We start from the raw sequence: 56,897 nt of genomic DNA, 5'->3' as shown, positions 1-56,897 counted from the left end.
GTCAGCTGCACAACATCGCCGATCTCAGCGAGCATTTCCTGTACTCCAATGACGACATGTTCTTCGGCCGACCGCTCAAGGCCAGCATGTTCTTCTCTCCGGGAGGGGTCACCCGGTTCATCGAAGCCAAGACTCGGATCGGGCTGGGCGCAAACGATCCCACGCGCAGTGGCTTTGAGAACGCGGCCCGGGTGAACCGCGAGTTGCTATTCGAGCGGTTCGGGCAGGTCATTACCCGTCATCTCGAGCACACCGCGGTGCCGTTGCGCAAGAGCGTGCTGATCGAGATGGAGCGAGAATTCCCAGACGAATTCGCCCGCACTCAGGCCAGTGCGTTCCGGTCGGGCACCGACATCTCGGTGACCAACTCGTTCTACCACTACTACGCGCTAATGACCGGACGCGCAGTCCAACAGGAGAAGGCCAAAGTCCTATACGTAGACACCACCAGCTACGCGGGCTTGAATTTGCTTCCTGAGTTGCGGAAGCGACACGGTTACGACTTCTTCTGTCTCAACGACGGTAGTTTTCCCGAAGTCCCCGCCGCCGAGCGTGCCGAACGGGTTGTCAGCTTCTTGGAACGCTACTTCCCGATCCCCGCGCCTTGGGAGAAAGTCGCTGCTGACGTCAGCCGGCCGGACTTTGCGGTGCCGACCGTGTCAGCACCATCGGAGGGTGCTTGAACAGTGAATCGCGCCGCGACGGCTCGATGAATATGCCGCTTTCGGTGATGTTGCGCTTCGCTTGCGCGGGCGAAACAAAGGTGCCCACTGTTTGTCCGCCGCCAAGCGGAATCACCGAGTGCACCACGGTGTCTTGGTAGACGTGTACAAGGTTGCAGCCCTGAGCGCCGTCTCGGCCCCGGGTTCCCCCAGCGGCAACCGTTAAATCCTGCGTGTAGCACGTGGCCGACGCCACCGAAACCGGAATCCCGACGAAGGTCGCGTTCGTGGAGTAGTGCAGGTGCCCGGCCAAAATGGTGCGCACGTCGCTTCCCTTGAGTACCCGCCCCAGGGAGGCCTGGTCACGCAGCTCAACCGTGACGGCCATGTCCAACACACTCGGAATCGGCGGATGATGCAACGCCAAGATGGTGCCGTCCGGCGCCGAGGTTGCCAATTCTCGGGCGAGCCAATCCAATTGCGCCGCGCTGACTTCGCCATGATGATGTTCCGGCACCGAGGTGTCCAACGTGATGACGCGCAGGCCGTCGATCATTCGCACGCGGTCCAGCGGCGCCATCGACGGCGCCTCGTCCAGCAGGAACTTGCGCAATTCGGCACGGTTGTCGTGGTTGCCCATTACCCAGACGAGCTCGGCAGCCAGCTCGGCGGCGAATGGCTCGACTAGGTCGCGAAGCTTGCGATAGGCCTCCGGCTCGCCCTTGTCGGCCAGATCGCCGGTGAAGACGATCGCGTCGGGACGGAGCCCGGAGTGATTTAACTGTTGAAGCAGGTCGCCCAGCCGGTCGTCGGCATTTACCGCTCCGTAAAGCGGGCGATCCCCTGCGATGAGATGAGTGTCGCTGATGTGGAGAAGAACGTAATCCGGCCGCGGATGCTCCGCGGCCCTAAGTCTGTGCACCGGAGGTGCCACACCCTTCCATCAATTGTTGGTTTTGGTCGCGAGCCAACAATCATAGCGGCGCCGCCGACGACATCCGCGCAATTGTGAGCTGTGCCACCTATCCAAAAAACCGCGGCAGGACTGCCTCGGACGTCTCGCGCAGCTCGGCCAGGGAAACGGTGAACAGACCCTGAACCTCTATCTGATCCGAAGCCTGGTCGACGACGCCGATGCGGGCCGCGGGCAATGCCCGCGCCTCACACATCGCACGGAATCGGCTTTCTTCGGTGCGTGGCACGGCGACCAAAACCCGGCCCGCGGATTCGGAGAACAGCATGACAAATGGGTCTGTATTCTCGGGAAGCACTATGCGGCAACCAGTTTCACCCGCCAGCGCCGATTCCACAATGGCTTGGGCCAGGCCGCCTTCGGACAGGTCGTGCGCGGCAGATACCAGTCCATCTCGAGATGCCGAGCTCAACACGTCTGCCAATAACTTCTCGCGCGCCAGGTCGACAGTGGGTGGTAGCCCGCCCAGATGGTCGGCCGTTACCTGCGCCCAGATGGAGCCATCGAATTCGTCGCGAGTGTCGCCGAGCAATATCAGGGTTTCGCCGGGTTCGTTGCCCAGTCCGGTGGGGATGCGCCGGTTGACATCGTCTATGACCCCGAGTACTCCGACCACCGGCGTGGGCAGGATCGCCGCCGACCCGGTTTGGTTGTAGAAGCTGACGTTGCCGCCGGTCACCGGAATCCCAAGGGCCGCACAGCCATCAGCCAGCCCGCGCACCGCTTGCGAGAATTGCCACATCACCCCGGGATCTTCGGGCGATCCGAAATTGAGGCAGTTGGTCACCGCGACCGGGGTGGCGCCGGTGACGGCGACGTTGCGGTACGCCTCGGCCAGCGCGAGTTGAGCACCCGCGTAAGGATCCAACAGGGTGTAGCGGCCCGACGCATCGGTCGACACTGCGATGCCGCGGCCGGTGGACTCGTCGATGCGTAGCATGCCGCCATCGGCATGCTCGGCGAGCACGGTGTTGCCGCGCACATACCGGTCGTATTGCTCGGTAATGAACGCGCGGCTGCACAGGTGCGGACTGCCCAGCAGCGCAAGCAAAGTCGCGCGCAGTTCGTCGCCGGTAGCTGGGCGCGGCAGCCCGCTGGAGCGGTCTGCGTTCAATGCGTCCTGGGTCTCCGGACGGGCGACCGGGCGTTGGTACACCGGCCCTTCGTGGGCGACGGTCCGCGGCGGCACGTCGACGACCGTCTCGCCATGCCAGGTGATCCGCAACCGGTCACCGTCGGTGACCTCGCCGATCACGGTGGCCAGCACCTCCCACTTGCGGCACACCGCCAGGAAGGCGTCGACGTTTTCGGGAGCGACCACGGCGCACATCCGCTCCTGCGACTCGCTGCACAACACCTCGGCGGGCGACATCTCCTTGGCCCGCAGCGGCACGGTGTCGAGATCGACCGCCATGCCGCCGTCCCCGGCGGACGCCAACTCCGATGTGGCACAAGCCAATCCGGCGCCGCCGAGGTCTTGGATGCCGATCACCAAGCCGCCCGCATAAAGCTCCAGGCAGCATTCGATGAGCACCTTCTCCATGAAGGGGTCGCCGACCTGAACCGAAGGCAGCTTCTTGCGCGACCTTTCGGCGTCGAACGTGTCCGATGCCAACACCGACACCCCGCCAATGCCGTCCAGGCCGGTGCGGGCGCCGAACAGGATGATCTTGTTGCCGGTGCCTGAGGCGAACGCCAAATGCAGGTCCTCCTGGCGCAACACACCGACGCACATCGCGTTGACCAACGGGTTGCCGGCATAGCACGCGTCGAAGACGGTCTCGCCGCCGATGTTGGGCAGGCCCAGTGAGTTGCCGTAGCCGCTGATGCCGCGGACTACACCGTCGACCACCCGGCGGGTGTCCGGCGCGTCGGCGGCACCGAACCTAAGTTGGTCCATGACGGCCACCGGTCGGGCACCCATGGCCATGATGTCGCGGACGATGCCGCCGACGCCGGTGGCCGCGCCCTGGTAGGGCTCGACGTAGGAAGGGTGGTTGTGCGATTCCACCTTGAAGGTGACGGCCCAACCGTCGCCGATGTCGACGACGCCGGCGTTCTCGCCGATCCCGGCCAGCATGCCGGCGCGCATCTCATCGGTGGTGGTCTCACCGAAGTAGCGCAGATGGACCTTGGACGACTTGTACGAACAGTGCTCGCTCCACATCACCGAGTACATCGCCAACTCGGTATCGGTGGGCCGGCGGCCCAAAATGTCGCGAATCCGCTGGTACTCGTCGTCTTTGAGGCCCAACTCGTGAAACGGTTGCGGGTGGTCGGGGGTGTTCGCGGCGTGTTCGACGGTGTCGGTCACGTGGGTGCGCGCGCTCGTCACGGAGACAGTCTAGGTTCCCGCCGAAAGTCCTTCATAATGCTCCAATGTCTCGTCACTGGCCGCTGTTCGACCTGCGGATCTCCACGCCGCGCCTGCAGCTGCGGCTGCCCACCGAGGAACTGATCGACCAGCTGATCGACACCATTCTCGGTGGCGTGCACGACCCCGACCGGATGCCGTTTTCGGTCCCCTGGACACGCGCGCCGCGGGCCGACCTGCCCTTCAACACGCTGTCGTACGTGTGGCGGGAATTGGCTGGCTTCAAATGGTATGACTGGGCGCTGCCACTCGCCGTCGTCGTCGACGGGAGCGCCGTCGGCGTACAGGGGCTGAGGGCGAAAGACTTTCCCATCACCCGCCAGGTCCATTCCGGCTCGTGGCTCGGGCTGAAGTACCAGGGTCTCGGCTACGGCACCGAAATGCGGGCCGCTGCATTGTATTTCGCGTTTCACGAGCTGGGCGCTGAGGTTGCAACCTCGTCGTCGTTCGTTGACAACCCGGCTTCCATCGCCGTTTCCCGTCGCAACGGCTACCAGGACGCCGGCATAGACCGACTGGCGCGAGATGGCGTGATGGCCGAGCAGTTACGGTTCCGGCTCACCCGCGAGAGATGGCAGCGGCATCAAACCGTCGAGACGCGGGTCGACGGTTTCGATCGCTGCCGGCCGCTGTTTCGTCTTGACCACTAGCCCCCCACACAGAACAAGTTGCCCTCGGGGTCGGCCAACACCACCCAGTGGAAATTGTCGCCGAACCGGTGACGTCCTACCTCGGTAGCGCCAGCCGCAGTCAGCCGCGACACCTCGGCATCAACGTCCGTGGCAACGAAATCGAGGTGCACCCGGTTCTTTCCGGGCGTCACGTCGGGCACCTTCTGGAATCCCAGGCGGGGTCCTTCCGGCGGGGTCACCGCGATGAACTCGCCGGGCGCGAGCTCATGCGTGGTACCGCCGAACTGCTCGGCCCACCAGCCGGCCAACTTCGCCGGGTTGCTGCAGTCGAACGTGACCATCTCTACGGTGAGTGTCATAGCCGGATGGTAGGTCAGCCGGCCGACAGAAACGCTCGTAGTGCCGCCGAGTAGGCGGCGACATCGTGAGCGCCCATCAATTCACGCGCGGAATGCATCGCAAGCTGAGCGGCGCCAACGTCGACGGTGGGTATTCCGGTCCGCGCCGAGGCCAGTGGCCCGATCGTCGACCCGCATGGCAGGTCGGCGCGATGCTCGTAGCGCTGGAGTGGGACTCCGGCCTGCTCGCAGGCCAGCGCGAACGCCGCCGCGGTGCGTCCATCGGTGGCGTAGCGCAGGTTCGGGTGCACCTTGAGCACCGGGCCCGCGTTGACCTCGATTAGATGGCCGGGCTCGTGACGCTCGGGATAGTTGGGATGCGTGGCGTGTGCCATGTCCGCCGACGCCAGCAGCGAAACGGGCAGTCGCCGTAGATAGTCTTCCCGGCTACCGCCGGCGACGAGCACGATGCGTTCCAGGACTGTGCCCAGCAGGTTGGACTGGGCGCCGTGACCGGAGCTGGAGCCGACCTCCTCGTGGTCGAAGAGCACCAACACGGGTAGGTAGTCACGCGGCTGGGCGGCCAGCAGGGCTTCCAGACCCGCGTAGCAGCTCGCCTGATTGTCCAGCCGCGGCGCGCTGAGCAGGCTGGCGTCGGCACCGATCACGGCCGACGGGGTCAGGTCGTGCGTCATCAGGTCGGCGGCAAGCACATCGGATTCGGCCACCCCGGCCCGCTCGGCGACGTAGCCCACGAATGAACCCGTTTCCCGGCCGATCCCCCACACCGCGTTGATGTGCCGTTGCGGATCCAGCGTGACGGACTTGCGGTCCTCGGCCAGATGAATGGCCAGCTGCGGCACCCGCAGGATCGGATCGTCGATCCGAACCAGCCGGTGAGTGACCCGGGCGCCGTCTCGCACCGACAGTCGACCGCTGATGCCCAGATCACGGTCCAGCCAGGAGTTCAGCCATGCTCCCCCGTACGGCTCCAGCGCCACCACCTGCCAGCCGGCGACCAGCCGGTCCGGGTGTTGCTTGACCCGCAGATTGGGGCTGTCGGTGTGGGCGCCGACGATCCGGAACGCGCTCGCCGCCGCGTCGGAATTCCAGGCCACCAATGACCCGGCCCGGACGGTGAAGTAGCGGCCCGGTTGGTCCGGCCAGGAGTCGGCCTCGTTGAGTTCGGTGTACCCAGCGTCGTGCAGCCGTCGGGCCACCGTGGCGCAAACATGAAACGGTGACGGAGAAGCGTCGATGAATTCGCACAAGCCCGCTGCCGTGGCTGTCATGTAGGCATGTCTAGCATCAAGCCTGTGCCCGCTGTTCAGCCCCAGCCGGTTCTGGCACCGTTGACGCCTGCCGCAATCTTCCTGGTGGCCACGATCGACGACGGTGGCGAGGCGATCGTGCACGACGCGTTGCAAGACCTGTCCGGTCTGGTGCGCGCGATCGGCTTCCGTGACCCGACCAAACACCTGTCGGTGGTGGCCTCGATCGGGTCCGGCGCCTGGGACCGATTATTCAGCGGACCTCGGCCCGCCGAGCTGCATCCGTTCATCCCGCTGGCCGGGCCGCGGCACGTCGCCCCGGCCACTCCGGGCGACCTGTTGTTCCACATCCGCGCCGAGACGTTGGACGTCTGCTTCGAGCTGGCCGGCCGCATCGTCAAGTCGATGGCCGGCGCGGTGACCGTCGTGGACGAGGTGCATGGGTTCCGGTTCTTCGACAACCGTGATCTGCTGGGCTTTGTCGACGGCACCGAAAACCCCGACGGCCCAATCGCCGTCAGCGCCACCACAATTGGTGATGAAGATCCCGACTTTGCGGGCGCATGTTATGTACACGTGCAGAAGTACCTGCATGACATGGCCTCGTGGGAATCGCTATCGGCCACCGAGCAGGAACGCGTGATCGGCCGCACGAAGCTGGATGACATCGAACTCGGCGACGACGTCAAGCCGTCCAACTCACATGTAGCGCTCAACGTCATCACCGACGAGGACGGCGCCGAGCTGAAGATCGTGCGACACAATATGCCGTTCGGCGAAGTTGGCAAAGGTGAGTACGGCACCTACTTCATTGGCTATTCCCGCACCCCGGCGGTGACCGAACAGATGCTGCGCAACATGTTTCTCGGCGATCCACCGGGAAATACCGACCGCATCCTAGACTTCTCCACTGCGGCCACCGGCGGACTGTTCTTTTCCCCCACCATCGACTTCCTCGACGATCCACCGCCCCTGCCCTGCGCGCAGGTGAGAGCCCCCGCAGATACTCCTGCTTCTGACGACGGATCACTCGGGATCGGCAGCCTGAAAGGAACATCTCGATGAACAATTTGTACCGCGATCTCGCACCGGTCACCGAATCCGCTTGGGCAGACATCGAATTGGAGGCCGCCCGCACATTCAAACGCCACATCGCGGGTCGCCGGGTCGTCGACGTCAGCGAGCCCGGTGGACCGGTCACCGCGGCGGTCAGCACCGGGAGGCTGATCGACGTGCAGGCGCCCACCGACGGCGTGATCGCCCACTTGCGGGATAGCAAACCCCTGATCCGGCTGCGGGTTCCGTTTACCTTGTCGCGCAACGAGATCGACGACGTCGAGCGTGGTTCGAAGGACTCCGACTGGGAGCCGGTCAAGAAGGCAGCCAAGAAGTTGGCCTTCGTCGAGGACCGCAGCATCTTCGAGGGTTACGCTCCCGCGTCGATCGAGGGTATCCGGCACGCGAGCTCGAACCCGGCGCTGACCTTGCCCGACGACCCACGCGACATTCCTGACGTGATCAGCCAGGCGTTGTCGGAACTGCGGTTGGCCGGTGTGGACGGGCCGTATTCGGTGCTGTTGAGCGCCGACGTCTACACCAAGGTCAGTGAAACAACCGAACACGGCTATCCCATCCGCGAGCATCTGAACCGGCTCGTCGACGGGGAAATCATCTGGGCACCGGCCATCGACGGTGCTTTCGTATTGACCACCCGCGGCGGTGACTTCGACCTACAGTTGGGTACCGATGTGTCGATCGGTTACCTCAGCCATGACGCCGACACGGTGCAGTTGTATCTGCAAGAGACGTTGACGTTCCTGTGCTACACGTCTGAGGCGTCGGTCGCGCTCAGCCCGAAGCCGGACTAAGAGCCGGCGCGCCGGAAGCGTGCTGGTGCCCGACGGCGCCTGCGCATGTATTCAGCGATGCTGATTAACAACCACTGATCTCACCGGTGGAAGAAACCGGAATGCCCGTGAGAATCGCCTGGGTAGACACTCACGTTGCCGGCGCCCGAGTTACGGATGCCGGTGTTGAAGAAACCCGAGTTCTGGAAACCCACGCCATTGTTGACGCTGTTGAAGAAGCCGGAACCCCGATCGCTGGAATTCTGGAAACCCGAACCGCCGAAACCCGAGTTATTGAAGCCCGAACCATCGGGAGCTCCGTTACGCGCGCCCGAGGTGTCGTCTCCTGCATTGGTAAAGCCGGAGGCGTTGTTGCCCTGGTTAAAGAAGCCCGATGTGCCCGTCCCTGTGTTTGCGAAACCCGAGCTGAGCCCAGGGCCGTTACCCATATTTCCGAAGCCGGTATTTAGGTTGCCCGCGTTGAAGCCGCCGGTGTTGGTGTTGCCGGAGTTCCCGAACCCGGTGTTCACCGCACCAGCGTTGGCCCACCCGGTGTTGCCATGCCCCGAGTTGAAGAAGCCGGTCGAAGACTTGCCCGAGTTGAACATGCCCGTGACCTGATCGGCGGAGTTGAAGAGGCCCGTGGTGTAGCGGCCCGAGTTGAATGCCCCGGTGACTTCCCCCGCCGTGTTTCCGAAACCTGTGGTGTTCAGACCGGTATTCCAGGCGCCCGTGACAGTGCCGCCCGTGGTTTGGAAACCCGTATTGTTCGTTCCCGAAATCTCAAAGCCCGTGTTGGCAAAGCCCGAGTTGAAGAAGCCCACATTGTTGTTTCCGGAGTTGAAGAATCCGATATTGCCGCTGCCCGAGTTGCCGAAGCCGATGTTGCCGCTGCCGGTGTTCAGGCCACCGATGCCAATCTGATTGTTGCCGGTGAGCCCGATGCCGATGTTGCCGTTGCCGGTGTTGCCGAAGCCGATATTGCCGTTGCCGGTGTTGCCGAAGCCCCAGTTGCCATCGCCGGTGTTCCCGGAGCCCCTGTTGAAGCTGCCGGTATTTCCGCTACCGATGTTGGAGTGGGCCGCAGTGTCGGTAGGGCCGATGTTTCCGAAGCCGATGTTTCCGTCGCCCTTGTTGCCGCCGCCGATATTCCCTGTCCCCGCATTGCCGAAACCGACATTCTGTTTACCGCTGTTGCCGCCGCCCACGTTTCCGGTGCCGGAATTGCCACCGCCGATGTTCGTCTCGCCGTGATTGCCGCCACCAATGTTTGAATTGCCGGTGTTCCCGCCGCCCACGTTGGAACTACCGGTATTGCCACTACCGAGGTTGGAATTCCCGATGTTCCCGTTACCCGCATTCTGGTTACCGGTGTTGCCGTTGCCCAGGTTGTTGCTTCCGGTGTTGCCGACGCCCCAGTTCCCGGGGATCCCGAGCACGCTGTGCAGTGACCGCTGCCACGACGTCAACTGCGCAGCCGCCGCGGACGCTCCGGCGTGATACCCGACCATCGCGGCCACGTCCTGGGCCCACATCTCCTCGTAGATGCCCTCGACGGCCGCGATCGCGGGGGCGTTTTGCCCGAACAGGTTCGACAGCACTAGCGACACGATCTGAGAACGGTTGGCAGCCACCGCGATCGGCTGAACCATCGCCGTGCGTGCGGCCTCAAAGACGCCTGCCACCGCCCGGGCCTGCCCCGCGGCGCCGGCAGCCCGTGTCGCGGCAGCGTCCAGCCAACTTGCATAGGGTGCGGCCGCCGCTACCATCGCCGCCGCCGCCGGACCTTGCCATGCTTGAGTTGCCAAACCCGAAGTTATCGAGCCGAACGAGGACGCCGCCGAACCCAGCTCGAAAGACAACCCATCCCAGGCCACCGCGGCCTCCAGCAGCGGCCCCGGCCCCGCGCCGGTGAACATCAGCGCCGAATTGATTTCCGGTGGCAGCAATGCGAAATTCGCCATCACGACTCCTTGACTCTCCCCCACCACGACATTCACTCCCGCAGTGGCAGCCATTAACCTAGCTGCACCGGGCTCGGATCGTGAGAAAATTGGCAATCCCCCTGTACCAGAGGTGATTTAGCGGCAGAGTCACGGGGTAGCGTCATTTTGAGGACCAACCGAAAGGATGGCTGAGCATGGCAGCCGACCAGGAGCAACAGGACTACGACAGGGAATACGATGTTGTGGTACTAGGCGCGGGGCCGGTTGGACAGAATGCCGCAGATCGAGCCCGGGCTTCGGGTCTGAGCGTCGCGGTGGTTGAACGGGAACTCGTCGGAGGCGAATGCTCGTACTGGGCGTGTGTGCCCAGCAAAGCCTTGCTGCGTCCAGTCATCGCCATCTCCGAGGCCCGCCGAATCGACGGGGCGCGCGAAGCGGTGGCCGGTTCGATAGACCCGGCCGGTGTCTTCGGCCGCCGCGATCGCTACGTAAAAGACTGGGACGACACCGGCCAAAGCGACTGGGTGGATGGCATCGGCGCGACCCTGGTACGCGGGCATGGACGGTTGGACGGTCCGCGACGAGTCGTCGTCACTACACCGAGCGGCAAGGAGGTAGTGCTGGCAGTACGGCATGCAGTTGTCGTCTGCACCGGAAGCCGGCCCGCGCTGCCCGACTTGCCCGGCCTCTCCGAAGCCCGACCGTGGACCAACCGCGAAGCCACCGACAGCAGCGACGTCCCGAACCGGCTTGCCGTCGTCGGAGCCGGGGGCGTGGGCGTCGAAATGGCAACGGCCTGGCAAGGATTGGGCTCAAAGGTGACGTTACTGGCTAGAGGCTCTCACCTGCTGCCTCGGATGGAGCCTTTCGTGGGGGCGCTTGTCCGCCGCGGACTCGCCAACGCGGGCGTGGACGTGCGCGTGGGTGTGTCAGTCCGCGAACTCCGCCGGCCTTACCCCTATTGCCCCGTGGTCCTCACTTTGGACGACGATACCGAGCTTGAGGTCGACGAAATACTGTTTGCCACCGGCCGCAAGCCCCTGACCGACCATATCGGTTTGGAAACAGTGGGACTGACCCCGGGCAGTTGGCTCGAAGTCGATGACACCTGTTGCGTCCAGACAGTGGAAGGCGGTTGGCTCTATGCGGCCGGCGATGTCAATCATCGCGCGCTGCTGACCCATCAAGGCAAGTATCAGGCGCGCATTGCCGGTGCGGCCATCGGCGCCCGCGCCGCGGGTATGCCAGTGGACACCGCGCCCTGGGGGGTGCACGCGACCACCGCCGACCACCACGCGGTGCCGCAGGCCTTCTTCACCGACCCCGAAGTCGCCGCGGTGGGGCTGACGACGGAACGGGCGGTGCAGGCCGGGCACCGAGTCAAGACAATCGATGTCGAAATTGGCGACGTTGTAACGGGAGCCAAGCTCTACGCCGACGGATATGCGGGCAGGGCACGCATGGTGGTCGACGTCGATCGCGGCCACCTGCTCGGTGTGACGATGGTCGGCCCGGGCGTCACGGAAATGCTGCACGCGGCCACGGTCGCCGTCGCCGGCCAGGTGCCCATCGATCGGTTGTGGCACGCGGTTCCGTGCTTCCCAACCATCAGTGAACTATGGTTGAGACTTCTTGAAACCTACCGAGATTCATTTTTTGTGGTCGTTTAGCCAAAGGAGCATCCATGGCAACCTCGGACGGATTTCATCCCGATTTCCAACCCGAAGCGACGATGTCAGCCGCGACACGTCGTCGGGTGCATCATGTCAAGGCATCGGAAATCAGTTCCGACACCGCGCAATCGGAGGGACTGCGACGCTTCGCCGCGCTGACCGGGCGCTCGGTTGGTGCGGAGAAGTTGTGGATGGGCGAGACACATGTCTCGCCGGAAACCGTCTCGGCTAACCATCATCATGGCGAGTCCGAGACCGCAATCTATGTGCGAAGTGGCAACCCGGAGTTCGTCTTCCACGACGGTGTCCAGGAAGTGCGCATCTCAACCCAACCCGGCGACTACATCTTCGTGCCGCCATATCTGCCGCATCGGGAAGAAAATCCCGACCCGACCACACCCGCCGAGGTGGTCATCGCACGCAGCACCCAGGAGGCCATCGTGGTCAATCTGCCTGAGCTTTATCCCCTCTAGATTCCCTCTCAGGCAATTCTCAACTGATTCTTCGGCGCCACTTTGCCTCGCTCAAAGGATCTGCATAGGGGGCAGCCTCAGCATTGGTCTCATGACGACTGAGCCGCTTTCGGCAAACCTGGTCGAACGCTACCTGCGCACCCGCGGCCGGCGGTATTTCCGCGGCCAGCACGACGCCGAATTCTTCTTCGTCGTCAATACGCACCCCCGTCGACTGCACGTCCATCTGGAGGCCTCACCCGCACACCGCGAAGCGTTTGCCATCCGAGTCACTCCGGCGTGCTTCTTCCCCGCCACCGACTACGCGCGGCTGGCGCAGTTCGCTGATCGGTGGAACGCACGGAACCAGGCCGTCACCGCGATCGTGCACGGATCCTCTGATCCGCGACGCGTCGTCATTGAGGCCCATCGGTGCCAGTGGTTCTCCGAACCTGTCCGCTTCGAAGATTTCGCCGACGCCGCCGACCGCACCATCGCAGCCGCAATCGATCTCTTCGCCGCGTTGACTCGGGTCGTTCAATTATCGTCAGCCACACAACCATTGCTGCTAGACGCCGGTTAGCGAAAGTTTGACAGGGTTAGCCCTCAGACCGCCAAGACCGCGTCCAGCGCTGAATAGAACAGGCCGAGTCCGTCCTCGGACGGACCGGTTAGCGCTTCGATGGCGTGCTCGGGATGCGGCATCAGCCCGACGACACGGCCGTTGGCTGAGCTGATGCCGGCGACGTCGTGCAGTGAGCCGTTGACATTTTCGTGGTATCGGAAAACGATCCGGCCGTCGGCTTCCAGTTCGTCGAGCACGTGCCGTGGTGCCACATAGCGGCCCTCTCCTGACTTCAGCGGCACCAACAAGTCGGCGTCGGGTTCGAAACGTGATGTCCACGCGGTCGACGTCGACACCACGCGCAGCCACACGTCGCGGCAGACGAAGTGCAGCCCCACGTTGCGGGTCAGCGCGCCGGGCAGCAGCCCGGCCTCACAAAGCACTTGAAAACCGTTACAAATCCCCAATACCGGCATGCCGCGTCCGGCCGCGGCGACGACCTCGCCCATCACCGGGGCGAATCTGGCGATCGCACCTGCCCTGAGGTAATCACCGTAGGAAAAGCCGCCGGGCACAATCACGGCGTCGACAGCCTTGAGGTCGGCGTCGGCATGCCACAGGCTCACCGCGTCAGCGCCGACCTGACGCACCGCGCGCGCGGCGTCCACGTCGTCAAGCGTCCCGGGAAACGTGATGACGCCGATCCGCGCCGTCACTGGGGGGCCCTGCTGATGGTCCAGTCCTCGATCACCGTGTTGGCCAACAACGATTCGGCGATTTCGGCAAGCACCGAATCGTCGACGGTATCGTCGACCTCTAGCTCAAACCTCTTGCCCTGACGCACGTCTGAGATTCCGGGGTGTCCAAGGCGTCCCAGTGCTCCGACGATCGCCTGACCCTGCGGGTCGAGAATCTCCGCTTTAGGCATCACATGCACGACCACCCGGGCCACCGGCGCTCCTCCTCAGATAGGGTCCGCTCAGACTCTACCGGCGACGGGCCCGACCTCGCGCTACTCGCCCCTAATCGCCCGCGTAGGTGGCCTCCACCGTCTGTTCGCCAAGAACCTTCATCTCTTTGATCCGCAGCTGGTCGGCCAGCCCCTTTTCGTCGATGACAGCCTGGAGGCGATCGTAGAAGTGCCGCACCAACGCTTCAAAGGTGGGCGAAAAGTCCACCGTGCACAATTTGAGCCCACCTTTTCGCGTAATCGCGGCGATGTCCTCATATAGTGGATCATTCTTGTCAACGACAAATGCGTGGTCCACCTCGTCGAGAATCGGCCTAAATGCGTTCTCTAGCAGGTCGGTGTCCAAGAGGAAGTACTGCTCGTCAAGACTCTCCCCGGTAAGCGTAACGGAAACAAAGATCGTGTGCCCGTGCAGGTTGGCACATTTATTGGCAACCAATTCCGGGGTATAAAGTTCAGTTCCACCTCGGCTGGTCCGCATGTCGTGGGTCCACGTCCGATGCCCCATTTCAAGGCGGATAGTCTGCTTGATCGTGTAGGCCATACCTGCTCCCTGGGTCTATCGACGTGGACTGACTTGGCTTAGTTAGATTCCGTAGCTGGCATTGAGGGTCGACGCGCATCGGAGCTCTGCACGTTTCAAGATGCAGCCATTGAGATGCAACTTACCGCTTATCTGCTCGTATATATGCTGTACGAGCCCCTCGATTGTGGGGTTGAAATCGACGGGATAAACTTTATCCGCAACGTCCGCAAGCTCGCAGACTTTCAGGAAGTCGTCATATATCGGATCTTCGGTCCAGATGATGAAGGAGTGATCCAATTCGTCGATAACGGGCCGCACAACGAGAGCCAGTTCATTCGTGTCGAAGACCGTCTTCATGCCATCCAATTCCAGCTGAGACTCGAGAACGAGTTTGAGCTCCCAGGTGTGGCCGTGGATGGTTTCTTCTTTCTTATAGTCGAACCCCAGAGATCGATGGCCAGCGTCGAATCGAAACGTCTTCTCGATCGTACGGGCCATCGGGCTCCACCTCCGGGGCCAAGAGCGGAACCGCTCCCAATACGTTAAAAGCGCCGGCGTATCGACCGGCGCAAGGACCCGTTTCCGGACCTGTTACCGGCTTCGCTTAGTGAATGTTAGATCCACATTCATGCAGGGCCAAGTCCCTCGTGCTAAGCGACCAGGATCAGCCGGTGGCCGCCGAGGTCGGCAATTCGACGTTGCGCCTCCCCGTCGGGATCGAGGGAGGCTTGGCTGTGCTCAGTCCATGCGCTGAGCTCCAAGGGAGCGCTGGGGTTAGCGGACTGCGCGCGCGCATCTTGGGCGGCCTGGAAGAACTCAGCGATCCGAGGGTGGTCGAGACGGACGTTGAGTGCATCGCAACGGGCGCCGGCAATCCTGGCAAGGGCAACGCTATTGACCCCGAGTAGCACCGGCGGGCGGGGAGATGGCAGCGGAAAGCCGGTCCACTTGTCCGCTCGATGTGGGTCCCACAGGATGTCGCAAAGGTCGAGAATTGCGGCAAGATGGTCATGCCGAAGCCGCATCGAGTCATGCAACGGATTCCCAAGCACTTCATGTTCTTGCGCCCAGTGGGTCCCAGGGGCGGCGCCCGCTCCGACGCCGAATACGAAACGTCCCCCGCTGATCTCTTGCACCGAGGCGGCTGCGGCAGCCGTCACGCCCGCCGAACGGTTGGCCGCATTGACGACCAAGGTGCCAATGCCGATCGTGGAAGTGGCTGCGGCCAGCGCCCCGGCCAAGGTAAAGCATTCCAGCATCCGGTCGCTCGACAACACTGAACCTGACAGGTGGTCATACACCCACGCCGTCCCGAACCCTTGAGCTTCGGCCTGCGACACCTTGACCCGTAAGTCCGGCCAGGCGTACTTGGCTGCGCTATAGAGAATGTCGACTGTGACCATCTGCCGAACGTACAGCAAAATACCAGTGCCAGAATCGATTTCCGGCGCGACTTCAGCACGAACCGATGTAGGCCTCGCACAACGGGCGGGTCATGGCGTCCAGTACCGCGGTGTCGGAGCGCACCGACCACGGCACCCGCGGCGGCCCCGACGACCATAGCGTGAGTTCACTGAGCGTGCTGCTCGATACGTGCGCGACCAGATAGGTGTGCATGACAACCGGTCCACTGATTACCGCGGCCATCCGGGTCGGTTCGTCGTCGGTGATCGACGGCGATTGCGTTGGTGACCCTAGCTGACAGGCGCGTATGGCGGTGACGGCAGCACCGAACACCGCGGCCGCGATCGCGCCCCCGCGGGCTGTGTCACCACGCCAGTGCAATACCTGAGCCTGCAACTGCCACTGACCGTCAGGGTGAACCACGGTCACTCGACCCGCGACCGCTGAATTGCGGCTGTCCTGCGGGAACGCCGGCGTAGCGCACACTTGCTCGAACTGAAACCGGGGCGTCGTCCCGGTCACCGCGACTGCCGCACCGGCCGGCGCCGGCCAGCCATATACCGAGTCCAGCGGCACATCCCGTCGATGAATCCACGCAGTGGCGGGGATCTGATCGCATACCGGCGGGCAGGTTTCGGGCTCGGCCTGTGCGGATGTGACCACCAAGACAGCGGCCACCAGGCTACCGGCGACCAGCATCGCCGCCAGGATCACCCGCATCTGCACCGCCTCATCAGGGCACAATCGTAAACATGCAACTCACGCATTTCGGCCATTCCTGCCTCCTCGCCGAGTTTGGTCAAACGAGCGTGCTTTTTGATCCCGGCACCTTCGCGCACGGCTTCGAGGGGATCACGGGCCTGTCGGCAATCTTGATCACCCACCAGCACCCCGACCACGTCGACGTCAGGCGACTGCCGGCGCTGCTCGATGGCAACCCAAATGCCGCGCTGTATGCCGATTCGCAGACAACAGCGCAATTAGGTGCGCCGTGCCGCGAGGTACACGTCGGTGACGAACTGTCGGTCGGCGAGCTGACCATCCGGGCAGTCGGTGGCCGGCATGCGGTGATTCACCCGGAAATCCCTGTGATTGAGAACATTTCGTATCTGGTGGATGACGGCGAACACCGAGCCAGGTTGATGCATCCCGGTGACGCACTGTTTGCGCCTGGCGAGCCGGTGGACGTATTGGCCAGTCCGGCCGCGGCCCCGTGGATGCGGATCGCGGAAGCAGTCGACTACCTGCGCGCGGTGGCGCCGGCCCGCGCGGTACCGATCCACCAGGGGATCATCGCCCCGGATGCACGCGGCATCTATTACAGCCGCCTAACCGAGATGACCAACACCGACTTCCAAGTGCTACCCGAGGAAACCGCGGTCACCTTCTGAGCGCGAGCAGACGCAGAATCGCACGATTTGGGCTCAAATCGTGCGATTCTGCGTCTGCTCGGCGTACTAGGTGATGTCCTCCGCGGCGCCACGACCGGCCGCCCGGCCGGAGAAGATGCACCCGCCCAGGAAGGTGCCCTCCAAGGCCCGGTAGCCATGTACGCCGCCCCCGCCGAACCCGGCCACCTCACCGGCGGCATAAAGCCCGGTGAGTGGTGTGCCATCGGATTTGAGCACCCGCCCTTCTAGGTCAGTTTCTATTCCGCCCAAGGTCTTTCGGGTCAGGATGTGCAGCTTGACCGCGATCAGCGGCCCGGCTTTGGGATCGAGCAGTCGGTGCGGCGCGACGACACGACCGAACCGGTCGCCCAGGTAGGTGCGGGCGGCCCGGATCGCGGTGATCTGACCGTCTTTGCTGAACTTGTTGGCCACTTCGCGATCACGGGCGGTGACCGCGGCTTCGACCGTCTCGTAGTCCAACGCCAACACGTCGGGCAACTCGTTCATGCCGTCCACCAACTCGCGCAACGTGTTCGCGCTGACAAAGTCGACACCCTTGTCGATGAAGGCTTGCACCGGTGCCGGCGGACCGGACCGGGCCCTCGAGCGCACCAGTTCGCGGATGCTCTGCCCGGTCAAGTCAGGATTCTGTTCCTGGCCGGACAGCGCGAATTCCTTCTCAATGATCTTGGCGTTCAAGACAAACCAGGTGTAATCATACCCGGACTGGGTGATGTATTCGAGCGTACCGAGGGTGTCGAAACCGGGATACAGGGGAACCGGCAATCGATTGCCTGCCGCATCCAGCCACAGCGACGACGGGCCCGGAATGATCCGGATGCCGTGGCTGGGCCAGATCGGATCGTAGTTGGTGATGCCCTCGGTGTAATGCCACATCCGGTCGGGGTTTATCACCCGCGCGCCGGCTTTTTGGGAAATGCCGATCATCCTGCCGTCGACGTGGGCAGGCACGCCGCTAAGCAGTTGTTTGGGAACGCGCCCCATCCGCTTCGGCCAGTTCTTGCGCACCAGATCGTGGTTTGCGCCAATGCCGCCACTGGTGACGAGCACCGCCGAGGCGCGAAACTCGAACTTTCCCACAGCCTTTCGTGACGACGGCGCGCCACGCGGCACATCCGAAGGCTCCAGTAAGGTGCCCCGAACGCCCGTCACTGAGTCAGCCTCGACGATCAACCTGTCGACCTGATGACGGTGCGCAAAGCGCACATTCGGCCGGTTCCGCAACTGACGCGCGAAAATTTCAACCAAGGCCGGCCCGGTGCCCCACGTGATATGAAACCTCGGCACCGAGTTGCCATGGCCCTGTGCGTCGTAACCACCACGCTCGGCCCAGCCGACCAGCGGGAAAATCTTCAGCCCTCGGGCGCGTAGCCAACTCCGCTTCTCCCCCGCCGCGAAATCGACATAGGCATGGGCCCATTGCTCGGGCCAGTAGTCCTCTGGACGATCAAAGGCCGCCGTCCCCAGCCAATCCTGCAGGGCAAGTTCATGGCTGTCGCGGATGCCCATGCGGCGCTGCTCGGGACTATCGACGAAGAATAGTCCGCCAAACGACCAGTAAGCCTGCCCGCCCAGGTTGGCACTGTTCTCCTGGTCCAGGATCAGAACCCGCAAGCCGCGGTCGGCCAATTCGCACGCGGCCACCAGGCCAGAAAGACCGGCGCCGATGATAATCGCGTCGGCGGCGAAGCCGTCCGACCCAGCCTCTGAATCCGAAGATGCATCGCTCACGTCGGTACAGGGTAATGCCACCTATCACCGGGGCCGGGCGCAGCGGGTCGCCGCGATTCATCCGAGCCGGGCACAGCGGGTCGCCGCAATCCGATTACGCAGCGTCGAGAATTGCCTTGTCCGGCCGCCAGCGGTATACCGTCGGCGTGCATTCGTGCAGCAACGCAAGGTCGACGGCATCCAGCATGGCCTGCAGTGGGCCCGGCTTACGCAAATGATGGGCGGCTACCGCGACCCGCACGACGCCGCCGCGCCGAGCGATTCGCTGAGCCGACATCACGACCATCCGGCACCACCACGGCTCTGCCAGGAATCCTTCTCCGATGCCCAGCACGCGGGCGCGCACCGTGGTCTTGCGGACCAGGTCGGTAATTCCGTGAAAATCGGCGAGTAGTCGAAAGCCATTCCCGGGCAACGCTTTGACAACGCCGGGCGATACCAGCCAGCCCGGTGCCGCAAACAGCCGGGTACGCAGCCCGAGATGCTCGAGCACCCGGTCGGCGGCCATCAAACGCAGGTTGGCCTCATGCGCGTGCAGCGTCGCGAATTCGCCGCGCCGCCTCTTCGTGGCTGCTTCGTCGTAGCCGTGCAGCACCAGCGCATCGCCGCCGACGCGCCGCGCGGTCAGCCACTCAACGGTGCCCGGGTCGCGGTCGAGTCGGTACTCACCGCGCAGACGCGGAGCCACCAACAGCGATACCGGCACCGAGCGGGCATCCATCTGCCGGCAGAACGCGTCGACGTCGGCCAGGGTGTTTATCCCTATCCCCGAGACCGAGACGATCAGTTTTCCAGACACGCTTGTAGTTTGCCGATTCCAGGTTTCGAGACGGTGACGTACACGCAGACAGCAGACATATATCCGGACTGCCGCGCTCCCCGATATGCTCAAAAATCCATGGATGAAGCGCGTTCCGCACCGGCCGATGCCGCGTTACCCACCACCGCCGCCGGGCAGCCCCGCCGCGGCGAACACGTCTACCCTGACAAGCTCGACGCTGGGCTCTTTCGGATCGCCGGCGTGTGTGTGCTGGCGTCGGTAATGACGGTGCTCGACGCCACCGTCGTCAGCGTCGCGCAGCGCACGTTCATTGTCGAATTCGGTTCTACCCAGGCCGTCGTCGCGTGGACGATGACCGGCTACACTCTGGCGCTGGCTACCGTGATCCCGATAACGGGCTGGGCTGCTGACCGATTCGGAACCAAACGGCTCTGGATCGGATCCGTTCTGGCCTTCACGCTGGGTTCACTACTGTGCGCGTTCGCATCAAACATCGTGACGCTCATAGTATTCCGGGTCTTGCAGGGTGTCGGTGGCGGCATGTTGCTGCCGCTGGGATTCATGATCCTTACGCACGTAGCCGGCCCCAAGCGAATGGGACGCATGATGGCGGTCCTGGGCATCCCACTGCTGCTCGGCCCGATCAGTGGGCCGATCCTTGGCGGCTGGTTGATCGGCTCCTTCAGCTGGCCGTGGATCTTCCTGGTCAACCTGCCGATCGGATTGATCGCGTTCATCCTCGCAATCATCGTGTTTCCCAAGGATCGCCCAGCACCGTCAGAAAGCTTCGACTTGATCGGTGTCCTGCTGCTGTCGCCAGGCTTGGCCACGTTCCTGTTCGGGGTGTCGTCCATTCCGGGCCGAGGCACGGTAGCCGACCGCTACGTCTTGATACCGGCGACCATCGGCCTGATGTTGATCGCCGCGTTCGCCCTGCATGCCTGGTATCGCGCAGATCATCCGCTCATCGACTTGCGGCTGTTCAACAACACTGTGGTCACCCAGTCCAATGTGACGGCACTGACGCTCATGAGCGCTTTCTTCGGCGCCGGGCTGCTGCTCCCGAGCTACCTACAGCAGGTCATGCACCAAACCCCGATGCAATCCGGGATACATTTGGCCCCCCAGGGACTTGGCGCCATGCTGACCATGCCGCTTGCGGGCACGTTCATGGACAAGCGGGGACCGGGAAAGGTCGTGCTGCTTGGCATTACGGTGATGACGGTCGGCCTGAGCATCTTTAGCTACGGTGTATACCGACACGCCGGGTATGCGCCGACATTGCTGGTGGGGCTCGCAATCATGGGGATGGGCATCGGCTGCACCATGATGCCGCTTTCCGGGGCAGCGGTTCAGACGCTGGCACCACATGAGATCGCCCGCGGTTCGACGCTGATCAGCGTCACCCACCAGATCGGCGCCTCCATAGGGACCGCACTGATGTCCGTGATCCTGACCAATCAGTTCAATCGCAGCGAAAACATCTCGGCCGCCGGCGAAGTCGCGTTGCTCCAACAAACCGCGGCCAAGCGTGGGGTGCCCATCGATCCGTCGGCAATACCACGCCGAGCCCTTGGCCCCGGCTTCGCGGACAATGTGCTGCATGATCTTTCACACGCCTACGCGGTGGTCTTTGTGATCGCGGTCGCGACGATGGCTTTAACGATTATCCCGGCGTCGTTTCTGCCGAAAAGGCCTGCCGGCTAGTCGCGCTAACCCTCGAACAGCAGCCGAGCTATCCGCGCGACGCTGTCCATCGGGTCCGCCGCCCTCACTTCCGGATTCACCGCGTCATTGAGCCACAGCATCGAAAAGCCGTGTACCAGTGACCAAGCCGCGAGCCGGGCGTAAGCCGGATCCGCCTGGGCGTTGGGGTCGCTGAGAGTCGCTACTCCGCGATCCAGTTCCGCCGCAGCGGCTGCCTCAGCCGCGGCCAGTTCGGCATCCGAGCTGTCGAGCAGTGACCTGTTGAACATCACTTGGTAGTGGCCGGGGTGCTCGATGGCAAACCGTACATAGGCCAGGGCCGCGTCGGCGAACTGCGGACGGGCGTCCACGAGCGCCTCGGCCAGCAGCTGGAATCCCTGAGTTGCCAGCGCGGTGAACAGACCGCGCCGATCGGTGAAGTGGTGCGCGGGCGCGGCATGCGACACACCCGCGTCACGGGCCAGCTCGCGAAGCGACACGTGATCGGCGCCCCGTTCGGCTACCAGACGCGCGGCTTCGGTCAGGATCACGCTGCGCAAATCGCCGTGATGGTAAGTCGGCCGGTCCATAGGCCCAGCATAACGACCTAACTTGACACTGCCTAGATTGAATGCATATGGTCGATCTTGTCAGTGTCTAGATGCTAGGAGAGGCTGGGATGGCTCCATTGATCACTCTGCTGTTGGGCAGCATTGTCGCTCGGATCATCGGCTGCTTCGGCGTGGCTTACGTAAACAACTGGACCACCGCTGTCGCTGTCGGGCTCGCGGCGATGTTCGTGGTCACCGGGGTTGCGCACTTCGCGCCACCGCTACGTGGTGACCTCATCGCGATCGTGCCGCCCCGACTGCCCGCGCCGGGCCCGCTGGTCACCCTCACCGGCGTGCTGGAGCTCGTGGGCGCCGCCGGTCTGTTGTTGCCCGGCACCCGGGTGGCAGCGGCCATGTGCCTTCTGGCGCTGATGCTGATGATGTTTCCGGCCAACGTCTATGCCGCCCGGATGCCCAGTCCACCCAAGTCGATGACGACGCGACTAACCCTGCGCAGTGCCGAGGAGGTCGTCTTTCTGGCCGCCGCCGCTTTCGTCGCCATTGGCAGCATCTAACAACCACGCGTATTGGAATGCGGTTTCTTTCCAACGCTCGTAGCGGCCGCTGATCCCGCCATGACCGGCGTGCATCTGGGTCTTCAACAGCACCGGGTTGCTGCAGGAATTGGCATCGCTATTGGTATGCCGCAAAGCCGCAACCCACTTGGCCGGCTCAACGTAGTACACCCGGGTATCGTTCAACGACGTCATGGCCAGGATCGCCGGATAGCACTTGGCTGCGACGTTCTCATACGGCGAATACGACTTCATGTAGGCGTAAATATCGCTGTCGTTCAACGGATTTCCCCACTCGTCCCACTCTGTGACGGTCAACGGCAACGACGGGTCCAGGATCGTGGTCAGCGGATCGACGAAGGGTACCTGAGCAAGGATTCCAGCGAAGAGATCCGGGGCCATGTTGGCGACGGCTCCCATTAACAATCCGCCCGCGCTGCCGCCGAAAGCAACCAACCGCTCCGGTTGCGTCAGTCCGGAGTCCACCAGATGCTGTGCCACTGCTACGAAGTCGGTGAATGTGTTCTTCTTGTCCAGCAGCTTGCCATGTTCATACCACAGCCGGCCCATCTCACCGCCGCCGCGAACGTGTGCGACCACAAACACCATCCCGCGATCCAACAACGACAGCCGGGCGATGGAAAACCGTGGATCCTCACAGATCTCGTAAGCGCCGTAGCCGTAAACCAATGCCGGCGCTGGGAACTCGATACCGGCGCGGTGCACGATCGATACCGGGATCCGGGTGCCGTCGTCTCCGTAAGCCCAGTCGCGGCGCTCAATATAGTCTTCGCGTCGATAGCCTCCGAGCACCGGCTGTTCTTTCAGCAAGGTGCGTTCACCGGTGACCAGGTCGATGTCGTAGATCCGCGTCGGGGTGATGAAAGATCCCGCACCGGCCCGCAATTTGGGCGAATCCCAATTCGGATTGGGTCCTAGACCAGCCGACATCAGCTCGGAGTCGAACGAGATCTCTTCGGGCTCACCGTAACTTCCGTCGGATTGCACGGGCCACAGCTGCACCCGGGGCAGCGCCTCGCGCCGGTAGCTGACCACCAGATGGCCGGCGAACGCATCAACGCCGTCAAGTCGGACATCGTCTCGGTGCTGAATCAGGGTGCGTTGCTGCGTCGGATCGCCGACGGGGGCCTCAGCTAGTGCGAAGTTCACCGCACCGTCGTTGTGCAGGATCAAGAAGCGGTCCTGGCCGCCCTCAGAACCCGGCGGAGCGTGTTCCACGGAATACTCGACGCCGTCACGCCGGGGCAGCACCACGGCGAATTGCGCGCTGGGGTCGGCGGAGTCCGCGTAGCGGACCTCAGATGTAATGGACGAGCCAGCCGCGATCAACACGTAGGCGTCGCTGCGAGTGCGGCCCACCGCGAGCCAGAACCGTTCATCGGCTTCGTGATAGACCCGCTCCGACGATTCGCCTGAGCCCAGCCGGTAACGCCACACAGTGTCCGGGCGCCAGGCCTCATCCACGGTGACGTAGTAGACGGTACGGTTGTCGGCGGCCCAGGTCGCCCCGGCGCCGATGCTCGCGATCTCGTCGGAATACTGCTGTGAAGTCCGTAAGTCCCTGAACCGCAACGTGTATCGCTCGTCACCGACGACGTCTACCGAGTACGCCAGCAGATTGCCGTCCAGGCTGACGCTGGCCGCGCCCAGCGCGAAAAAATCGTGGCCATCTGCTTCCACGTTCTCGTCGAGCAACACCTGTTCACCGGCTATTTCGGTGTGTTCGTCGAATTTCGGCGGGTTCCAGTCGTCGGGATCAGCTACCGGGCACCGGCAGTGAACACCGTATTGCTTTCCCTCGAAGGTGCGGGCGTAGTACCACCAGTCGCCACGTCGAGTCGGTACCGACAGGTCGGTCTCCTTGGTACGCACCTTGATTTCGTCGAAGATCTGTTGCCGCAACGGTTCGAGGTGCGCAGTGGTCTGGTCGGCATAGTCGTTTTCGGCCTCGAGGTAGGCGATAACTTCGGGGCTATCCTTATCGCGCAACCATTCGTAGTGGTCAATGAAAACGTCACCGTGGTGCTCGCGCCGAGCCTCCACCCGCTTAGCCACCGGCGGAATCGGATTGTCGGTCATGCGCCCGGGCCGATCCAGTCGTCGAAGCGCAGACCTGAAATCCGTTCGTAGGCATTGATGTAACGACCGCGGGTGGCTTCGACGATGTCATCCGGAAGCGGAGGCGGCGGCCGGTCGCCGGCACGGTCCCAGCCGGATTCGGGGCTGGTGAGCCAGTTGCGCACGAACTGCTTGTCGAAGCTGGTCTGGACCACACCGACCCGGTAGTCATCGGCCGGCCAGTACCGAGACGAGTCCGGTGTGAAGATTTCGTCGGCCAGCAGCACGTTGCCGGCGCGGTCGGTGCCGAATTCAAACTTGGTGTCGGCGATGATGATTCCCCGGGTCAGGGCGTGATCGGCGGCTTGCACGTAGATCTTCAGGGTACGGTCGCGCAGCTGGTTGGCGAGCACGCCGCCTACCATCTCGATCACCCGATCGAACGAGATGTTTTCATCGTGATCGCCCAGCGCGGCTTTCGTCGCCGGGGTGAACACCGGTGTGGCGAACTTGCTGGCCTCGACCAGACCCGGCGGCAAGGCGATGCCGCACACCTTCCCGGTGGCCTGGTAGTCCAGCAATCCCGACCCTGTCAGGTAGCCGCGGGCCACACATTCCACGGGGAGCATGTCCAGCTTGCGCACCACCAGCGCGCGGCCAAGCACCTCATCGGGGATGCGCGGGTCGTCCGGCGGCCCGGCCAGGTGGTTGGGGGCTTCGACGAGGCCGAAGAAGAACACGCTCATCGCGGTCAGGATGCGGCCTTTGTCCGGGATAGTGCTGTCGAGGACATAGTCGTACGCCGAGATCCGATCGGTGGCGACCAGCAGCAGATGGTCGTCATCGACGCGATAGATCTCACGGACCTTGCCGCTGGCCAGATGCGGGTAGTCGGCTAGTGCGGGGCGCATCGCGTCAGCCTATCCGCCGCTCTGACAGTGGACATGTGCTGGGATCAGCCCTATGAGATCGCGCTTCTTGCCGTACTCCACCAGACCCGTCCGGCTGGCCGCCCAACTATTGAGTGACATCGCCGTGGCCGTGTGGACGATGATATGGGTGTTTGTCGGCCTTGCCGTACACAGCGCCATCTCGATGATCGCTGAGGCCGGCCGGCAGGTGGAGATCGGCGCGCACGGCGTCGCCGGCAATCTGGGGTCCGCGGGCCACGACGCGCAGCGTGTTCCGTTGGTGGGCGACGCGCTGAGCAAGCCACTCACCGCGGCCGCCGATGCGGCCCTCGACATTGCAGGCGCCGGCCACAGCCTGGACACAACGGCGAGTTGGCTTGCGGTGGTGCTCGCGGTGGCGGTCGCCGCGACGCCGATCCTGGCCGTGGCCGGACCATGGCTGTTCCTGCGGCTGCGGTTCTTCCGGCGCAAGTGGGTCGTGACCGCGCTCGCCGCCACCCCGGCCGGCCAGCAACTGCTGGCATTGCGGGCACTGGCCAACCGGTCGCCGGCCAAATTGGCCGCCGTCAGTGCGGATCCGGTCGGTGCGTGGCGGCGCGAGGATCCCGCCACAATCCGCGGGCTGGCCGCGCTGGAGCTACGGGCAGCCGGCATCACGCTTCGCGAACAGTAAGCAGCCCGGCAATGACAACGATCAGCCAGGCCGCCATTGCGATCCAGAAGAACACCAGCGACACGGTGCTCAGCGAACGCTGACCGATCTCGGCTGCCATGGCGTCAGTGGCCGCCGCGTACATACCCAGCGGGAACACCAGGGCCCACCACACGCCCGCGAAGTGCAGCATGCCGGGCCGCCGGTTGATCCGCTGCAGGCCAAAGTAGATCAGCACGGGTATCCACAGGGTCGCCGCCGTCCACGTCACCACGGTGATCACTCGCACCGCTGGAGCCAGCCAAACCGGCGCCAGGCTGTGGATGTTGGCGCCGGCCAGCGTCGCAATGGCCAACCCGCCCATCAAGATCCAGGAATCGGGTTCGAAGCCGTTGCGTTCGTGTCGCTCTACGCTCGCCCGCCACAAGATCAGCCACGTCATCAGGCCGTAGAGGCAAAGCGCCACCACCCAGACCGGCACGGCCACCACAAACCACCAGTGTTCGGGGGTGTGGCGGGCTACCTGGGTGGCCACGATCGCCAGGCCGGAGGTGCCCACGCTGGCGAGCTCCCAAGCGCCGTGGGCACGGTCCCGCAGCGTCGTCCACCGGGGCGCCAACATGTTTCGGGTGCACAGCACCATCAGCACCAGCCACGCCGACAGCGCAACCGCTCCGAGCATGTACATCACCATGCGACGGGATGCCAGCCGGCTGTCCAGCACCGCGCAGGCGGCGACGAATGTGAACAATCGCAGTGTCACATCGGGATCGGTCAAGTCCCACAGGGAATTCCGCCTTCCTACCGCGGCGGCGATAACCAATCCGGCGAGGACCACCAGAGCGGTCGTGGCAAGCACACCCAAGGTGTCGCTGATCCGGACGTAGTGGTGCTGACCCGCGGCGATCGACAAAATCCCGGTCGCCATCACCGCGGCGAATACATCGGGTGCCGGCTCGACATCGGCGAGCCGGAATTTCATTGCGAACCGCGCAATTCCACAACGAGGTGCCGGATGCCGGTATGCCGGTTGCTGCGTGTCCATTCGACGGGCTGTACCACCCGCACGGTCGCGAATCGCCACAACAGTTCCTCATAGAGCACCCGCAGTTCCAGCCTGGCCAGATTGGCGCCCAGGCAATAGTGCACCCCTTGTCCAAAGCCCAGGTGTGGGTTGGGCTTTCGCGTGATATCGAACTCGTCCGCCCGGTCAAAGACGAGGGCATCGCGGTTGGCCGAGCCCTCCCAGATCTGAACCTTCTGTCCCGCCTCGATCGAGTGCCCACCGAGCGTGATGTCCCGCGTGGCGGTTCGGCGCTTGGACGGCGACGGCGACGTCCACCGCACGACCTCCTCGATCGCCGTCGGCAGCATGTCGAGATCCCCGCGCAGCGCGTGCAATTGCTCCGGATGGTTGGCCAGCGCCAGCAAGCCACCCGCGACCGCGTTACGTGTCGTCTCCGCACCCGCACTGAACAGCAGACTGAAGAACAGGTACAGCTCGAGATCCGATAGGGCCGGCGCGTGTTCGTCGTCGAGCGTCGCGTTGGCGACTACCGACAGCATATCGTCGGTCGGGTCGGTGCGCTTGGACGCGATTAACTCCTGGCCGTAGCTGAACATCCGCGATCCGGCCTCTTCCATTGAGAGCTGCGAAAGTGCCGCCTTGCGCGAACCGCCGAAGTCGAACTGCGGTTCGATGGCCTCGAATAGCCAATGTCGTTCGGATTCCGGCACACCCAGCAGGATGCAGATCATCTGCATCGGCAGTTCGGCCGCTATATCAACCAGAAAGTCGAACGGTTCGCCTGGAGTCACACCATCCAGCAGTCGGCACGCGCGGGCGCGCAGATCGTCCTCGACGCGACGGATCATGCGCGGCGTAAGCCCCGAGCTGACGAGGCGCCGAATCTGTGAATGCCGCGGGTCGTCCATCATGTTGAGCACCTGGCCGGCAATGGCCAGGTCCTGTAACAGCGTGCCGCCAAACGGCCTCTCGCCGCCGGTGACCGAGGAGTAGGTTACCGGATCACGCAACACCTCAAGGGTTTCGGCGTGGGTGGCCACCGACCAGAAGCCCTCGCCGTCGGGGGTGTTGTCCGTTGGCTCGTGCCAGTACACCGGCGCCTCCCGACGATGAATCGCAAAGAGGTCGTGCGGGAAGCCGTGGGCGAAGTTGTCCAGATCAGTGAAGTCGATACCCGAGAGCGCGCTGGCGAGAGTCATAGGATCGCACCCGGTATGTACTTGGCCGCGTCTGGGTAGCGGCCTACCAATATGTCCACCAATGCGGCCACCTCGTCCACCTGATCGCCCGCCGCGCCGGTGAATGCCTTCTTGTCGGCCAGCGCGGCATCCAGCGCGTCGCGGCCTAGCGGCAGCCGGGGATCGGCGGCCAGCCGGTCCAAAAGGTCTGGCTCTGCCCCCTGTTCGCGCATCGCCAGCGCCGTCGCCACCGCGTGTTCGCGGATCACGTGGTGGGCCGACTCGCGCCCCATGCCCGCGCGCACCGCGGCGATCAACACCTTGGTGGTGGCCAGGAACGGCAGATAGCGGTCCAGCTCGCGCTGGATCACCGCCGGGTAGGCGCCGAACTCGTCGAGCACCGTCAAAAACGTCTCGATCTGCCCGTCGATGGCGAAGAAGCTGTCCGGCAACGCAACCCGGCGCACGACCGAGCAGAAGACGTCGCCCTCGTTCCACTGGGCACCGGCGAGCTCGGCGGCCATCGATGCATATCCGCGTAGCACCACCTGCAGGCCGTTGACCCGTTCGCAGCTGCGAGTATTCATCTTGTGCGGCATCGCCGACGAGCCGACCTGACCGGGCGCGAAGCCCTCGGTGACGAGTTCGTGCCCGGCCATCAGCCGGATGGTGTGCGCCAACGAGGAAGGGCCGGCGCCGAGCTGCACCAAGGAGGACACCACATCGTGGTCTAGTGAACGCGGATATACCTGCCCCACGCTGGTCAAAACCGTTGTGAAGCCCAAGAACTCGGCGACGCGACGTTCGAGTTCAGCCAGTTTGGCGGCGTCGCCGCCCAAGAGATCGAGCATGTCCTGAGCGGTGCCCATTGGCCCCTTGATGCCCCGCAGCGGGTAGCGGTCGATCAATTCCCGCACCCTCGTCAGCCCGATCAGCGTCTCCTGGGCCGCCGAAGCGAACCGCTTGCCCAAAGTCGTGGCCTGCGCGGCCACGTTGTGACTGCGGCCAGCGATGACCACGTCGCGGTATGCCACCGCCCGCTCGGCAAGCCTCGCGACCACTGCCACCCCATGGGAGAAGACCAGTTCCAGCGACCGTCGCACCTGTAGCTGCTCGACATTCTCGGTCAGGTCACGGCTCGTCATCCCCTTGTGCACATGCTCATGACCGGCCAGCGCGTTGAATTCCTCGATGCGGGCCTTGACGTCATGGCGCAGCACCCGTTCCCGGGCTGCGATCGAGGCTAGGTCCACCTCGTCGAGCACGCGCTCGTAGTCGGTGATTGCTTCGGCGGGAACGTCCACACCCAGTTCGGCCTGCGCCCGCAATACGGCCAGCCATAGCCGCCGCTCGGCGACCACCTTGGCCTCCGGCGACCAGATCGCAACCATCTCGGCGCTGGCGTACCGGGCGGCCAGCACGTTCGGAATGCTCACAGACACACAGCTTACGGTCGTTTCAGCTCGCCAACGTCGGCTTGTTGGGTAGATCGAGCCGGAATCCCTACAACTATTCGATGTTCGGTGATTTGGTAAGGCGATGTACTTCGTCGGCGTGGACCTCGCCTGGGCTGGTCGCAATCCCACCGGTATCGCGGTTGTCGACGCCAACGGCTCGTTGGTGCAGATTGGCGCCGCCCGCGACGATGCCGACGTGTTGGCGGCGCTACGACCCTACGTCCAGGGCGATTGCCTCGTCGGCTTCGATGCGCCGCTGGTGGTGACAAACCCAACCGGGCAACGACCCGCCGAGACCGCACTCAACCGTGACTTCCGCAAGTTCGAAGCGGGCGCGCATCCGGCTAACACCAGCAAGCCCGAGTTTGCCAGCATGCCACGCGCCGCGCGGCTGGCTGAAGCACTCGACTTGGATCTGGACCCATCTGCAGGTGCCACCCGACGCGCCATCGAGGTCTATCCACACGCGGCGACTGTGGCACTGTTTCGACTGCGCCGCACCCTGAAATACAAGGCCAAGCCGGGCCGTAGCGTCGATCAACTCAAGTCCGAGCTGCTGCGGCTGATGGACAGCGTCGAGGAGCTCGAGCATGCCCCGGTGCCGCTGCGTGTAATCGGGAACTCCGATTGGGTTTCCCTGCGCCGGCAGGTGACGGGCGCCCAGCGCAAGTGCGAGCTACGTCGCGCGGAGGATCCGGTTGACGCCGTCGTCTGCGCCTACGTGGCGTTGTATCCCGAGCGCTGTCCCGCCGACGTCACGATCTACGGGGACTTCGGCACCGGCTACATTGTTACGCCGTCGCTACCGGCGGACCTAGATCCGGACGGGCCGCTGATCGACGGGCGCCAGCACGTCAATTAGATCGACCACGGTCGTGAGCGCCGCGGCACGCGGATCCCGACCCTCGACCAGCGCGGAGACCACCGAACCGTCGACGGCGCAAATGAGAGTGCACACCAGTTCAATGTGGACCGAACGCCCTGATCTTTCAATGGCCTCGGCAACCGCCTCGGCGCGCTGGCGCAAGCTACGCCGCATGCTCTCGCGCAGCGCAGGAAAGCGGGTACAGGCGATATTTCGCTCATATCGCGATATCAGCTGCTCAGCGAGCCCTGGACCGGATACGTCCCCCACAAGCAAGTCGACCAGCACATCAGCGGTGGTCTCAGGCCCCCGACGCCGCCGGGACAGCGCGTTGACCCGTGCCCGCAGCTGCGCTACCTCGATCATCCCGACGTGTTCGACCGCGCGGGCGATCAAATCGTCGAGCGAGGAGAAGTAGTAGGTGGTGGACGCCAGCGGTAGACCAGCCCTCCGGGCGACCGCCCGGTGACGTACCGCTTCGAACCCGCCCTCGCCGAGCAGCTCGGCGGCGGCGCTTACCAACGCGTACCGCCGACGTTCTCCCTTTGGAGTCACTGCTGCCGTCACGCCCACCCATGCTGCCAGTCAAAGTGGTACTCCATTGCCATTTTGACGAAACGTACATGGCATGATGACCCGCATGCCAGACTTGAGCCGCCGCGCCGTGCTCGGTCTTGGTGCCAGCGCGGTCTGCGGCGCGGCCGGGGCATATGTGCTCGACATGGTCTTTCAGCCACGAACATCACACGCCATGCCGCCGCCGGCGTCTGGCACAAGCGTTCCACTGGCACCGGCACGACCACTCGATCCGGCACCGCCGGCTCAGGCTGCGCCGACGATGGTGACCGGCTCGTTTGTGTCGGCGGCGCGAGGTGGCATTTCGACCAACTGGGCGATCGCGCGTCCTCCGGGCCAGACCAAGCCGCTGCGACCGGTGATCGCGCTACACGGAAAAGGCAGTGACGCATCCACCGTTATGGCCGGCGGCGTGGAACAGGGCCTCGCACAGGCAGTCAATGCCGGGCTGCCGCCATTTGCGGTGGTCGCGGTCGACGGCGGCGGCAGCTACTGGCACAAGCGGGCTTCCGGCGAGGATTCCGGGGCGATGGTCATCAACGAGCTGATCCCGATGCTGGACAGCCACGGTCTGGACACCTCACGCGTGGCGTTCTTGGGCTGGTCGATGGGCGGCTACGGCGCATTGCTGCTCGGCGGTCGACTCGGACCGGGGCGCACCGCGGCGATCTGTGCGGTAAGCCCAGCGCTTTGGCTGTCTCCCGGTGCGGCCGCACCCGGCGCATTCGACGGGGCCGACGACTTCGCGGCTAACTCAGTGTTCGGTATGCCTGCACTGGGGTCGATGCCGATCCGCGTGGATTGCGGCGACAGCGATCCGTTCTACGCCGCGACCAAGCAATTCATAGCTCAATTGCCCAACCCGCCCTCGGGCGGCTTCTCACCCGGTGGGCACAACGGCGGGTTCTGGAGTTCGCAGTTGCCGGCTGAGCTGACCTGGGTCGCGCCTTTGTTGACGGCCTAGCCTTTAGCCTCTAGGCCGCGAGCGTAACCCCACTGCGAAAAAACTCGCTCGATTTCGCAGTGCCGTTACGCTCGCGGGGGTGAGCAAGCCGTTTGAGTGGAACTTTCCCTACGCCTGGCCGCGAATGCCTGTTTTGGCGAAAAACGTTGTCTGCACCTCACAACCGCTTGCCGCTCAAGCCGGTCTTCGGATGCTTGCCGACGGCGGCAACGCCGTCGATGCGGCCATCGCCACCGCCATCACGCTGACCCTGGTGGAACCGGTGTCCAACGGGATCGGCTCGGATGCCTTCGCCATCGTTTGGGATGGCCAGCAAGTGCACGGTCTGAACGCGTCGGGCCGTTCGCCTGCGGCGTGGACGCCAGAGTACTTCGGCGGCTTAGGCGTTTCCGGTGTTCCCGCGCTCGGCTGGAATTCGGTGACGGTGCCTGGCGCGGTGTCGGCATGGGCCGAGCTACATGCCAGGTTTGGCAAGCTTGCATTCGAACGACTCTTCGCACCCGCTATCTCCTACGGCCGCAACGGCTTTCTTGTCTCACCGATCGTCGCCGCGCAGTGGGCGGCACAGGTACCCCTTTTCGAGTCCCAACCCGGATTCGCCCAGGCGTTCATGCCCGGCGGGCGAGCGCCAAAACCCGGTGAGCTGTTCAGGTTTCGCGACCATGCGAGCACGCTCGAAAAAATCGCCGCAACCAACGGCAAGGCGTTCTACCGCGGCGATCTGGCGCCGAAACTCGAGGCGCACGCGACGGCCAACGGCGGCGTCCTACGAGCCAGCGACTTGGCCGCTCACCGCGCCGACTGGGTCGGCACGATCACCGGAAGCTACCGCGGGTTCACGATCCACGAGATACCACCCAACGGCCAGGGGATCGTGGCCTTGATCGCACTCGGGATCCTTGAACAGTTCGATATGCCGTCGTTGCCAGTCGATTCCGCCGATAGTGTGCATTTGCAGATCGAAGCGCTCAAGCTCGCCTTCGCCGACGCGCAGGCCTATGTTGCCGACGTCGACCACATGACAGTGAGCCCGCAGCAGCTCCTGGACAGCGAGTACCTAAAGCAGCGAGCCTCGCTCATCGATCCGAAGCGGGCGAAGCCGGCAGCCGCCGGCACCCCCAGGGGCGGCACCGTGTATCTGACCGCTGCCGATGCGGCCGGGATGATGGTGTCGATGATCCAGTCGAACTACATGGGCTTCGGCTCCGGGGTGGTGGTGCCAGACACCGGCATTGCACTGCACAATCGCGGTGCGAATTTTGTTGTGGGGCAAGAACATCCGAATAGAGTCGGACCCGGCAAGCGTCCCTACCACACGATCATCCCGGCCTTCGTGACCAAAGACGGCGCACCCGTGATGAGCTTCGGCGTAATGGGCGGCCCAATGCAACCCCAGGGTCATGTACAGGTGCTGGTGCGCATCGCCGACTATGGCCAGAACCCGCAAGCCGCCTGTGACGGCCCCCGGTTTCGCTGGGTACAGGGCCAGCAGGTCAGCTGCGAGACGGGCCTCCCGCCGTCAACCCTCGACGAGCTTTGCCAGCGCGGGCACGACGTCATCACCACCGAGGACTACAACTCGTTCGGCAGCTGCCAAGCGATCTGGCGGCTTGACGACGGATATCTCGCGGCCAGTGACCCTCGGCGGGACGGCCAAGCCACGGCGTTCTGAGCACCGCGCGGCGACTCCACAGATTAACTTTTTACACGTGTTGAATCAAGCGATTGAACGCGTGTCAAGTTTGCCGTACGGTATTCCACCAAATCGGTGAGCCCACAACCACTCGGCACCTACCACCCGCAATGGAGCAAACGTGAGTATGGCCCTACCACTAACTGGTAACGACTTTCACCTCGATCGCAACCTCAGCTGGCGGGATGCCGATACCGAGTGCCAGTTTGTCCTGTCCCAACCATCGCTAGACCCGGACCTTTGGCAGGAATATGTTGCCGGTGCGTACCGCAGTTATCGCCAGCACGACATCGAGTGCGCACTCGATCCCGAGGCGTTGCGAACCGGCAAAGACACGGTCATGTTCTTCGTCGCGTTGGACAAGACCGGGCAGATGCTTGCGGGAGCGCGCGCGGTCGGGCCGCTGCGGTCTCCGAAGGAGGCTCACGCGCTCGCTGAATGGACCGGTCAGCCGGGCCAGCAGGAAGTGCGAACCATGATCGCCGACCGCCTGCCATTCGGCATCCTGGAGATAAAAACAGCCTGGAAAGTCGATGACCCGGCCCGGAATCGTTCGCTGACCGAAATACTCGCTCGGATCGGCTTTCACATGACGGCGCTGCTCGACGTGCAGTTTTTCATGGCCACATCCGCGACGTTTCTGTTGGACAAGTGGCGTACGTCGGGAGGTGTTGTGGCACCAATACCTGCGACGCCCTATCCGGACGAGCGCTTCCGAACAAGGTTGATTTGGTGGGACAGGCGCACTTTCGCTGAGCACGCGACATCAGATCAGGCCTCGAAGATTCATGTCGAAACCACTCAGCTGCTGCATGCCTTCTACCGGCAACCGCGGGCAGCTAATGTTCAAGCGAGTCACGCGTGATTGGCAATCCTGCTGAATTTATATGCTGTGCAACTCTTTTCGATGAGGACGATTGCGCCGATAGGCGTGTCTTGGCTGAGTATCACGCCGATCGGCAGATCGAGGTCATCGACCGATGGGAGGAACAGGTCGCCAACGTCCGGCGGCTGCTGCCCGCGCCGGATCCTCAGTTGCTCGCAGAGTCAAAGCGGTGGGCCTTCTACCCATGGCGCCGTACGCTCGTAAGCATCCTGGGACCCCGCGGGTTCCGCGCGTTGCGGCTGGACCGTAATCGCAATTTGATTACCGCCGCCGAGCAAGATCGACTCGCCGGGCTACAGATCGGAGTCGTTGGCTTAAGTGTTGGGCATGCCATTGCGTACACGCTGGCGGCCGAAGGCTTATGCGGCGGCATTCGACTCGCGGACTTCGACATCCTTGAGTTATCCAACCTCAACCGGGTGCCGGCGACGGTACTCGACCTCGGGCTGAACAAGGCGATTGTGGCTGCCCGACGGATCGCGGAACTCGATCCCTACCTTCCGGTGGTCGTGGAAACGTCAGGATTGAGCGCAGACACCATGGCCGGCTTCCTGAACGGACTCGACGTCGTCGTGGAGGAATGCGATTCGCTGGATATGAAAGCCCGCGTGCGCGAGGCCGCACGTGCTCGGCGAATACCAGTGCTAATGGCAACCGGAGACCGTGGTCTGGTGGACGTCGAGCGATACGACCTGGAGCCGTCTCGCCACATCCTGCATGGTCTGCTTGGCGATATCGACGTCGACGAGCTTTCTGGCTTGTCCAGCCGGGACAAGGTTCCGCATGTCCTGCGCGTCCTCGATGCGACGCGACTTTCGGCGCGGTCGGCCGCCTCGATGGTCGAGATCGACGAAACCCTTTCTACCTGGCCGCAATTGGCGGGTGAGGTGGCGCTCGGTGCCACCGCAGTCGCGGAAGCGGTCCGCAGAATCGGTCTCGGCGAACGACTTCGGTCGGGCCGGGTACGTATCGACGTCGCCGAGGCACTCGATCACCTCGCCGAGCCGGAAGCCCATACCGATGACTGCCGGGCCGCTGAGCCGTGCACCGAGTACGTCGAACCGCCGGCATCGTCGGACCTTCTCGGCATCGTCGCCGCTGCCGCGAGCCGAGCACCGTCAGGAGGCAACTCACAGCCCTGGCTTATCGAGACAGACATGGACTCGGTGACCATCAGGCTGGCAGGTGAGCGCACGACGACGATGGATGTCGACTTCCGAGCCAGCGCTGTCGCGGTCGGTGCGGCCTGGTTCAACGCCAGGGTGGCCGCGGCCAGCTACGGCATGCTCGGTCCGGTTGAACTTAGGGAGCCCGACGATTCGTCACCCCTGTCCGCGGTGGTTCGACTTGCCGAAGGTAGCGATCACGACCTCGCGCGCCTATACCGGCCGATGTTGGTGAGGGAATCGAACCGCCATCTCGGTGTGCCACTTCCCCTCGACGTGGAGCGTGCGGAAGCACTCTCGGCCGCTGCCGCTGCCGAAGGCGCACGATTGCAATTGTTGACCGAGAAGGACGATATCGAGCAGATCGCGGCGATTGTCGCTGCGACAGATCGCATTCGATACCTGACGCCAAAGTTGCATGCGGACATGCTGTCGGAGATCCGCTGGCATGCAGACGATTCTTCGGATTCGGGTATCGACGTACGCAGCCTGGAAATGGATCAGAGCGAGTTGGCGGGCATCCAAATCGCGAGACGACCCGACGTCATGAAGGTGCTGGCGGAGTGGGGCGCGGGAACCGCATTGGGCAACTACTCCCACGACCGTCTCTGTGCCAGCTCTGGCGTCGGCGTTGTTTCAATAAGTGGCCAGGCTCTCAGCGACTACGCCCGCGGTGGAGCCGCGTTGGAGGCGGTGTGGATAACCGCGCAGCACCTTGGGCTCGCGGTACATCCGATTTCGCCGGTGTTCCTATTCGCGCGTACCGATGACGAGTTGCAGCAATTGTCACCGGCCCTCGCCGCGCCCCTGCGCCGGTTGCAGTGCGATTTCCGCGATGTCACGCACACCACTGCCGATGACGTTCATGTGCTGATGCTCAGGTTTTCCTACGCGCCAAGCACGTCGGTGCGCAGTCGCCGGCGCACCCTCGCCGTGGTTTCTGATTAGTGAACCACGGGTAGCGTACTGGTAAACTGCCGGTTACATCAGTACAATAATCGCAGGCTGGTGCTCAGGCTGCGCCGGCCATCGCCGTAATGGACGGTGCGATGATCGGGTTAGTTCATCGAGGCTTCGGTAGCGGGTTGAATGCCGGCGACGTGTTTGCCGGGTACACGGTTGTCCGCTTGCTGGGCTCGGGGGGAATGGGCGAGGTCTACCTCGCCCAGCATCCACGGTTGCCCCGCCGCGAAGCGCTCAAGATATTGGGCAATGACGTATCTGCTGAGGACAACTATCGCCGGCGATTCATCAAAGAGGCGGACGTAGCGGCCACACTGTGGCATCCGAACATCGTGCGCATCAACGACCGCGGCGAGTTCAACGGACAGCTATGGATCTCGATGGACTTCGTCGACGGTACCGACGCAGCGAGCCTGTTGCAGGACCGCTATCCGGTCGGCATGCCGGCAGATCAGGTAGCCACGATAATCGCAGCGATCGCCAGCGCACTCGACTACGCGCATCAGCACCATGATCTATTGCACCGCGACGTCAGCCCCGCGAATATTCTGATCACCAAACCTGGGGATGGCGACCAGCGAATCCTTTTGGCCGACTTCGGAATCGCCCGGAACATCGGTGAAACCAGTGGGCTGACCGCGACAAACATGACCATAGGCACGTTTCCCTACGCCGCACCTGAACAGCTAGCGGACGAACCAATTGACGGACGCGCCGATCAGTACGCTTTGGCGGCCACCGCCTACCATCTGCTGACCGGATCGACACTGTTCCCGCACACCAGCCCAGCGGTTGTAATCAGCCGCCACCTGACCGCGGCACCTCCATCACTCGCGGAGACCCGCCCCATGCTCAGGGCCTTTGATCCGGTGCTTGCCGTAGCTCTCGCGAAGGACCCCGCCGATCGATTCGCCCGGTGCACTGATTTCGCCCACGCGTTCGTACGTGCAGCCGACTCTGGCCGACACCCGACAGCTTCGGCTTGGACCATGCCGACGCCTGCGGCACGCAGGCCATCCAAAAACACAGCGGCGCCCTCGGCCTTGGCTCACTTCGACCAACCGCACCGAGTTAGTCGGTGGCGGATCTTCGCGGCATCAGCAACGGTGATTGCGCTCACCGCCGTCGGCGCCAGTGGCTACCCGATCGACACCAACGACAACAACGACACCGCCTCCAAACAGGGCCCACCCGCTGCGTCCCAAGGTTTGGCGCAGCCTCCACCGGCTCCTGAGTACTCGCCACCGCCCGCACCGCCCTCCGAGCAATTGGCGCCACCGAGCCCCCAGGTCGCTCCGGCGCCGGCAGCCCCGACTCCTGTGTACGTTCCGGCCACGCCGGCCCCGAAACGACCGCCGCCAGCACCGAGAGTGCCGGCGCCAGCGCCGCAGCGACCGACACCTAGCCCGGACCAGACCTTTCTCAATCTCGTGTCAGAGATTCCCGGTGTTACCGTCACCGACCCAGCACACGCGGCCGCCACTGCCCGCGGCGTATGTGCACACCTGCAAAACGGGGGCAGCCCCAGCGATGCCGCCGCCGCGACCGTGAACAACAACGCCGGAATCACGCCCGCACAGGCTGCCGCCGGCGTCAACGCGGCGATCACCGCCTACTGCCCGCAGTATCGGCAATAGGAAAGGCGCTTTCTGATCACCCGGCCGCAACGGTCGGCACCGCTACATTTGCATTTTCAGCAAGCGAATCTTGCATTTAATCGATAATAATCCTGGCACATTACTGCCGAGTCACGACGCAGACTTGACAATCGCTCGATAGTGGCCGATAAGGTAGTCACGGCCTCGTTAAGTTAGACCGTGCAATACACCACAAAGTGAAAGGGTGGAGCATGAAACGCGCTAGGATCCTTCTGCTGGCAATGATGGGAGTTAGGCAGGGTGGGGCGACCGTCGAACACCACCAGCTCGCGATCTTCTAATTTCGTTTTGCTTTTGCGGACCGCGTTGGTCCGCTATACCGATTAGCCGCTTGAGGAAAAACTTCCGATAATTTGGTCGGCGATGCGGATGGCTAGCCTGCATCGAATCCTTAAGCGGCTAGCGGACCTTTGATGGCCAACTCGTTGAAGAGTGTGCATGTGAATGCGCGGCTGTCCGTAGCCGCGGTCCACGCGGGCGCACTAGATGGCTTCTAAATCGTCCCCATCCAGGCTGGCTGAGTGCGGATTTGTGCGCCGAACGAGTAGTGCCTGCCAATAGGGGAGTATGGGTGTCAAAGAAAAATGCGATACGCGGCGCTAGCGCGGTGACAAATGATGGCACCATGGTTGAAAGCTTGCGTCGTCTGCCCGCGACCGGTCAGGTCGAGCTAATCCGGGATCTGATCGAGCCAAATTGTTATCTGTTAGATCTCGGCGCTGGCATTGGACGCCTGGCCAACCCGCTGGCCGAACTCGGCTATCAGGTCACCGCAGTGGACGACTCAGCGGAGTTGCTCGCGGAAATTCGCCACGCCCGAAGGGTCTGCGCCCGCATCGAGGAGCTGCGGCTACCCGAGAAATTCGATGCCGTGTTGTTGGCTAGCAGCTTGATCAACTATCCCGGGAACGACCTTCGAAGGGGCATATTAGCTACGGTCGCGCATCATCTGAAGCCGACCGGCAAGGCCATTATCCAGTGGAGGTCGCCGCTATGGTTTACCTCGCTAGAGCAAGACGGTAGTTCCCGATGGACTAATGGTCCGCTAATGCGAATAGCGAATATCCGCACTGACCCTGACGGGTTGGTCAACGGCGACGTGACGTTCGAGTTCGACGGCCAGACATGGTGCCAACCGTTTCGCCTAGAACGCATGACGAGTGCCGAACTCAGGGATGAACTTGACTGTGTAGGGCTACAACTGGATACCAGTGACCCGGATACCACGGAATGGCTCGTGACAAGTCACCGTCGATGATGTCGCGGTTCGAACCGGTCGCTGCACACATCCGCGAGCCGAGTTCGTCGGGCCCGCCGGCGTCGATGGCGCCCGGTGTCGCGGCACCAAGCTCAGGCACAGACGACAACCAGCTGCACCGCGTAGGCCTCGTCGATGACTCCGTCGGGAAAAAGGTCGAGCAACGCGGTTCGTTCCTCAGCAATAAGCCGGCTCCGGATGTCTGGCGGCAGCGCTGCGATGTTGGAGCGACTGGCCAGGTGACTCAAATGGGCGTCAAGGAGCACCGACCGCTTCCAGTGCACGTGACGTGTGACCGGGAGCGCACTCGGGTGGCAGCGCCGCAGGACTTCGGCGACGGTGACACCCTGGGGAAGATGACCGGGGTGCACTCCTGGGAAGGCGGGAACCGGGGCATATCGCACCAGGCGGCGCTCCTGCTCGACAGCCCACTCGACATCGGGATCGGCGACATTCCAGAACAACACCAGGGCACCGCCCGGGCGCAACACCCGCACCGCCTCGTGCACCGACCGGGCAGGGTTCGTCCAATGCCAGGATTGAGCGTAGGTGATCATGTCGGCGCTAGCGGCCCTTAACGGCAATGCTTCGCCGACAGCTCGTACTAACGGCACCTTGGGCAACGCATGCCGAAGTTGAGTAGCCATCGCCGCCCCGGGCTCTGCAGCGACCACCCGGGCACCCCGCTTCAACAGAAGTCCGGTCGCGAGGCCTGTCCCGGCACCAACATCGATCAATTCGGCACCAAGGAGCGGTCGAGCGGTCAACGCCTCGATCTCCTCGAAAAGAATTGGTGGATATCCGGGTCGGTTTGCCGCATAGGTATCAGCAATCGATTCAAATGCCGATACCCCGTCTCGACCAACAGCCATGAGCCTAGTTTCACGGATCGATCCCAACGTGATCATCGTGGGGCTCGACGTCTAGATCAAAAGCGACAGCCTCGCCGTGGCCGGCCGGCCCGGCAACCAATTGATCACCTGCCTATGTGGCCTGCCAAACGAGCCAACGAAGCCGTGCTCAACTCAGCATGGAAAGCGTTCCGCATTACCGTGTGCAATCACGCTCGTCCTATTGACCGTGCGACGCGGCCATTGGTGAAATCGGCGATTTCCCAGAATATGCGAGTGGACGCCAAGTTAGTCTGCGGGGGGTGGAAATCGGCCAAATCGAAATACAACTACGAGAGGTCCCCATGTCGTCCGTATTTAACGTCACCGCCTGCATCGTGACCGCAGGACTGTTGGTCCGGATGGTCATTGCCGGGTTTATAACTCGTAGTGGTGTGATCTTTTCTTGGCCGATGTTCGCCAATCCTTCTTACTGCTATTTGGAGTTGACGGTTGACGAACCGACTGGTTCGGAAAGTATCAACTTCTGGGATTACGCGATCAGTGCCGATGTAAGCCTCACGTCCGCGGGCGCGCGACGGTTCCTCGACTATTTACGCGAGGTGAAATCGGTGCACGTCAATGGCCGGGTGATCATCGACAACGCTCGCGGACTGCATGAGATGAGAGTGCGCGATGGGTATCTGGTGGATTAACGCCGTCACCACGGCATTCGACATGCGGGTACCAGCTCTACCAAGCAACCTCTTTCGGATCGGGATCGCGCTGGCGACCCTGCTGAAGTTCACCTCCGAGCAAATGTCTGGCGCGTGGCACTATCTCGACGAGGGCAGCTACGTGCGGTTCCGCTACCTGGACGCCCACCCGCGCGGACCATTCCGCAGTGTCACGTTCTACCGGGTGGCCTACCTAGCAAAATGGTTAGCCGCCACCGGTCTTTTCCTCGGCATCGCACCCCAAATGTGCGCGCTCGTCTTGGTGTTCTGGTTCAGCCTAGAAATCAGCTTCGATTGGAAGTATCACACCATCTTCCTGCTACTGGCCTGCGCCGTACTCAGTGTGGACTGGGGTTCGGCTAGCATTCTGCGGCTCGACCGGATGCCGTGCTTACTTGACACCGGCTGCCGCACTAATTTGGTCAACGGCGCAACCACCTGGGTGTGGCCAAAGTGGATAACCCTGCTGATCGTTGCTCAGATGTACTGGGCAAGCGCCTATACCAAGCTGCGCTCGGCGCAGTTCCGATCGGGCAGCGTGCTGGTCAAACTGAGCCGATACCTTTATATCAACCGACCACTGCTGCGGCACTGGGAGTTTCACTACCCGAACATGATGGTGAACTACCTCATCGAGGCGCCGGTCGACGTGTGCCGACGCCGCTGGGCGTTGGCCACGTGGGCAACCATCGCAGGAGAGGCGCTATTGCCGATCGGACTGGCCACCCCTGTTCCTCCCATTTACTACGCGGCCTTCGGATTCGGCGCCATAATGCACACCGGATTCACCGTGTTGCTCCCGCGTAGACTCATACCCTTCAGCATCGCTTGCCTTGCCGCCTACCTCATGATCATCCCGATCCGAGGATGAGGCGTAAGGCATGCCGAACATCACGCCGCGGTGACCGCGCATGACGGTGACAGCTTGTTGAAAGGTGTTGTTGCTCTTCGGGTTAACCCGGAACGGCTAGACGCTGATCTTTCCGCCGGCCGCATTCAGACCGATATCGGTGCGGAAATGACTTCCTGGCAATCGAATCGAGCTGAGTACGTCGTATGCATGAGCTCGCGCCGCCGCCAGGTCGCCACCGGTTCCGACCACCGACAGCACCCGGCCGCCCGACGAGACGATCACGCCGTCGTCGCGTTGGACGGTCCCGGCATGTAACACCCCTTCGGCTTCGGAGCCGACGACGACGTCGCCAACCCGGGGGCGTCCGGGATAATTCTCGGCGGCCAACACCACGGTCACGGCGGCACCGTCGCGCCAGCGCAACGCGTCGAAATCGGCCAGCTTGCCGGTGCCGGCGGCATACAGCAGCTGGCCGAGCGGCGAATCCAGCAGCGCCAGCACCGCCTGCGTCTCCGGATCGCCAAAGCGGCAATTGAATTCGACCACGGCAGGGCCGTTTGTGGTGATCGCGAGCCCGGCATAGAGCAATCCGCAAAACGGACTGTCTCGCCGAACCAGCTCGGCCGCAACGGGTTCGACGATCTGGCTGACTATTTCACGGCAGACGTCGTCGGGCAGCCACGGAAGCGGCGCATATGCGCCCATGCCGCCGGTGTTGGGTCCGGTATCGCCGTCGCCGACGCGCTTGAAGTCCTGCGCCGGCAGCAGCGGCACCACCGTTGCGCCGTCGACCACGCAGAACAGCGAAACCTCGGGTCCGTCGAGAAAGGACTCCAGCAGCACCGGGTGCCCGGATTCGAGCAGGCCGGCGGCGTGGGCGCGTGCGGCATCGCGATCCGGTGTCACGACCACGCCCTTGCCGGCGGCCAAGTGGTCGTCTTTGACCACCCAGGCCGGGTCGCCGGCGGGAGGTCCGAATCGATCCAGGGTGATGTCCAAATATGCTGGGTTGTCGACGATTTCACTTCTTGCGGTGCGCACCCCGGCCGCGGCCATGACTTCCTTGGCGAATGCTTTGGAGCCCTCGATGCGAGCCGCCTCCTTGCTTGGACCAAAGCACACGATGCCGGCAGCGCGCACGGCGTCGGCGACACCGAGCACGAGCGGCACCTCGGGGCCGATGACTACCATGTCGGCGCGGACCTCGCGGGCCAGGGCCACGACCTCATCACCGGAGGTGATGTCGACCTGATGCTGTTCGGCCAGCCGGGCGGTGCCGGCGTTGCCGGGAGCGATGATTAGTCCGGTCACTGTCGGGTCACTGCTCAGCGCCAGCAGCAGAGCATGTTCACGGGCACCGGAACCGATCACCAGGACGCGCACGAGACCTCAGACTAGCCGGAGGCTGCGTCTGAGTGTGTTGCTAGGGCTTCGAGGGTGTTCACAGGGCGGAAAATTCGCGCGGATCCCGCCCTGTACGCACGGTCAAAGCCGCAGGGCGCCCGGGGCTCCCCACCGGCCGCCCCCTCTCGGCCGCTGGGGAGCGCGAGCTAGCCCGATTTACCGGCTTCCTTGGCCAGCACCTCGGCGACGTTCGCTTTAGTATCCGCCTCGGCGCCGTTCTCGGCTGCCTTCTTACGCTTGCCCGCGACCCGCTCGATCGCGCTGTTCAGCCTCGACCCCAACGGGAAGCCGACGTAGTGCGTGATGAACACCGCGAGTTCACGCAGCTCGTCGAGGGTGAACTCCTCGTTGTGCAGCACGGCATTGACCTGAACCTCCAACAGGTCCGACTGGCCCTGCGCGGTCAGGACGGCGATCACCGCCATCCGGCGGTCACGCATGGACAGCCCGGGGCGGGTCCAGATTCTGCCGAAGAGGTGATCGACGGTGAGGGCAAAGTATTCGCCCGGCATGTCGGGCATGTCCCAGGCGTAGACCTCGTTCATCTTGTCCAGGCCCTTGCGGCGCAATTCGTCCATCACGTCTCCTTCGGCGTGTCCGTACGTGGTACTCCAAGGCCCTCGGCCAGCCGTTCGAATGCCACCCGGGCCAGCGGCAGGTCTACCGATACCGACTCACCCAACGCCAGCGCCAGGCTCAGATCCTTCTCCCCCAGCTCGCGGGTGTGCTCCAACAAGGGACGGAGCGGATCTTCGGGTTCCATTGCCGCCGTCGTCGTGCGAAACATGATGGCCGACGCGCCGCCGGTGAGGGAGTCGGTGTGGCGGACCACTTTGGCAAGCGCCCGCAGGCTCAGGCCGCTTGCTTCGGCCAGCCTCTCCGCCTCGGCCGCGGCCGCATAGGAGATAAACGTCAACATGTTGCGCGCCAGCTTCATCCTGGTCCCCGCGCCCGGCTCGCCGGCATGGATCACCACCGATGCCCACCGCGAAAACGGCTCTTTGATCCGTTGGAACGTCTCGTCGTCGGCGCCCACCATGGTTGCCAGATCACCGTTGGCGGCCGCGCCCGCGCCGCCGCTGACCGGGGCGTCCACGATGTGAATCCCTTGCGGCTTGAACTCGCGTGCCAGCTCGACCGCGGTGATGTCACTGATCGTGGAATGAATAGCGACAATGGTCCCCGGCTTGGCGTGCGCCGCCAATCCGTCGTCCCCGGTAATCACCTCGCGCACCTGCGCATCGTTGAACACGGTGATGCTGATGACGTCGGCATCGGCGACTTCGGCGATGCTGGCCGCCGCGGTCGCGCCGCCGTCGGCAAAGGGGGCCATGGCCTCGGCCCGCATATCGAAGACCGTCAGGCCGCCCGGCCAGTCGAGGTAGCGCTTGGCCATCGGCGCGCCCTGGTTGCCCAGGCCGATGTATCCGAGCTTCACGGCTTCAGCCATTTGCGCCGCTCCTCCTCATCACTTCGTTCTGCATCGTCGCCGGCGGTGGCCATTTGCGCCGCTCCTCCTCATCACTTCGTTCTGCATCGTCGCCGGCGCGTGCTCATGATCGGATGATCTGTCCGCCATCGACATTGAAGATCTGCCCGGTGATCCAGGAGGCCTGATCGCTCAGCAGGAACAGGCACATGCCCACCAGATCGTCGGGTGTGCCGATCCGGGACAGCGGAATCTGCTTGACCGTGTCGTTGACGAATTCGCCGGGCGTGACGTTCCTGGTCGCTTCGGTGTCGATCGGACCCGGCGCTATCGCGTTGATCCGGATGTTCATTCCGCCGAGCTCACGCGAAAGCTGTTGGGTCAGACCGTTGACGCCCACTTTGGCCAGTCCGTAGAAGTTGGAGTACAACCATGCCGCGGTGGAGGATTGATTCACGATTGCGCCACCGCCGCGCTTGGCCATCTTCTTGTACACCGCGCGGGTGCACAGCAGCACACCGTCGTGGTTGACGCTCATGAACTTCTTGTAGTAGTCCAACGGCACTGTCAGCAACAGGTCGAGTTTCATACCGCCGTAGATCGCGGCGTTGTTCACCAGGTAGTCAATGCCACCGAATTCGCTGACGGTGCGATCAGCCATGGCCTTTGTCGACTCCTCGTCGGAAACATCAACGGGCACATGGATTGCCGCGCCGCCGTCGGCGACGATCTGTTTGGCCGCCGTCTTGGCGGCATCGGCATTGATATCGGCCACGACCACTGACGCGCCTTCGCGAGCCAGGGCCTCAGCATACGCCCGGCCGATTCCCTGAGCAGCCCCGGTGACGATGGCCACCTTGTTTTCGAATTGCGCCACACCGCTCTCCTTTAAGTCGCCGCTGTCGCAACGAGTTTGGTTTCTAGGTACTCTTCGAACCCGGCAATCCCCATCTCGCGACCATTGCCGGATTGCTTGTAACCCCCGAACGGTGCATCGGCGGAATACCAGACACCACCGTTGACGTTGACGGTGCCCACCCGCAGCCGCGCCGCAACCGCCGCGGCCCGGTCCGGGTCGGCGCTATACACGGTGCCCGACAAACCGTACGGCGAGTCGTTGGCGATCCGCACGGCGTCGTCGTCGCCGTCGTGGGCGATCACCGTGAGCACCGGCCCGAAGATCTCCTCCCTTGCGGGCCGGGCGTCGTTGCCCAGACCCGCGATCACGGTGGGCTCGATGAAGAAACCGATATCCCTATTGGCCGGTCGACCACCACCGCAGGCGAACGTCCCGCCCTCGGCGATCGCTAGGTCGAGGTAGCCCTGTACCCGGTCTCGCTGGCGCGCCGAAATCAACGGTCCGCAAACGGTTCCCGGATCGTTGGGATCGCCGGGCTTGATCGACGACATGGTGCCCGCGGCGACGGCGACCGCCTCGTCGTAGCGGGCGCGCGGCACCACCAGCCGGGTGGTGATTGCACAACCTTGCCCGGCGTGCATGCATGCGGTGAACGCCGACACCCCACTGGCAGCGGCCAGGTCGGCGTCATCGAGCACAACGAAAGCCGACTTGCCACCCAGCTCGAGGAACACCCGCTTGACGGTGGCGGCGGCGTCGGCCATCACGCTGCGGCCGGTGGCGGTGGAGCCGGTGAACGAAACCATGTCTACCCGAGGGTCTTTCGCCAACAGCGCGCCCAGGCTGTGGTCGCTGGAGGTGACGATGTTGACGACGCCGGGCGGGAAATCGGTGCGCTCGGCGATGATCTCGCCCAGCACGGCCGCACACCACGGTGTGTCCGGCGCCGGCTTCAGGACGAGGGTGTTACCCGCCGCCAGAGCGGGACCCAGCTTGGCGAGGTTGATCTGGTGCGGGAAGTTCCACGGGGTGATGGCGCCGACGACGCCGACCGCTTCCCGGGCGATGGTGCGTCGGGTGGGGATGCCCATCGGCGATGCCTGACCAAGGTCCTGGTTCCACACGTAGGACTCGGCGGTGTCTGCCGAGAATGCGAGGTCGTTGACCGGGCCTTCCAACTGGGCGGCGGCGGTGAGCATCCGCGGCGCGCCGACTTCGGAAATGGTCAGTTCTCGCAATCTTTCGATGTGGTGCTGCAGCGCATCGCGCAGCTGCCGCACACACCGCACTCGCAATTCGGTGTTGCGCGACCAGTCGGTCTCGTCGAAGGCCCGTCGCGCCGCCTCGACGGCGCGGCCCATGTCCTCGGCGTCAGCGTCGGCGGCCAGCCCCAGTACCTCCTCGGTGGCCGGGTTGATCGTCGGGAAGGTTCCCGCGCGGCCTTCCGACAGCTTGCCGTCGATGAAGAGTGCACTGACGCCGTTGGCCAATAGTGAGCTGTCGGCCATCTACCACTCCCGCCTACCGCGCTTGTTATGCAAATGCTCAATAGTGGACAGCTGTCCGATATATCTTTCTCGAACCATAACCGTCGGAGCCCAACAGGTGCAACCTTCGATCTCGTCCGGCGCGCCGCAGCGTCATAAAATCCGATATTGAGCTGCTTATTCGCAAACCGTACTTGCCTCATGTCGCAAGCATCCTCTAGCTTGGACATGTGTCCAGCGATGCACTGGCTTCGGTCATACCCGACACCGGGCAAGCACCACGCAACCGCCGCCAGGAGGAAACCTTCCGCAAGGTGCTGGCGGCCGGCATGGAGACCCTGCGGGAGAACTCCTACTCTGACCTGACGGTCCGCATGGTGGCGGCGCGCGCCAAGGTGGCTCCGGCGACGGCCTATACGTATTTCTCGTCGAAGAACCACCTGATTGCCGAGGTGTATCTCGATCTCGTCCGACAAGTGCCGTTCTTCACCGACGTCAACGACCCGCTGCCCGCCCGAGTAGAGCAGGCGCTACGGCATCTGGCCCTGGTAGTCGCCGACGAACCCGAGGTCGGCGCGGCGTGCACCGCTGCATTGCTCGGCGGTAGCGCCGACCCCGCGGTGCGCGCCGTCCGCGACCGGATCGGCGCGGAGATCCATCGCCGCATCGCGTCGGCCATCGGCCCGGGGGCCAAACCCAACACGGTTTCTGCGCTCGAGATGGCGTTTTTCGGCGCACTGGTACAGGCCGGCAGTGGACAGTTCACCTATCAGGAGATCGCCGACAGGCTGACCGACGTGGTCGGCCTCATCCTTGCCGGTGCCGAAGAGGCCGGAAAGGATAGTGGGACATGACTGTCCATGTTGGCAACCCGGAGCTGGTCCTGGATCCCTACGACTACGACTTCCACGAAGATCCGTACCCGTACTACCGGCGGCTGCGCGACGAAGCCCCGCTATACCACAATGAGCGGCTGAAATTCTGGGCGTTGTCGCGCCACCAAGACGTACTACAGGGCTTTCGCAACAGCACCTCACTGTCGAATGTGTATGGCGTATCACTGGATCCGTCCTCGCGCACCTCCGAGGCGTACCGGGTGATGTCGATGCTGGCCATGGACGATCCCGCGCATTTGCGACTGCGCGCCCTGGTGTCCAAGGGCTTCACCCCGCGCCGCATCCGCGAACTCGAGCCACGGGTGCTTGAATTGGCCCGCACTCACCTGGATTCGGCCTTGGAAAGCGAACGCTTCGATTTTGTAACGGAATTCGCCGGCAAACTGCCGATGGACGTCATCTCCGAGCTCATGGGCGTCCCCGAGCCCGACCGGACTCGCATCCGCGAGCTCGCCGACGGCGTGCTGCACCGCGAGGACGGGATGCCCGACGTTCCACCGTCGGCGATGCAGGCATCGATGGACCTGATGCGGTATTACATCGACCTGATCGCGGAGTTCCGCAAGCATCCCGCCGACAATCTCACGTCGGCATTGCTTGAGGCCGAGATCGACGGTGACAAGCTCAGCGACGACGAGATCATGGCGTTCCTGTTCCTCATGGTGATCGCCGGCAATGAGACCACCACCAAGCTGCTGGCCAACGCCGCCTACTGGGGAGCCCGCCATCCCGATCAGCTGGCCGGAGTGTTCGCCGATCACTCGCGAATTCCGTTGTGGGTAGAGGAAACCCTGCGCTATGACACATCCAGTCAGATTCTGGCCCGCACCGTCTCGCAAGATCTCACGTTGTACGACACCACGTTGCGCCAAGGTGACGTGTTACTACTGCTCCCGGGCTCGGCCAACCGCGATGACCGGGTTTTCGACAGCCCCGACGAATACCGCATTGGCCGCGAAATCGGGTCGAAGCTGGTCAGTTTCGGCAGCGGAGCACACTTTTGCCTGGGCGCGCATCTGGCCCGGATGGAAGCGCGGGTCTCGCTGAACGAACTATTCAGCCGGATCCGCGGCTACGAGGTGGACGAAGAAAGCGCCGTACGCGTGCACTCCAGCAATGTGCGTGGATTCGCCAATCTTCCGATCACGGTGGAGACCAATTAAATGCCTCGCTTCGAACCTCATCCGGCCCGTCGACCCGCGCTCGTCGCCGGTGCGTCGTCGGGCATCGGCGCGGCCACCGCCGTTGAGCTTGCCGCCCACGGCTTTCCGGTCGCCCTGGGCGCACGACGGGTCGAGAAGTGTCAGGAGATCGCCGAGAACATCATCGCCGACGGGGGCGAGGCAATCGCGCTGCCGCTCGACGTCACCGACGCCGACTCCGTCAAAGGCTTTGTGCACCAAGCCGCCGAGCGGCTCGGCGATATCGAGGTTCTGGTCACCGGCGCCGGCGACACCTTCTTCGGACGGTTGCACGAGATCGACACCGAATCTTTCGAATCGCAGATCCAGATCCACTTGATCGGCGCCAACAGGTTGACCACCGCGGTGCTTCCGGGCATGGTCGAGCGCCAGCGGGGCGACCTGATTTTCGTTGGCTCCGATGTCGCCCTGCGACAGCGCCCGCACATGGGGGCCTACGGCGCCGCGAAGGCGGCACTGCTGGCGATGGTGACCAATCTGCAGATGGAACTCGAAGGCACCGGAGTTCGCGCATCGATCGTGCACCCGGGCCCCACCAAGACCGGCATGGGCTGGAGCCTGCCGCTTGAGTCGGTCGGCCCGGCCTTGGAGGACTGGGCCAAGTGGGGTCAGGCACGCCACAACTATTTTCTCCGGGCGTCCGACCTAGCTCGGGCGATCACGTTCGTCGCCGAGACGCCGCGCGGCGGATTCATCGCCAACATGGAGCTGCAGCCCGAAGCTCCGTTGGCCGCGACGAAGGAACGCCAGCAACTGAAAGTGGACGAGAAGGCGTTGGAAGACAAATGACTTCGCGAAACGACGATGCGGCGCGAGGAACGAGCGCCGATGAGGAGTGAGCAATATGACAACAGCGATAGTGCCGCGGGTTTCCGGCGGCCAGCAAGAACACGGACACCTGGAAGAATTCCGCACCGACCCGATCGGGCTCATGCGACGGGTTCGCGACGAGTGCGGTGACGTCGGATGGTTCCAGTTGGCCGACAAGCACGTCATCCTGCTGTCCGGCGCCGACGCGAACGAGTTCTTCTTCCGTTCCGCGGATGAGGATCTGGACCAGGCCGAGGCGTACCCGTTCATGACGCCGATCTTCGGCAAGGGCGTGGTTTTCGACGCAAGTCCCGAGCGGCGCAAGGAGATGCTGCACAACTCGGCGTTGCGGGGCGAGCAGATGAAAGGGCACGCCGCCACCATCGAGGGCGAAGTAAAGCGGATGGTCGCCGACTGGGGCGACGAAGGCGAAATCGACTTACTGGACTTCTTCGCCGAATTGACCATCTACACCTCGACGGCCTGCCTGATCGGCCTGAAGTTCCGCAACCAGCTCGACTCCCGGTTCGCGCACTACTACCACGAGCTGGAGCGCGGCACCGACCCGCTGTGCTACGTCGACCCCTACCTGCCGATCGAGAGCTTCCAGCGGCGCGACCAAGCGCGCAATGAGCTGGTGGGTCTGGTGCAGGACATCATGAATCAGCGGGTCGCGAATCCGCCGCAGGCCAAGAGCGACCGCGACATGCTCGACGTGTTGGTGTCGATCAAAGACGAAGCGGGCAATCCCCGGTTCTCCGCCGACGAGGTCACCGGAATGTTCATCTCACTGATGTTCGCCGGACACCACACCAGTTCGGGCACGTCGGCGTGGACGTTGATCGAGCTGATCCGGCACCCCGAGATCTACGCCGAGGTGCTCGCCGAGCTCGAGGAGCTCTACGCCGACGGCCAGGAGGTGAGTTTCCATGCGCTGCGCCAGATTCCGAAGCTGGACAACGTGGTCAAGGAGACCCTGCGCCTGCACCCGCCGCTGATCATCCTGATGCGGGTCGCCAAGGACGAGTTCGAGGTCGAGGGTTTCCCCATCCACGACGGGGATTACGTGGCCGCATCTCCGGCGATCTCGAACCGAATTCCCGAGGACTTTCCCGACCCCGACGCGTTCAACCCGGGCCGCTACAACAAACCCGAGCAGGCCGACATCGCCAACCGGTGGACCTGGATTCCGTTTGGCGCGGGCCGGCACCGTTGTGTCGGTGCCGCTTTCGCGACCATGCAGATCAAGGCGATCTTCTCGGTGTTGTTGCGCGAGTACGAGTTTGAGATGGCTCAGCCCGCCGACAGCTACCGCAACGACCATTCGAAGATGGTCGTGCAGCTGGCCAGGCCGGCCAAGGTCCGCTATCGCAAACGCGGTGGGGGTTAAGCCTCATGGGCTCGCGGGGCTTCAAAGTCGAAGCAGATTTGGAATTGTGTCAGGGCCATGCCATGTGCCAACTCGAGGCGCCGGACTTCTTTCGGGTGCCCAAGCGGGGCAAGGTTGAGATCGTCGACCCCGAACCGCCCGAAGAGGCCCGCGACGAAGTTGAGCGTGCGGTCGAAAGTTGCCCTACCCAAGCGCTATTCATCAAAGAGAAGGAAGGCTCATAATGGCGTCACTCCCCCGCGAGGAACTGGAGGCTTGGGTCGAGCGCTGGCTGGAGGCCAACCGCACGGCCGAGCGCGAAGGCGACTGGAAGCCGCTCGCAGAGTTTTACGCCGACGATGCCACCTATGGCTGGAACATCGGGCCCAAAGAAGACGTGATGTGCATGGGCATCGACGAGATCCGCGACATCGCCCTCGGCCTGGAGATGGAGGGCCTGGAGAACTGGCAGTACCCGTACCAGAAGGTCATCATCGACGACAAGCAGGGCGAGATCGTCGGCTTCTGGAAGCAGATCGCCACCGACTCCGACGGCACGCAGTCCGAGATCTACGGCATCGGGGGCAGCTGGTTCCGCCTCAACGCCGACGCCAAGATCGAGTGGCAGCGAGATTTCTTCGACTTCGGCCACGTCCAGTCGCTCTATATGGACCTGATGAAAGCGGGCAAGCTGTCCAAGGGCATGCAAAAGCGAATCGAGCGCAGCCTTGCGGGGGAGAAACTGCCTGGTTACTACCCCTTGGGCAAGGCCCCGGTACCCATCTGGTGAGCCCACCGAGACAGCCAACCAAGCATTTGTTTTGTTGCACACGCTATGCTGACGCGAAAGGAGTGCCTGCGGCGCTCGTCACCACGCTGTCGGGCATGACGGAGTCCGGCAGTTCTGATCAGTTCAAAGGCGAAATGGGGTCAGGTACAACGTGAAGACAAAAGGCGCGCTGCTCTGGGAGTTCAACCAGCCATGGTCCATCGAGGAAATCGAGATTGGCGACCCCGTTAAGGACGAGGTCAAGATCCAGATGGAAGCGGCGGGCATGTGCCACTCCGACCACCACCTGGTCACCGGTGGCATCCCAATGCTGGGCTTCCCGGTGCTCGGCGGACATGAGGGCGCGGGCATCGTCACTGAAGTTGGACCCGGCGTGGAGGACATCGCCCCGGGCGACCACGTGGTGTTGTCGTTCATCCCGTCCTGTGGGAACTGTGCAACATGTCAGGCGGGCATGCGCAACCTGTGCGACCTGGGCGCGGGGTTGTTGAACGGCGCGGCGGTCTCCGACGGAACCTTCCGCATCCAAGCCCGAGGCCAGAACGTCTACCCGATGACATTGCTGGGCACGTTCTCCCCGTACATGGTGGTGCACCGCAGCTCGGTCGTGAAGATCGACCCGTCGGTGCCCTTCGAGGTCGCCTGCCTGGTCGGCTGCGGCGTGACCACCGGCTACGGCTCGGCGGTCCGCACCGCCGACATCCGCCCCGGTGACGACGTCGCCATCGTCGGTATCGGCGGGGTCGGCATCGCTGCGCTCCAGGGCGCGGTCAGCGCCGGCGCGCGCTTCATCTTCGCGATCGATCCGGTGGAATGGAAGCGCGATCAGGCCCTCAAATTCGGCGCCACCCACGTCTACCCCGATATCGACGCGGCACTGGCGGGCATCGCCGAGGCCACCTACGGCTTGATGGCCCACAAGGTGATCCTTACCGTCGGCGAACTCAAGGGCTCCGACATGGACGCTTACCTCACGATCACCGCCAAGGGCGGGACCTGCGTGGTGACGGCGATCGGCAGCCTGGTCGACAGTCAGGTGAACCTCAACCTGGCGATGTTGACCCTGATGCAGAAGAACCTGCAGGGCACCATCTTTGGCGGCGGCAATCCGCAGTACGACATCCCGAAGCTGTTGTCCATGTACAAGGCCGGCAAGCTGAACCTCGACGACATGGTCACCACCCAGTACAAGCTCGAGCAGATCAACGACGGCTATCAGGACATGCTGGACGGCAAGAACATTCGCGGCGTGATCCGGTACACAGACGCTGATCGGTAATCGCTTTCCGCACCTGTCGGCGCCGGGACGGATCGGCGCCATGACGGTGCGCAACCGGGTGGTCATGGCTCCCATGGAGACGATGTACGGCACCCCGGACGGGCTGCCGTCGGCGCGGACCCGTGACTACTTCGTCGCCCGCGCGAAGGGTGGCGTCGGGCTAATCACGTTGGGCGCCACCGGAGTCGACAATCAGCATCCGGAGACTCCCGGTGGGCTGCATCTGGCTACCGACGCTGCCGTCGACGCGCACCGGGCGCTGGTGGACGTGGTGCACGAACATGGCGCCAGGATCCAGCCTCAGATTGTGCACGCCGGACCCGACGGCCTGGGACCGGAGATATTCGGTGTCACGTCGCTGGGGCCGTCGGTGATTCCGTCGTATCTGACCGGCCGTCCGTCGGCCGAGATCAGTGTCCAGCATCTGGCCGCGGTATTGGACCTGTTCAAGGCCGCGGCCCGGCGCGCCGCCGAGGCGGGCTACGACGGTATCGAGCTGCACGCGGCGCACGGCTATATGCTGCTCGGGTCTTTCCTTGCCCCACAACGTAATCGGCGTACCGACGACTACGGGGGATCGTCACGGCGGCGGTTGCGGGTGGTGTTGGAGGCACTGGCCGCCATTCGATCCGAAATCGGCGATGCGATCCCGATCACGTTGCGGATCTCGGGGTATGAACGCGTTGCTGGGGGCCGACCGATCTACGAAACCGCCTTAGTCGCGCCCGAACTCGTCGCCGCCGGGGTTTCCGCGTTCCATGTCAGCGGCGGCGTCATCGATCGCCTCGTCACTGGCATGGTCAATGGCGCCGACCACGGCGACGAGCTCAACGTGGGCGCCGCGGCCGCCGTCAAGCAGGTGGTCGATGTGCCGGTGGTTGCCGTCGGGCGGATTCACGATCCTGCCGGCGCCGAACGAATCCTGGCCGACGGGCGCGCGGACTTCATCGCAATGGGACGGCCGCTGCTGGCCGACCCCGACCTGCCGCGCAAACTGTGGTCCGGACAGGCGCATCGGGTCCGCAAGTGCATCTCGTGCGAAAACTGCATCGACGCGATGGAACAACGCTTCTCGGTGGACTGCGCGGTCAATCCCCGCACCGGCAAGGAACGTGAACTGGCGGCACCTCGCGCTGTCCGCACCAAGCGGGTGGTTGTCGTCGGCGGCGGTCCCGCAGGACTGGAAGCCGCGCTGGTGGCCGCCGAACGCGGCCACCAGGTCACGCTCTTCGAGCGTGGCGGGCAACTGGGTGGCGCACTGCGCTGGGCATGTGTGCTGCATCCGGAGAACCAGCCGTTCCTGCGGTACCTGTGCGACGAGATCCGGATGAGTACTGCGAAAGTGCTTTTAAACCACGCCGTTTCGGCGGACGACGTGGTGGCAACGGCGCCTGACGCTGTCGTGGTAGCCACCGGCGGCCGTGTTAGGGTGCCCGAGATTCCCGGTGCTGACCTGCCGCACGTTCGCACCGGGCCTGGGCTGCGTGAATTGCTCGATGGCCAGCTGTTCGCCGGCTGGCGACAGCGGTTGGTGCGCCCGGGTCCGGTTCGGCTGGCCACACGGGTATGGATGCCGGTCGGGCGACGCGTCACCATTATCGGCGGCGACCTCGTCGCCCTGGAGCTCGCCGAGTTTCTGGCCGGCCGCGGCCGCTTGGTGTCGATACTCGAGGCCGGCAGGGATATCGCCCCGGAAGTGGGCAACAAACGCAAGACCGAACACATGGACCGGCTGGACCGCCTCGGCGTTGCCGTTCACGTTCGTGCCGCCGTCGAACGAATCACCCCAAAGGCCGTGGTGTTCACGCTCGCCGGTGGCACCAGCCGCGAATTGGCCGCGGACAGTGTCGTCATCGCCGGAACCGTCGAGCCCGACACGTCACTGTTCGACGAACTAGCAGCCGCATTGCCCGAAACCCAAATGCACGCCGCCGGCGACTGCAGCGGCCTGGGCCTGATCCGCAAAGCCACCGAAGACGGCGCCCGCGCCGCGTGCGCCATTTAACGACAGGAGAGAACAATGACCCAGACAGCCCAATCACCCGCACTGGCCGCATCGCAGTCGTCGTGGCGCTGCGTGCAAGCCCACGACCGCGAGGGCTGGTTGGCGCTGATGGCCGACGACGTCGTCATCGAAGATCCGATCGGCAAGTCCGTCACCAATCCGGACGGTACCGGGGTGAGGGGCAAGGACGGGGTCGCCAACTTCTACGACACCAACATCGCGGCCAACCAACTAACGATCACCTGCGAGGAGACCTTCCCGTCCAGCTCACCCAACGAGATCGCTCATATCTTGGTGTTGGACAGCAAGTTTGAGGGTGGGTTCACCAGTTCGGTCCGCGGAGTGTTCACCTATCGGGTCAACGACGCCGGGCTGATCACGAATATGCGCGGGTACTGGAACCTTGAGACGATGACGTTCGGCAAGCAGGAGTGAGAACCGCTCAGCCGATGCGGCCTAGCCCGGTGATGTTGCCCTGCATGATCTTGTTGTCCATCAACACCATGGTGGCGGTCTGAATCGGGTCGCTGAGGATGGTGGCCGATTTCGGTTGCTGCAGTATCACTTGCCCGGAGGTGGGGTCGAGGACGGCGAAGGAAAATATGTCGGCCGGTGTCGTCGTGTCCAATCCAAAGCGGGTGATGGTGTAGATCAGGCCGTCCCCGGTGGACAGATGCGGTAACGCGGCGCTGCGAATGTTGCTGTCCCACACGGTATGACAGCCCGGGTTGTCGACGTCCACCCTGGTCATCCCGCCGATGAACGGGGCCGTCGGCGGAACGGCCGGTCCGGCGTTCGGGGGAACCGCCGGATAGGGGTAGCCGTAGGTGCTGGCGATGAACATGGTGCTGCCCACTCCGATCGGTGAGTTCTCGCTACCGGGCCCACCTTTGGTCAGGACCGGTTGCTGGCAGATCAGGTTGCCGGTGCCGGACTCGTAGACAAGCGCATGCACTACCGGGTCGGCGTTATCGACGATAGTGAGGTAATCGGCACCGGTAGGACCGAAATAGGTTGGGGTAGAACCGGTTCCCCAACTCAGTTGTCCGGGCTTGCGGGCCGGGCCGCGGTCGTAGGCCTGGCGCCACAGGATCTGCGGGTTACCGCCGCCGTCGAGATTCAGCTCGTAGAGGGCAAAGGTGGTGGCCACCCCGACGCGATTGGCCGGCGACGACGAGATGCTGTTCGCCACCTGTTCGCCGGCGTTCAGCTGCACGCCGGCAACCCCGCCGCCCACCTTTGACA

General features: G+C 63.6%; 53 protein-coding genes and 3 pseudogenes (1 of these 56 cut by a window edge). 29 read left to right on the top strand and 27 right to left on the bottom strand.

The genetic code is table 11. The annotated features are described in order from the left end of the window. Window positions 1-683, top strand: partial view of a stealth family protein gene (locus MSIMFI_RS10625; RefSeq protein WP_191497174.1) — the 3' end only. 907 nt of this gene lie to the left of the window's left edge; 683 of the gene's 1,590 nt are visible here — the last part of the coding sequence; the start codon falls outside the window, past its left edge; its stop codon occupies window positions 681-683. Here MSIMFI_RS10625 and MSIMFI_RS10620 read toward each other — a convergent pair. Then, the gene (locus tag MSIMFI_RS10620; protein ID WP_191497173.1) at window positions 628-1,584 is read right to left on the bottom strand and encodes a phosphodiesterase; all 957 of its coding nucleotides are present in this window, start codon (window positions 1,582-1,584) and stop codon (window positions 628-630) included. The two genes, MSIMFI_RS10625 and MSIMFI_RS10620, sit on opposite strands and share 56 nt — an antisense overlap. A 100-nt stretch (window positions 1,585-1,684) precedes the next feature. Further along, a complete protein-coding gene (purL, locus tag MSIMFI_RS10615) occupies window positions 1,685-3,949 on the bottom strand; it encodes a phosphoribosylformylglycinamidine synthase subunit PurL (protein WP_191498123.1) in 2,265 nt (754 codons plus the stop codon). Window positions 3,950-4,014: 65 nt separating this feature from the next. On the opposite strand from purL, the gene MSIMFI_RS10610 reads away from it, so the two are divergent. After that, window positions 4,015-4,659 (top strand): acetyl-/succinyl-CoA transferase, encoded by a 645-nt coding sequence (locus MSIMFI_RS10610; RefSeq protein WP_191497172.1) that lies wholly within the window; start codon window positions 4,015-4,017, stop codon window positions 4,657-4,659. Here the strand turns inward: MSIMFI_RS10610 and MSIMFI_RS10605 are convergent. Beyond that, a complete protein-coding gene (locus MSIMFI_RS10605; RefSeq protein WP_191497171.1) occupies window positions 4,656-5,000 on the bottom strand; it encodes a VOC family protein in 345 nt (114 codons plus the stop codon). The two genes, MSIMFI_RS10610 and MSIMFI_RS10605, sit on opposite strands and share 4 nt — an antisense overlap. A gap of 14 nt (window positions 5,001-5,014) precedes the next feature. Continuing rightward, window positions 5,015-6,271: a M18 family aminopeptidase gene (locus MSIMFI_RS10600; protein WP_191497170.1), complete on the bottom strand. Its 1,257-nt coding sequence runs from the start codon at window positions 6,269-6,271 to the stop codon at window positions 5,015-5,017. Window positions 6,272-6,295: 24 nt separating this feature from the next. Here MSIMFI_RS10600 and MSIMFI_RS10595 point away from each other — a divergent pair, with 24 nt between their 5' ends. Together MSIMFI_RS10595 and MSIMFI_RS10590 are read left to right on the top strand one after the other, a co-directional pair. After that, window positions 6,296-7,315 (top strand): Dyp-type peroxidase, encoded by a 1,020-nt coding sequence (locus MSIMFI_RS10595; RefSeq protein WP_224770148.1) that lies wholly within the window; start codon window positions 6,296-6,298, stop codon window positions 7,313-7,315. After that, window positions 7,312-8,118 carry a family 1 encapsulin nanocompartment shell protein gene (locus MSIMFI_RS10590; RefSeq protein WP_191497168.1) on the top strand — a complete coding sequence of 269 codons (807 nt, stop codon included), beginning with the start codon at window positions 7,312-7,314 and terminating at the stop codon, window positions 8,116-8,118. The genes MSIMFI_RS10595 and MSIMFI_RS10590 overlap by 4 nt, the downstream gene beginning before the upstream one ends. An 80-nt stretch (window positions 8,119-8,198) precedes the next feature. On the opposite strand, the gene MSIMFI_RS29990 is transcribed toward MSIMFI_RS10590, so the two are convergent. Continuing rightward, on the bottom strand, window positions 8,199-10,061 hold the full coding sequence (locus MSIMFI_RS29990) for a PPE family protein (RefSeq protein WP_191497167.1): 1,863 nt from the start codon (window positions 10,059-10,061) through the stop codon (window positions 8,199-8,201). Window positions 10,062-10,237: 176 nt separating this feature from the next. On the opposite strand from MSIMFI_RS29990, the gene MSIMFI_RS10580 reads away from it, so the two are divergent. The 3 genes from MSIMFI_RS10580 (at window position 10,238) to MSIMFI_RS10570 (ending at window position 12,751) form a co-directional block, all read left to right on the top strand. Then, complete coding sequence (locus MSIMFI_RS10580) at window positions 10,238-11,713, top strand: dihydrolipoyl dehydrogenase family protein (protein ID WP_191497166.1); 1,476 nt, start codon at window positions 10,238-10,240, stop codon at window positions 11,711-11,713. A 14-nt stretch (window positions 11,714-11,727) separates the two neighbouring features. Further along, window positions 11,728-12,189: a cupin domain-containing protein gene (locus MSIMFI_RS10575; RefSeq protein ID WP_191497165.1), complete on the top strand. Its 462-nt coding sequence runs from the start codon at window positions 11,728-11,730 to the stop codon at window positions 12,187-12,189. 91 nt (window positions 12,190-12,280) lie between these two features. Continuing rightward, complete coding sequence (locus tag MSIMFI_RS10570) at window positions 12,281-12,751, top strand: hypothetical protein (RefSeq protein ID WP_191497164.1); 471 nt, start codon at window positions 12,281-12,283, stop codon at window positions 12,749-12,751. 23 nt (window positions 12,752-12,774) lie between these two features. Here the strand turns inward: MSIMFI_RS10570 and purQ are convergent, their stop codons facing one another. The 6 genes and pseudogenes from purQ to MSIMFI_RS10540 form a co-directional block, all read right to left on the bottom strand. After that, window positions 12,775-13,449, bottom strand: a complete 675-nt coding sequence (purQ, locus tag MSIMFI_RS10565) for a phosphoribosylformylglycinamidine synthase subunit PurQ (RefSeq protein WP_191497163.1) — start codon at window positions 13,447-13,449, stop codon at window positions 12,775-12,777. Beyond that, window positions 13,446-13,685, bottom strand: a complete 240-nt coding sequence (gene purS / locus MSIMFI_RS10560; protein WP_186244784.1) for a phosphoribosylformylglycinamidine synthase subunit PurS — start codon at window positions 13,683-13,685, stop codon at window positions 13,446-13,448. The genes purQ and purS overlap by 4 nt, the downstream gene beginning before the upstream one ends. A gap of 70 nt (window positions 13,686-13,755) precedes the next feature. After that, entirely contained in the window at window positions 13,756-14,247 is a 492-nt protein-coding gene (locus MSIMFI_RS10555) for a 6-pyruvoyl trahydropterin synthase family protein (protein ID WP_191497162.1), read from the bottom strand. Between the two features lie 42 nt (window positions 14,248-14,289). Then, window positions 14,290-14,727: a 6-pyruvoyl trahydropterin synthase family protein gene (locus tag MSIMFI_RS10550; protein WP_186244786.1), complete on the bottom strand. Its 438-nt coding sequence runs from the start codon at window positions 14,725-14,727 to the stop codon at window positions 14,290-14,292. Between the two features lie 152 nt (window positions 14,728-14,879). After that, window positions 14,880-15,632 carry an LLM class flavin-dependent oxidoreductase gene (locus tag MSIMFI_RS10545; protein WP_186244787.1) on the bottom strand — a complete coding sequence of 251 codons (753 nt, stop codon included), beginning with the start codon at window positions 15,630-15,632 and terminating at the stop codon, window positions 14,880-14,882. A gap of 52 nt (window positions 15,633-15,684) precedes the next feature. After that, window positions 15,685-16,472: pseudogene (locus MSIMFI_RS10540) on the bottom strand (ATPase). Between MSIMFI_RS10540 and MSIMFI_RS10535 the strand changes: the two are divergent. Continuing rightward, the gene (locus MSIMFI_RS10535; protein WP_191497161.1) at window positions 16,386-17,024 is read left to right on the top strand and encodes an MBL fold metallo-hydrolase; all 639 of its coding nucleotides are present in this window, start codon (window positions 16,386-16,388) and stop codon (window positions 17,022-17,024) included. The pseudogene MSIMFI_RS10540 and the gene MSIMFI_RS10535 overlap by 87 nt on opposite strands. Window positions 17,025-17,090: 66 nt before the next feature. Here MSIMFI_RS10535 and MSIMFI_RS10530 read toward each other — a convergent pair whose 3' ends face one another. Both MSIMFI_RS10530 and MSIMFI_RS10525 read right to left on the bottom strand, forming a co-directional pair. Next, entirely contained in the window at window positions 17,091-18,797 is a 1,707-nt protein-coding gene (locus tag MSIMFI_RS10530; protein WP_191497160.1) for an FAD-binding dehydrogenase, read from the bottom strand. Between the two features lie 73 nt (window positions 18,798-18,870). Continuing rightward, window positions 18,871-19,575, bottom strand: coding sequence for a DUF2334 domain-containing protein (locus MSIMFI_RS10525; protein WP_191497159.1), 705 nt, complete (start codon window positions 19,573-19,575; stop codon window positions 18,871-18,873). 99 nt (window positions 19,576-19,674) lie between these two features. Here MSIMFI_RS10525 and MSIMFI_RS10520 point away from each other — a divergent pair, with 99 nt between their 5' ends. Next, the gene (locus MSIMFI_RS10520; RefSeq protein ID WP_191497158.1) at window positions 19,675-21,264 is read left to right on the top strand and encodes a DHA2 family efflux MFS transporter permease subunit; all 1,590 of its coding nucleotides are present in this window, start codon (window positions 19,675-19,677) and stop codon (window positions 21,262-21,264) included. Between the two features lie 5 nt (window positions 21,265-21,269). On the opposite strand, the gene MSIMFI_RS10515 is transcribed toward MSIMFI_RS10520, so the two are convergent. Then, complete coding sequence (locus MSIMFI_RS10515) at window positions 21,270-21,833, bottom strand: TetR/AcrR family transcriptional regulator (RefSeq protein WP_186244792.1); 564 nt, start codon at window positions 21,831-21,833, stop codon at window positions 21,270-21,272. Window positions 21,834-21,922: 89 nt separating this feature from the next. Between MSIMFI_RS10515 and MSIMFI_RS10510 the strand changes: the two genes are divergently transcribed. Then, a complete protein-coding gene (locus MSIMFI_RS10510; protein WP_191497157.1) occupies window positions 21,923-22,369 on the top strand; it encodes a DoxX family protein in 447 nt (148 codons plus the stop codon). Here MSIMFI_RS10510 and MSIMFI_RS10505 read toward each other — a convergent pair. Then, window positions 22,298-24,469: a S9 family peptidase gene (locus MSIMFI_RS10505; RefSeq protein WP_191497156.1), complete on the bottom strand. Its 2,172-nt coding sequence runs from the start codon at window positions 24,467-24,469 to the stop codon at window positions 22,298-22,300. The genes MSIMFI_RS10510 and MSIMFI_RS10505 overlap by 72 nt on opposite strands. After that, window positions 24,466-25,359 carry a phosphoribosylaminoimidazolesuccinocarboxamide synthase gene (locus MSIMFI_RS10500; protein WP_191497155.1) on the bottom strand — a complete coding sequence of 298 codons (894 nt, stop codon included), beginning with the start codon at window positions 25,357-25,359 and terminating at the stop codon, window positions 24,466-24,468. Before MSIMFI_RS10500 ends, MSIMFI_RS10505 begins: the two co-directional genes overlap by 4 nt. A 52-nt stretch (window positions 25,360-25,411) precedes the next feature. Between MSIMFI_RS10500 and MSIMFI_RS10495 the strand changes: the two genes are divergently transcribed. Then, window positions 25,412-26,032, top strand: coding sequence for a hypothetical protein (locus tag MSIMFI_RS10495; RefSeq protein ID WP_191497154.1), 621 nt, complete (start codon window positions 25,412-25,414; stop codon window positions 26,030-26,032). Here MSIMFI_RS10495 and MSIMFI_RS10490 read toward each other — a convergent pair. Genes MSIMFI_RS10490 through purB form a run of 3 tightly spaced genes read right to left on the bottom strand, consistent with a single transcriptional unit; the run spans window position 26,013 to window position 29,652 of the window. Beyond that, window positions 26,013-26,993, bottom strand: coding sequence for a tellurite resistance/C4-dicarboxylate transporter family protein (locus MSIMFI_RS10490; protein ID WP_191497153.1), 981 nt, complete (start codon window positions 26,991-26,993; stop codon window positions 26,013-26,015). The genes MSIMFI_RS10495 and MSIMFI_RS10490 overlap by 20 nt on opposite strands. Then, a complete protein-coding gene (locus MSIMFI_RS10485; RefSeq protein WP_191497152.1) occupies window positions 26,990-28,237 on the bottom strand; it encodes a cytochrome P450 in 1,248 nt (415 codons plus the stop codon). Before MSIMFI_RS10485 ends, MSIMFI_RS10490 begins: the two co-directional genes overlap by 4 nt. Next, complete coding sequence (purB, locus tag MSIMFI_RS10480) at window positions 28,234-29,652, bottom strand: adenylosuccinate lyase (RefSeq protein ID WP_191497151.1); 1,419 nt, start codon at window positions 29,650-29,652, stop codon at window positions 28,234-28,236. The genes MSIMFI_RS10485 and purB overlap by 4 nt, the downstream gene beginning before the upstream one ends. 103 nt (window positions 29,653-29,755) lie before the next feature. On the opposite strand from purB, the pseudogene MSIMFI_RS10475 reads away from it, so the two are divergent. Further along, window positions 29,756-30,552: pseudogene (locus MSIMFI_RS10475) on the top strand (DUF429 domain-containing protein). Here MSIMFI_RS10475 and MSIMFI_RS10470 read toward each other — a convergent pair. Beyond that, window positions 30,488-31,111: a TetR/AcrR family transcriptional regulator gene (locus tag MSIMFI_RS10470; protein WP_186244800.1), complete on the bottom strand. Its 624-nt coding sequence runs from the start codon at window positions 31,109-31,111 to the stop codon at window positions 30,488-30,490. The pseudogene MSIMFI_RS10475 and the gene MSIMFI_RS10470 overlap by 65 nt on opposite strands. Before the next feature lie 55 nt (window positions 31,112-31,166). On the opposite strand from MSIMFI_RS10470, the gene MSIMFI_RS10465 reads away from it, so the two are divergent. The 6 genes from MSIMFI_RS10465 to MSIMFI_RS10440 all read left to right on the top strand — a co-directional run bounded on the left by MSIMFI_RS10465 (window position 31,167) and on the right by MSIMFI_RS10440 (window position 39,702). Further along, window positions 31,167-32,078, top strand: coding sequence for an alpha/beta hydrolase-fold protein (locus MSIMFI_RS10465; RefSeq protein ID WP_186244801.1), 912 nt, complete (start codon window positions 31,167-31,169; stop codon window positions 32,076-32,078). 79 nt (window positions 32,079-32,157) lie between these two features. Continuing rightward, entirely contained in the window at window positions 32,158-33,750 is a 1,593-nt protein-coding gene (locus MSIMFI_RS10460; protein ID WP_224770147.1) for a gamma-glutamyltransferase family protein, read from the top strand. 148 nt (window positions 33,751-33,898) lie between these two features. After that, a complete protein-coding gene (locus MSIMFI_RS10455; RefSeq protein WP_191497149.1) occupies window positions 33,899-34,636 on the top strand; it encodes a hypothetical protein in 738 nt (245 codons plus the stop codon). Further along, window positions 34,636-36,771, top strand: coding sequence for an Rv1355c family protein (locus MSIMFI_RS10450; RefSeq protein WP_191498121.1), 2,136 nt, complete (start codon window positions 34,636-34,638; stop codon window positions 36,769-36,771). Before MSIMFI_RS10455 ends, MSIMFI_RS10450 begins: the two co-directional genes overlap by 1 nt. Window positions 36,772-36,872: 101 nt before the next feature. Beyond that, on the top strand, window positions 36,873-38,423 hold the full coding sequence (locus MSIMFI_RS10445; protein WP_191497148.1) for a serine/threonine-protein kinase: 1,551 nt from the start codon (window positions 36,873-36,875) through the stop codon (window positions 38,421-38,423). A gap of 646 nt (window positions 38,424-39,069) precedes the next feature. Then, window positions 39,070-39,702, top strand: coding sequence for a class I SAM-dependent methyltransferase (locus tag MSIMFI_RS10440; protein WP_191497147.1), 633 nt, complete (start codon window positions 39,070-39,072; stop codon window positions 39,700-39,702). Between the two features lie 92 nt (window positions 39,703-39,794). On the opposite strand, the gene MSIMFI_RS10435 is transcribed toward MSIMFI_RS10440, so the two are convergent. Further along, entirely contained in the window at window positions 39,795-40,574 is a 780-nt protein-coding gene (locus tag MSIMFI_RS10435; protein WP_191497146.1) for a class I SAM-dependent methyltransferase, read from the bottom strand. A 323-nt stretch (window positions 40,575-40,897) separates the two neighbouring features. Between MSIMFI_RS10435 and MSIMFI_RS10430 the strand changes: the two genes are divergently transcribed. After that, entirely contained in the window at window positions 40,898-41,248 is a 351-nt protein-coding gene (locus MSIMFI_RS10430; protein ID WP_191497145.1) for a hypothetical protein, read from the top strand. After that, window positions 41,229-42,140: a hypothetical protein gene (locus MSIMFI_RS10425; RefSeq protein WP_191497144.1), complete on the top strand. Its 912-nt coding sequence runs from the start codon at window positions 41,229-41,231 to the stop codon at window positions 42,138-42,140. The genes MSIMFI_RS10430 and MSIMFI_RS10425 overlap by 20 nt, the downstream gene beginning before the upstream one ends. 96 nt (window positions 42,141-42,236) lie before the next feature. On the opposite strand, the gene purD is transcribed toward MSIMFI_RS10425, so the two are convergent. The 5 genes from purD to MSIMFI_RS10400 form a co-directional block, all read right to left on the bottom strand. Beyond that, window positions 42,237-43,505 (bottom strand): phosphoribosylamine--glycine ligase, encoded by a 1,269-nt coding sequence (gene purD, locus MSIMFI_RS10420; protein WP_191497143.1) that lies wholly within the window; start codon window positions 43,503-43,505, stop codon window positions 42,237-42,239. Window positions 43,506-43,672: 167 nt separating this feature from the next. Next, window positions 43,673-44,107, bottom strand: coding sequence for a carboxymuconolactone decarboxylase family protein (locus MSIMFI_RS10415; RefSeq protein ID WP_191497142.1), 435 nt, complete (start codon window positions 44,105-44,107; stop codon window positions 43,673-43,675). Continuing rightward, window positions 44,104-44,976, bottom strand: a complete 873-nt coding sequence (locus MSIMFI_RS10410; RefSeq protein WP_191497141.1) for an NAD(P)-dependent oxidoreductase — start codon at window positions 44,974-44,976, stop codon at window positions 44,104-44,106. Before MSIMFI_RS10410 ends, MSIMFI_RS10415 begins: the two co-directional genes overlap by 4 nt. A gap of 103 nt (window positions 44,977-45,079) precedes the next feature. Next, window positions 45,080-45,832, bottom strand: a complete 753-nt coding sequence (locus MSIMFI_RS10405; protein WP_191497140.1) for an SDR family oxidoreductase — start codon at window positions 45,830-45,832, stop codon at window positions 45,080-45,082. Window positions 45,833-45,843: 11 nt separating this feature from the next. Further along, window positions 45,844-47,322, bottom strand: coding sequence for an aldehyde dehydrogenase (locus MSIMFI_RS10400; RefSeq protein ID WP_191497139.1), 1,479 nt, complete (start codon window positions 47,320-47,322; stop codon window positions 45,844-45,846). Window positions 47,323-47,531: 209 nt separating this feature from the next. On the opposite strand from MSIMFI_RS10400, the gene MSIMFI_RS10395 reads away from it, so the two are divergent. The 9 genes from MSIMFI_RS10395 to MSIMFI_RS10355 all read left to right on the top strand — a co-directional run bounded on the left by MSIMFI_RS10395 (window position 47,532) and on the right by MSIMFI_RS10355 (window position 56,087). Then, window positions 47,532-48,155 (top strand): TetR/AcrR family transcriptional regulator, encoded by a 624-nt coding sequence (locus tag MSIMFI_RS10395; protein ID WP_224770145.1) that lies wholly within the window; start codon window positions 47,532-47,534, stop codon window positions 48,153-48,155. After that, on the top strand, window positions 48,152-49,360 hold the full coding sequence (locus MSIMFI_RS10390; RefSeq protein WP_191497138.1) for a cytochrome P450: 1,209 nt from the start codon (window positions 48,152-48,154) through the stop codon (window positions 49,358-49,360). The genes MSIMFI_RS10395 and MSIMFI_RS10390 overlap by 4 nt, the downstream gene beginning before the upstream one ends. Beyond that, window positions 49,361-50,188, top strand: a complete 828-nt coding sequence (locus MSIMFI_RS10385) for an SDR family oxidoreductase (RefSeq protein WP_191497137.1) — start codon at window positions 49,361-49,363, stop codon at window positions 50,186-50,188. A 55-nt stretch (window positions 50,189-50,243) separates the two neighbouring features. Then, the gene (locus MSIMFI_RS10380; protein WP_191497136.1) at window positions 50,244-51,599 is read left to right on the top strand and encodes a cytochrome P450; all 1,356 of its coding nucleotides are present in this window, start codon (window positions 50,244-50,246) and stop codon (window positions 51,597-51,599) included. Between the two features lie 5 nt (window positions 51,600-51,604). Next, entirely contained in the window at window positions 51,605-51,823 is a 219-nt protein-coding gene (locus MSIMFI_RS10375; protein ID WP_186244816.1) for a ferredoxin, read from the top strand. Next, a complete protein-coding gene (locus MSIMFI_RS10370) occupies window positions 51,823-52,368 on the top strand; it encodes a nuclear transport factor 2 family protein (protein ID WP_191497135.1) in 546 nt (181 codons plus the stop codon). Before MSIMFI_RS10375 ends, MSIMFI_RS10370 begins: the two co-directional genes overlap by 1 nt. A gap of 151 nt (window positions 52,369-52,519) precedes the next feature. Next, a complete protein-coding gene (locus MSIMFI_RS10365) occupies window positions 52,520-53,647 on the top strand; it encodes an NDMA-dependent alcohol dehydrogenase (protein WP_186244818.1) in 1,128 nt (375 codons plus the stop codon). Continuing rightward, window positions 53,637-55,652, top strand: a complete 2,016-nt coding sequence (locus MSIMFI_RS10360) for an oxidoreductase (RefSeq protein ID WP_318187405.1) — start codon at window positions 53,637-53,639, stop codon at window positions 55,650-55,652. Before MSIMFI_RS10365 ends, MSIMFI_RS10360 begins: the two co-directional genes overlap by 11 nt. A 15-nt stretch (window positions 55,653-55,667) precedes the next feature. Continuing rightward, window positions 55,668-56,087, top strand: coding sequence for a ketosteroid isomerase family protein (locus MSIMFI_RS10355; protein WP_191497133.1), 420 nt, complete (start codon window positions 55,668-55,670; stop codon window positions 56,085-56,087). A gap of 7 nt (window positions 56,088-56,094) precedes the next feature. On the opposite strand, the pseudogene MSIMFI_RS10350 reads toward MSIMFI_RS10355, so the two are convergent. Beyond that, a pseudogene (locus MSIMFI_RS10350) lies at window positions 56,095-56,897 on the bottom strand (hypothetical protein); the annotation flags it as partial.

This window comes from Mycobacterium simulans (assembly GCF_900232995.1).
GTDB classification, from domain to species: Bacteria; Actinomycetota; Actinomycetes; order Mycobacteriales; family Mycobacteriaceae; genus Mycobacterium; species Mycobacterium simulans.
Note: the sequence above shows the minus strand (reverse complement) of the source record. Positions and strands in the feature narration are given on the sequence as shown.

What these genes read in the sequence shown, in the direction of transcription:
- MSIMFI_RS10445 (WP_191497148.1), top strand. Translation starts at nt 36,873, where the DNA reads ATGATCGGGTTAGTTCATCGAGGCTTCGGTAGCGGGTTGAATGCCGGC.
- MSIMFI_RS10500 (WP_191497155.1), bottom strand. Translation starts at nt 25,359, where the DNA reads ATGCGCCCCGCACTAGCCGACTACCCGCATCTGGCCAGCGGCAAGGTC.
- MSIMFI_RS10385 (WP_191497137.1), top strand. Translation starts at nt 49,361, where the DNA reads ATGCCTCGCTTCGAACCTCATCCGGCCCGTCGACCCGCGCTCGTCGCC.
- MSIMFI_RS29990 (WP_191497167.1), bottom strand. Translation starts at nt 10,061, where the DNA reads ATGGCGAATTTCGCATTGCTGCCACCGGAAATCAATTCGGCGCTGATG.
- MSIMFI_RS10570 (WP_191497164.1), top strand. Translation starts at nt 12,281, where the DNA reads ATGACGACTGAGCCGCTTTCGGCAAACCTGGTCGAACGCTACCTGCGC.
- MSIMFI_RS10455 (WP_191497149.1), top strand. Translation starts at nt 33,899, where the DNA reads ATGGCCCTACCACTAACTGGTAACGACTTTCACCTCGATCGCAACCTC.
- MSIMFI_RS10440 (WP_191497147.1), top strand. Translation starts at nt 39,070, where the DNA reads ATGGTTGAAAGCTTGCGTCGTCTGCCCGCGACCGGTCAGGTCGAGCTA.
- MSIMFI_RS10600 (WP_191497170.1), bottom strand. Translation starts at nt 6,271, where the DNA reads ATGACAGCCACGGCAGCGGGCTTGTGCGAATTCATCGACGCTTCTCCG.
- MSIMFI_RS10355 (WP_191497133.1), top strand. Translation starts at nt 55,668, where the DNA reads ATGACCCAGACAGCCCAATCACCCGCACTGGCCGCATCGCAGTCGTCG.
- MSIMFI_RS10545 (WP_186244787.1), bottom strand. Translation starts at nt 15,632, where the DNA reads ATGGTCACAGTCGACATTCTCTATAGCGCAGCCAAGTACGCCTGGCCG.
- MSIMFI_RS10515 (WP_186244792.1), bottom strand. Translation starts at nt 21,833, where the DNA reads ATGGACCGGCCGACTTACCATCACGGCGATTTGCGCAGCGTGATCCTG.
- MSIMFI_RS10550 (WP_186244786.1), bottom strand. Translation starts at nt 14,727, where the DNA reads ATGGCCCGTACGATCGAGAAGACGTTTCGATTCGACGCTGGCCATCGA.
- MSIMFI_RS10400 (WP_191497139.1), bottom strand. Translation starts at nt 47,322, where the DNA reads ATGGCCGACAGCTCACTATTGGCCAACGGCGTCAGTGCACTCTTCATC.
- MSIMFI_RS10370 (WP_191497135.1), top strand. Translation starts at nt 51,823, where the DNA reads ATGGCGTCACTCCCCCGCGAGGAACTGGAGGCTTGGGTCGAGCGCTGG.
- MSIMFI_RS10605 (WP_191497171.1), bottom strand. Translation starts at nt 5,000, where the DNA reads ATGACACTCACCGTAGAGATGGTCACGTTCGACTGCAGCAACCCGGCG.
- MSIMFI_RS10490 (WP_191497153.1), bottom strand. Translation starts at nt 26,993, where the DNA reads ATGAAATTCCGGCTCGCCGATGTCGAGCCGGCACCCGATGTATTCGCC.
- MSIMFI_RS10425 (WP_191497144.1), top strand. Translation starts at nt 41,229, where the DNA reads ATGGGTATCTGGTGGATTAACGCCGTCACCACGGCATTCGACATGCGG.
- MSIMFI_RS10465 (WP_186244801.1), top strand. Translation starts at nt 31,167, where the DNA reads ATGATGACCCGCATGCCAGACTTGAGCCGCCGCGCCGTGCTCGGTCTT.
- MSIMFI_RS10590 (WP_191497168.1), top strand. Translation starts at nt 7,312, where the DNA reads ATGAACAATTTGTACCGCGATCTCGCACCGGTCACCGAATCCGCTTGG.
- MSIMFI_RS10535 (WP_191497161.1), top strand. Translation starts at nt 16,386, where the DNA reads ATGCAACTCACGCATTTCGGCCATTCCTGCCTCCTCGCCGAGTTTGGT.
- MSIMFI_RS10495 (WP_191497154.1), top strand. Translation starts at nt 25,412, where the DNA reads ATGAGATCGCGCTTCTTGCCGTACTCCACCAGACCCGTCCGGCTGGCC.
- MSIMFI_RS10410 (WP_191497141.1), bottom strand. Translation starts at nt 44,976, where the DNA reads ATGGCTGAAGCCGTGAAGCTCGGATACATCGGCCTGGGCAACCAGGGC.
- MSIMFI_RS10575 (WP_191497165.1), top strand. Translation starts at nt 11,728, where the DNA reads ATGGCAACCTCGGACGGATTTCATCCCGATTTCCAACCCGAAGCGACG.
- MSIMFI_RS10435 (WP_191497146.1), bottom strand. Translation starts at nt 40,574, where the DNA reads ATGGCTGTTGGTCGAGACGGGGTATCGGCATTTGAATCGATTGCTGAT.
- MSIMFI_RS10485 (WP_191497152.1), bottom strand. Translation starts at nt 28,237, where the DNA reads ATGACTCTCGCCAGCGCGCTCTCGGGTATCGACTTCACTGATCTGGAC.
- MSIMFI_RS10375 (WP_186244816.1), top strand. Translation starts at nt 51,605, where the DNA reads ATGGGCTCGCGGGGCTTCAAAGTCGAAGCAGATTTGGAATTGTGTCAG.
- MSIMFI_RS10510 (WP_191497157.1), top strand. Translation starts at nt 21,923, where the DNA reads ATGGCTCCATTGATCACTCTGCTGTTGGGCAGCATTGTCGCTCGGATC.
- MSIMFI_RS10610 (WP_191497172.1), top strand. Translation starts at nt 4,015, where the DNA reads ATGTCTCGTCACTGGCCGCTGTTCGACCTGCGGATCTCCACGCCGCGC.
- MSIMFI_RS10555 (WP_191497162.1), bottom strand. Translation starts at nt 14,247, where the DNA reads ATGGCCTACACGATCAAGCAGACTATCCGCCTTGAAATGGGGCATCGG.
- MSIMFI_RS10390 (WP_191497138.1), top strand. Translation starts at nt 48,152, where the DNA reads ATGACTGTCCATGTTGGCAACCCGGAGCTGGTCCTGGATCCCTACGAC.
- MSIMFI_RS10380 (WP_191497136.1), top strand. Translation starts at nt 50,244, where the DNA reads ATGACAACAGCGATAGTGCCGCGGGTTTCCGGCGGCCAGCAAGAACAC.
- MSIMFI_RS10430 (WP_191497145.1), top strand. Translation starts at nt 40,898, where the DNA reads ATGTCGTCCGTATTTAACGTCACCGCCTGCATCGTGACCGCAGGACTG.
- MSIMFI_RS10520 (WP_191497158.1), top strand. Translation starts at nt 19,675, where the DNA reads ATGGATGAAGCGCGTTCCGCACCGGCCGATGCCGCGTTACCCACCACC.
- MSIMFI_RS10580 (WP_191497166.1), top strand. Translation starts at nt 10,238, where the DNA reads ATGGCAGCCGACCAGGAGCAACAGGACTACGACAGGGAATACGATGTT.
- MSIMFI_RS10505 (WP_191497156.1), bottom strand. Translation starts at nt 24,469, where the DNA reads ATGACCGACAATCCGATTCCGCCGGTGGCTAAGCGGGTGGAGGCTCGG.